Annotated in this window: 39 protein-coding genes and 1 tRNA gene (1 of these 40 running past the window's edge); 13 read left to right on the top strand and 27 right to left on the bottom strand. The window is 54.6% G+C overall.

The window, feature by feature from the left end:
• Window positions 1-9,422, top strand: partial view of a kelch repeat-containing protein gene (locus PLD04_02900; GenBank protein ID HXK67268.1) — the 3' portion only. It extends 6,301 nt beyond the left edge of the window; 9,422 of the gene's 15,723 nt are visible here — the last part of the coding sequence; its start codon lies off the left edge, out of view; it ends in the stop codon at window positions 9,420-9,422.
• Window positions 9,423-9,461: 39 nt separating this feature from the next.
• On the opposite strand, the gene PLD04_02895 is transcribed toward PLD04_02900, so the two are convergent.
• Both PLD04_02895 and PLD04_02890 read right to left on the bottom strand, forming a co-directional pair.
• Window positions 9,462-10,808, bottom strand: coding sequence for a saccharopine dehydrogenase C-terminal domain-containing protein (locus tag PLD04_02895; GenBank protein ID HXK67267.1), 1,347 nt, complete (start codon window positions 10,806-10,808; stop codon window positions 9,462-9,464).
• Window positions 10,805-10,948, bottom strand: a complete 144-nt coding sequence (locus PLD04_02890) for a hypothetical protein (GenBank protein ID HXK67266.1) — start codon at window positions 10,946-10,948, stop codon at window positions 10,805-10,807. Before PLD04_02890 ends, PLD04_02895 begins: the two co-directional genes overlap by 4 nt.
• Window positions 10,949-11,134: 186 nt before the next feature.
• On the opposite strand from PLD04_02890, the gene PLD04_02885 reads away from it, so the two are divergent.
• Entirely contained in the window at window positions 11,135-13,372 is a 2,238-nt protein-coding gene (locus PLD04_02885; GenBank protein ID HXK67265.1) for a HEAT repeat domain-containing protein, read from the top strand.
• 62 nt (window positions 13,373-13,434) lie between these two features.
• Window positions 13,435-14,223: a ZIP family metal transporter gene (locus PLD04_02880; protein ID HXK67264.1), complete on the top strand. Its 789-nt coding sequence runs from the start codon at window positions 13,435-13,437 to the stop codon at window positions 14,221-14,223.
• A gap of 48 nt (window positions 14,224-14,271) precedes the next feature.
• On the opposite strand, the gene PLD04_02875 is transcribed toward PLD04_02880, so the two are convergent.
• The gene (locus PLD04_02875; GenBank protein ID HXK67263.1) at window positions 14,272-22,299 is read right to left on the bottom strand and encodes a hypothetical protein; all 8,028 of its coding nucleotides are present in this window, start codon (window positions 22,297-22,299) and stop codon (window positions 14,272-14,274) included.
• A 296-nt stretch (window positions 22,300-22,595) separates the two neighbouring features.
• On the opposite strand from PLD04_02875, the gene PLD04_02870 reads away from it, so the two are divergent.
• Window positions 22,596-23,411, top strand: coding sequence for a response regulator (locus PLD04_02870; GenBank protein HXK67262.1), 816 nt, complete (start codon window positions 22,596-22,598; stop codon window positions 23,409-23,411).
• Between the two features lie 33 nt (window positions 23,412-23,444).
• On the opposite strand, the gene PLD04_02865 is transcribed toward PLD04_02870, so the two are convergent.
• From PLD04_02865 to PLD04_02785, 17 genes are all read right to left on the bottom strand, one after another.
• On the bottom strand, window positions 23,445-24,323 hold the full coding sequence (locus tag PLD04_02865; GenBank protein HXK67261.1) for a YitT family protein: 879 nt from the start codon (window positions 24,321-24,323) through the stop codon (window positions 23,445-23,447).
• 50 nt (window positions 24,324-24,373) lie between these two features.
• Window positions 24,374-24,676 carry a YciI family protein gene (locus PLD04_02860; GenBank protein ID HXK67260.1) on the bottom strand — a complete coding sequence of 101 codons (303 nt, stop codon included), beginning with the start codon at window positions 24,674-24,676 and terminating at the stop codon, window positions 24,374-24,376.
• 42 nt (window positions 24,677-24,718) lie between these two features.
• On the bottom strand, window positions 24,719-25,612 hold the full coding sequence (locus PLD04_02855; protein HXK67259.1) for a radical SAM protein: 894 nt from the start codon (window positions 25,610-25,612) through the stop codon (window positions 24,719-24,721).
• Window positions 25,603-26,475, bottom strand: coding sequence for an NAD(P)/FAD-dependent oxidoreductase (locus PLD04_02850; protein HXK67258.1), 873 nt, complete (start codon window positions 26,473-26,475; stop codon window positions 25,603-25,605). Before PLD04_02850 ends, PLD04_02855 begins: the two co-directional genes overlap by 10 nt.
• Entirely contained in the window at window positions 26,456-27,091 is a 636-nt protein-coding gene (locus PLD04_02845; protein HXK67257.1) for an isochorismatase family protein, read from the bottom strand. The genes PLD04_02850 and PLD04_02845 overlap by 20 nt, the downstream gene beginning before the upstream one ends.
• Before the next feature lie 58 nt (window positions 27,092-27,149).
• Window positions 27,150-29,183 carry a hypothetical protein gene (locus PLD04_02840; protein HXK67256.1) on the bottom strand — a complete coding sequence of 678 codons (2,034 nt, stop codon included), beginning with the start codon at window positions 29,181-29,183 and terminating at the stop codon, window positions 27,150-27,152.
• Complete coding sequence (locus PLD04_02835; GenBank protein ID HXK67255.1) at window positions 29,173-29,529, bottom strand: hypothetical protein; 357 nt, start codon at window positions 29,527-29,529, stop codon at window positions 29,173-29,175. The genes PLD04_02840 and PLD04_02835 overlap by 11 nt, the downstream gene beginning before the upstream one ends.
• A complete protein-coding gene (locus PLD04_02830; GenBank protein ID HXK67254.1) occupies window positions 29,526-30,467 on the bottom strand; it encodes a hypothetical protein in 942 nt (313 codons plus the stop codon). The genes PLD04_02835 and PLD04_02830 overlap by 4 nt, the downstream gene beginning before the upstream one ends.
• The gene (locus tag PLD04_02825) at window positions 30,464-30,988 is read right to left on the bottom strand and encodes an adenylate/guanylate cyclase domain-containing protein (GenBank protein ID HXK67253.1); all 525 of its coding nucleotides are present in this window, start codon (window positions 30,986-30,988) and stop codon (window positions 30,464-30,466) included. The genes PLD04_02830 and PLD04_02825 overlap by 4 nt, the downstream gene beginning before the upstream one ends.
• A gap of 94 nt (window positions 30,989-31,082) precedes the next feature.
• The gene (locus tag PLD04_02820) at window positions 31,083-31,739 is read right to left on the bottom strand and encodes a class I SAM-dependent methyltransferase (protein HXK67252.1); all 657 of its coding nucleotides are present in this window, start codon (window positions 31,737-31,739) and stop codon (window positions 31,083-31,085) included.
• Window positions 31,740-31,746: 7 nt separating this feature from the next.
• Window positions 31,747-32,706 carry a fatty acid desaturase gene (locus tag PLD04_02815; GenBank protein HXK67251.1) on the bottom strand — a complete coding sequence of 320 codons (960 nt, stop codon included), beginning with the start codon at window positions 32,704-32,706 and terminating at the stop codon, window positions 31,747-31,749.
• A gap of 3 nt (window positions 32,707-32,709) precedes the next feature.
• Window positions 32,710-33,390, bottom strand: coding sequence for a (d)CMP kinase (cmk, locus tag PLD04_02810; GenBank protein HXK67250.1), 681 nt, complete (start codon window positions 33,388-33,390; stop codon window positions 32,710-32,712).
• Window positions 33,387-34,469 carry a histidinol-phosphate transaminase gene (hisC, locus tag PLD04_02805; GenBank protein HXK67249.1) on the bottom strand — a complete coding sequence of 361 codons (1,083 nt, stop codon included), beginning with the start codon at window positions 34,467-34,469 and terminating at the stop codon, window positions 33,387-33,389. Before hisC ends, cmk begins: the two co-directional genes overlap by 4 nt.
• The gene (locus PLD04_02800) at window positions 34,456-35,193 is read right to left on the bottom strand and encodes a pseudouridine synthase (GenBank protein ID HXK67248.1); all 738 of its coding nucleotides are present in this window, start codon (window positions 35,191-35,193) and stop codon (window positions 34,456-34,458) included. Before PLD04_02800 ends, hisC begins: the two co-directional genes overlap by 14 nt.
• Window positions 35,180-35,722, bottom strand: coding sequence for an SMC-Scp complex subunit ScpB (gene scpB / locus PLD04_02795; protein ID HXK67247.1), 543 nt, complete (start codon window positions 35,720-35,722; stop codon window positions 35,180-35,182). The genes PLD04_02800 and scpB overlap by 14 nt, the downstream gene beginning before the upstream one ends.
• Entirely contained in the window at window positions 35,719-36,471 is a 753-nt protein-coding gene (locus PLD04_02790) for a segregation/condensation protein A (protein HXK67246.1), read from the bottom strand. Before PLD04_02790 ends, scpB begins: the two co-directional genes overlap by 4 nt.
• Window positions 36,468-37,094 carry a site-2 protease family protein gene (locus PLD04_02785; protein HXK67245.1) on the bottom strand — a complete coding sequence of 209 codons (627 nt, stop codon included), beginning with the start codon at window positions 37,092-37,094 and terminating at the stop codon, window positions 36,468-36,470. Before PLD04_02785 ends, PLD04_02790 begins: the two co-directional genes overlap by 4 nt.
• A gap of 42 nt (window positions 37,095-37,136) precedes the next feature.
• Here PLD04_02785 and mazG point away from each other — a divergent pair, with 42 nt between their 5' ends.
• The 6 genes from mazG to PLD04_02755 all read left to right on the top strand — a co-directional run bounded on the left by mazG (window position 37,137) and on the right by PLD04_02755 (window position 45,712).
• Window positions 37,137-37,904: a nucleoside triphosphate pyrophosphohydrolase gene (gene mazG, locus PLD04_02780; protein HXK67244.1), complete on the top strand. Its 768-nt coding sequence runs from the start codon at window positions 37,137-37,139 to the stop codon at window positions 37,902-37,904.
• 3 nt (window positions 37,905-37,907) lie between these two features.
• Complete coding sequence (locus PLD04_02775; GenBank protein HXK67243.1) at window positions 37,908-39,152, top strand: SLC13 family permease; 1,245 nt, start codon at window positions 37,908-37,910, stop codon at window positions 39,150-39,152.
• A 215-nt stretch (window positions 39,153-39,367) separates the two neighbouring features.
• The gene (locus PLD04_02770; GenBank protein ID HXK67242.1) at window positions 39,368-40,645 is read left to right on the top strand and encodes a TrpB-like pyridoxal phosphate-dependent enzyme; all 1,278 of its coding nucleotides are present in this window, start codon (window positions 39,368-39,370) and stop codon (window positions 40,643-40,645) included.
• A 113-nt stretch (window positions 40,646-40,758) separates the two neighbouring features.
• A complete protein-coding gene (locus tag PLD04_02765) occupies window positions 40,759-42,846 on the top strand; it encodes a hypothetical protein (protein HXK67241.1) in 2,088 nt (695 codons plus the stop codon).
• Between the two features lies 1 nt (window position 42,847).
• Window positions 42,848-45,052 (top strand): penicillin acylase family protein, encoded by a 2,205-nt coding sequence (locus tag PLD04_02760; protein HXK67240.1) that lies wholly within the window; start codon window positions 42,848-42,850, stop codon window positions 45,050-45,052.
• A gap of 571 nt (window positions 45,053-45,623) precedes the next feature.
• Window positions 45,624-45,712: transfer RNA gene (locus tag PLD04_02755), tRNA-Ser, on the top strand.
• 1,424 nt (window positions 45,713-47,136) lie between these two features.
• On the opposite strand, the gene PLD04_02750 is transcribed toward PLD04_02755, so the two are convergent.
• The 7 genes from PLD04_02750 to PLD04_02720 all read right to left on the bottom strand — a co-directional run bounded on the left by PLD04_02750 (window position 47,137) and on the right by PLD04_02720 (window position 52,947).
• The gene (locus PLD04_02750; protein ID HXK67239.1) at window positions 47,137-47,313 is read right to left on the bottom strand and encodes a hypothetical protein; all 177 of its coding nucleotides are present in this window, start codon (window positions 47,311-47,313) and stop codon (window positions 47,137-47,139) included.
• A gap of 44 nt (window positions 47,314-47,357) precedes the next feature.
• Complete coding sequence (locus tag PLD04_02745; GenBank protein ID HXK67238.1) at window positions 47,358-47,621, bottom strand: hypothetical protein; 264 nt, start codon at window positions 47,619-47,621, stop codon at window positions 47,358-47,360.
• 113 nt (window positions 47,622-47,734) lie between these two features.
• The gene (locus PLD04_02740) at window positions 47,735-49,939 is read right to left on the bottom strand and encodes a DUF87 domain-containing protein (GenBank protein HXK67237.1); all 2,205 of its coding nucleotides are present in this window, start codon (window positions 49,937-49,939) and stop codon (window positions 47,735-47,737) included.
• Window positions 49,915-50,403 carry a hypothetical protein gene (locus PLD04_02735; GenBank protein HXK67236.1) on the bottom strand — a complete coding sequence of 163 codons (489 nt, stop codon included), beginning with the start codon at window positions 50,401-50,403 and terminating at the stop codon, window positions 49,915-49,917. Before PLD04_02735 ends, PLD04_02740 begins: the two co-directional genes overlap by 25 nt.
• A 3-nt stretch (window positions 50,404-50,406) precedes the next feature.
• Window positions 50,407-50,766: a hypothetical protein gene (locus PLD04_02730; GenBank protein ID HXK67235.1), complete on the bottom strand. Its 360-nt coding sequence runs from the start codon at window positions 50,764-50,766 to the stop codon at window positions 50,407-50,409.
• Window positions 50,767-51,020: 254 nt separating this feature from the next.
• Window positions 51,021-52,508 (bottom strand): ThiF family adenylyltransferase, encoded by a 1,488-nt coding sequence (locus PLD04_02725; protein HXK67234.1) that lies wholly within the window; start codon window positions 52,506-52,508, stop codon window positions 51,021-51,023.
• A gap of 13 nt (window positions 52,509-52,521) precedes the next feature.
• Window positions 52,522-52,947, bottom strand: a complete 426-nt coding sequence (locus PLD04_02720) for a hypothetical protein (GenBank protein HXK67233.1) — start codon at window positions 52,945-52,947, stop codon at window positions 52,522-52,524.
• A gap of 78 nt (window positions 52,948-53,025) precedes the next feature.
• On the opposite strand from PLD04_02720, the gene PLD04_02715 reads away from it, so the two are divergent.
• The 3 genes from PLD04_02715 to PLD04_02705 all read left to right on the top strand — a co-directional run bounded on the left by PLD04_02715 (window position 53,026) and on the right by PLD04_02705 (window position 57,620).
• Window positions 53,026-53,211 carry a hypothetical protein gene (locus PLD04_02715; protein HXK67232.1) on the top strand — a complete coding sequence of 62 codons (186 nt, stop codon included), beginning with the start codon at window positions 53,026-53,028 and terminating at the stop codon, window positions 53,209-53,211.
• Between the two features lie 416 nt (window positions 53,212-53,627).
• Window positions 53,628-56,495: a hypothetical protein gene (locus PLD04_02710; protein HXK67231.1), complete on the top strand. Its 2,868-nt coding sequence runs from the start codon at window positions 53,628-53,630 to the stop codon at window positions 56,493-56,495.
• Between the two features lie 210 nt (window positions 56,496-56,705).
• A complete protein-coding gene (locus PLD04_02705; GenBank protein ID HXK67230.1) occupies window positions 56,706-57,620 on the top strand; it encodes a hypothetical protein in 915 nt (304 codons plus the stop codon).
• The last annotated feature ends 51 nt before the right edge of the window (window positions 57,621-57,671 follow it).

Below are 57,671 nucleotides of genomic sequence, written 5' to 3'. Positions count from 1 at the left end.
GGATTACGATACTCAGGGGCTGGTCTTCCTTCCCGGATATCCCTGCCGGAGAGCAGAGGAGTGGAAACGAATGGTTCGCAATCCAGGTGGATGAGACACTGCCCTGTGGGACTGCCGTTCGGTTTGATGTGGACATCACGGCCAATGAGGGTACCTGGCAGTCATCTTTCAACATATCCATCGGACAGATCCCCGGCGCTCTTATTCAGGAAACTTTTGAAGCCTGGTCTCCGTCCGGGTGGGATGTGATCAATAATGGAGGTGCCTGTAGCTGGACCTCCACGGAACTTACAGGGCGGTCCAATACTACGGGAGGAAGCGGGTATGCCGCCACGGCCGATTCCGATCTTTGCGGGAATGGGACAACGATGGATACGGAACTCAGGACGTCCGTCCTTGATTTCTCCCAGGCTCAGACGGCTGAACTTTCCTTTTTCGCATCCTACCGGGATAATCTCCCGGGCGGGGGAGACTATTTCGATGTCGACATTTCTACAGACGGAGGATCCGGATGGATCACTCTCCTCCATTGGGATGAGAACCACAGCCCCGCGGGGCCGGGGGAAGCCGTCAGCCTCAACCTGGATTCCTATCTGGGATCGGAAGGAACCATTCTCCGATTTCACTATGTTTCACCGGACTGGACCTGGTACATCCAGGTGGACGACGTGCATCTGTCGGTCTCTCCGCTCTGTTTCCCCTGTACCTGCCCGAGGCCGGGGATCTTTGATCTTGCCTACCCCAACGACGGGTTGACAGGAGTCGCACCCACGGCCCCCCTTATATGGACGGAATCGAGCCAGGCTGAGAGCTATTCCCTCTACTTTGGGGATACCAATCCGCCTCCCCTCTACCAGTCCGGCCTGACGGAACGATCCCTGGAAGTCAGCGGGTTAAACCCGGGAACGACCTATTTCTGGTACGTTGAGGCAATCAATGACTGCGGTGTCATGCAGAGCCCGTTGAAATCGTTTACGACGACCTGCATGAACCAGGAAGGTAACTGGCCGGGAGTACCCTACGGGGAGACTGTTTCCTGCGAAATCTACGGGAATTATCTTTACGTTCCCAACGGGAACATGCTTCAGGTTGTCGACATATCCAACCCCCTTGTTCCCGTAAAAAATTATGAATTCGACATGAGAACCAGCATGGGGGAAGGAGGGCCTGTGGCCGCCGGAGGTTATCTTTACCTTCCGATGACCGGACGCGGACTCGGGATCTACGATCTGAGCGACCCCTCCCATCCCAGCCAGATCGGGCTCTTTGATACGCCCGGTTCGAGTAACGAGAGACTGGAAATTCAGGGTACCACTGCGTACCTCTGTGATGGATTCGGTGGGTTTCATATTCTGGATGTATCGACACCGTCCCAGCCTGTCGAAATCGGTTCTTTCGCGTTGGAAGGAGCTTATATCCGGGATGTCGCGGTATCGGGATCGTATGCCTACCTGATCGACACCTACTATGGCCTCCGGGTTCTTAATCTTTCGGATCCATACAATCCCGTTGAGGTATCCACGTACGAGACCCCCGGGTATTCGGAAGGTGTTGCCCTGACGGGGACGACCCTTCTTTTAGCCGACGGCGGAAACGCCCTCCTGACCTTTGATGTGTCAGTACCCGATGACCCCACCTACCTTGCTTCCTTCGCCACGGCTGGATATACGGAATCCGTCAGGGTGGAGGGTGTACTGGCCTATGTCGCCGATGGGACAGAGGGTGTTCGGATTATCAACATTGCGGATCCGTCGAATCCCTATTCCGTGGGATATATGGATACGCCGGGTTACGCATTTCATACCGAAATCGATGGATCCGTGGCCTACGTGGCCAACACCTCGAAAGGGGTACGGATTATCGACATCTCCGATCCAACCAATCCCTCGGAACTCTCCTTCTTTGATGAATCGGAAAGCCTGTTGTGGGATATGACACAGGTAGGAGACTATCTCTACGTCAGCGCCTACTACGAGGGAATCTACGTCTTCGATCTTTCCGACCCGTTAGTTCCTGTCCGAACGATGGTGCTCGATCTGCCCCTGGGAACCAGGGCTGTCAATGTCGATGGCGCCTATGCCTATGTTGCCAACAGTAACGGTACGTGGGTCCTGGATGTAACGGACCCTTCCACGCCTGCCGTGGCGGGAAATTCCGTGTGGTGGTCCAGGGAAGCCGTTTCTCAAAACGGCTATGCCTACCTTGCCGTATCTCAGGGTATCGGGGTCGTCGATGTTTCCGATCCCGTGTCTCCCGTAAACCTGAGCTATCTTCCTCTGGGTGCCACATCCAATGCCATCCATGTTGTCGGGCCTATAGCCTATATCGCTTCGGCGGACGGAAGGATGAGGGTCGTCGACGTATCGGACCCCTATAACCCTTATGAAATCGCCTCGATCGGATTTCCGGAGGCAGTCCTGGATGTCCTGGTTCGAGGTTCCTTTGCCTACGTGGCCGCATCCTATTCCGGGCTTCATGTGGTGGATGTCTCCGACCCGTACAACCCGACGGAAGTTTCTTCCTACACATACCCGTTCAGCGGCGGGTACGCTACATCGCTGAGCATGGAAGGGTCTATCCTCTATCTTTCCGACCGGATCACGGGCATCCGGATGGTTGATGTGTCGAATCCCTACGCACCTGCCGAGATCGGGGCTTACGACACCCCCATCAATGCCATGGCATCGGAGAGAGTCGGCGTGTATCTCTATGTTTCGGATTATTACGGGATGGATATACTCAATCCCTCGGGCTGCTGTTCCGGCCCACCCGCCGAGCCCGCACTCCAGTTTCCCGCCGGCGGTGAAACCCATGTTTCATGTGATCTTACGCTCGACTGGTCGGATGCTCCCGGAGCCGAAGGGTACAATGTCTACGTCGACACGGTCGATCCCCCCGGGGTCCAGGTCGGCTCCGATGTGACGACCTCCGAGTATGCGTATACCCTTGCCTCCGACACGACTTACTACTGGAGGGTGGAAGCGTTCAACAGCTGCGGCAGCACGGTCTCGCCTTCCGGAAGCTTTACGACGGGAGCCCCCGATGCGGTCACCCTTCTTTTCCCCCCGGATGGTTCGATCGATCAGCCCTTTGACTTCACCCTTGACTGGGATGACGTGCCCGGTGCCACTTCCTACGACGTGGCCATCGATATCGTCAATCCTCCCGCACAGGTGCCCGTCAGCGGGCTGGGGATGTCCCAAACCGATCTGCAGGGTCTCCCCCCGGGAACAACGTTCTACTGGAAAGTCATCGCGTACAACGGATGCGATCAGACGGAGAGCTCCATATGGTCCTTTACGACATGCGGCCAACAGCCTTCCGTTCCGAACACCCTCTTCCCGGCTGACGGTGCGGCGGGTCAACAAACCAATCTCGTCCTGGACTGGGAAGACTGTACCGATACCACTACCTACACGCTGTATTTTGGGACCGAATCTCCGCCGCCCCTCCTGGCAGAAGGCCTCACCGGGTCTTCCTATCCAGTGTCGGGACTCAGCGGGTCGACGACCTACTTCTGGTATGTGGAAGCTGTGGCGTCCTGCAGTGTCACCACCGGACCGGAATCGTCCTTTGAGACGACCTGCATGAACTTCACCTCTCAGTGGCCCGACAACCTCTACGGGACTGTCCGTTCCCTCACCGTGAACGGTACCTATGCCTACATGGGAAATGGATTCTTCCTCCAGGTCATCGATATCAGCGATTCCTCCAACCCTGTCAAGGTGAATGAGATTCTCCTCCCCAATCCGACCGACGAAGGCATCCTGGAAGTACGCGGATCCGTCCTCTATGTCTGTGACGACAGTTCGGGACTCCTTACCTTCAATCTAACCGATCCAGCCGCTCCCGTACTGCTGGGTTCCTTTCCAATTCCATCCGGAGGTTCGGCAAGGGGCGGAATGTCCTTTGTGGGGGATCGACTCTACCTTGCTGTGGAGTTTTCAGGTCTCTTTGTCCTCGATGTCACTGATCCCGCCCACCCGTTCCAGCTCGGTTTTTACGCGCTGGAAAATGCCCGTGACGTGGAAGTGTCCGGAGACTACGTTTACGTCGTCGATGCCTATTATGGATTGCGAGTCCTTAATGTGTCCGATCCGGCTTCCATCTATGAAGAGGCGATGCGGTGGACGTATAGCGGGTACGCGGAAGGGCTGGAACTGGACGGGACCCATATCTATTTCGCAGACGGCAACACAGGGTTAATCGTTTATGAGCTGGTCACACCGACCGATCCGCAGGAACGGACGATCGTACCGGTCTCTTTCTATGCCGAATGGGTAGAGGTTTCGGGAACCCACGCCTGTGTCTCCGATTCCCTCGGGGGCATTCAAATCGTAAACATCACCACGCCCGATTCGGCCTACATCGAGGGAAGCTACGATACGCCGGGCAATGCCTTCTATGCCCTCCCCGTGGGTACGATAACCTACGTGGCGGACAACGGCGCGGGAATGAGGATCCTGGATACGACCCAGGTCGATGCCATTACGGAGCTTGGATCATACGACGAATCCTACGGCGACCTGCTGGGAATCGATTTTTATTCCGGATATGCCGTCGTGACCTCGTATCTCGAGGGCCTCAAGGTCTATGACATCAGCAATCCCGCCGTTCCCGTCCTCCATGGAGAGGCGGCTCTGAACGGATCGACCTACGATGTAACAGTCCGGGACGGCTATGCTTATGTGGCGGATTTAAGCCGGGGTCTCGTGATCGTCGATCTCGCAGATCCTGCGAACCCCGTGGAAATCGGCCACTCCGACCCCTATACCGGAAGAGAGGTTACACTGGACGGTTCGTACGCATACCTGGCAGCGAATAATCAGGGAATTCGAATCTTTGACGTTTCCGACCCAGCCTCACCGGTGGAAGTGGGGGCCCGCTCCCCCATTGCAAGCGTCCGGAGCGTGGATATCCAGTGGCCCTACCTGTACGCGGCCGCGCGCCAGGGAGGATTCCGAATCTTCGATGTTTTCGATCCGGCCAATCCTGTCCAGGCCAGCCGGACCGATCTTCCAGCCATCAGCTTCAGCGTCCGTGTCTCCGGAACGCTGGCCTATGTGGGAGCTGCGGATGGCCTCTACATCCTGGATGTTTCCGACACGTCCTCACCCTCTGTGGTCGGTTACTTCCCGACCTCAGATATTGTCATAAGGATCTTCCTTTCCGCAAGCCAGGTTTTTGCCTCCACGTTAGGCTCCGGGCTCCTGGTGATCGACGTCTCCATCCCGGCTTCCCCGTTCCTTGCCGGAGCGTACGATACTCCCGATTCTGCCATGGATACGGAACTTTCCGGGTTTCTGGGTGTCGTCGCCGACACTTTCGATCTGACACTGGTCGACTTCAGCGGGTGCTGCAGCGGTCCTCCAGGACCCTTTTCCCTCAGCTCTCCCGGAGAGGGGGAGGATCCGGTGTCCTGCAATCCTGATCTCGACTGGGAGGATGCGGAAGGAGCTCTGACCTACAGCCTCTATCTCGACACGGTGAATCCACCGGAAGCCCAGACCGGGACCGATCTGAGACGATCGAATGCCCATCTGGAAGCCCTTCTCCCCCCGAACACCACCTTTTTCTGGACCGTGGAGGCTCACAATGCCTGTGGAACGACTGCGACGGAGGTCCGATCTTTTTCGACCGGTAACCCCGCCGCATTCAGCCTGCTTCAGCCTTCCAACGGTGAGACCAATGTGCCGATTCCTGTCTCGCTGGACTGGAACCCGTCTCCGGGAGCTCAAAGGTACGATCTCTATCTGGGCACAGGTATCAATCCGCCCCTCTACCTTGGAAATCTCCCCTACGATGAAATCTGGGTTTCCGGGTTGTCTCCCTCCACGACCTATACGTGGTACGTGGTGGCGCTCAACGGTTGTGGATCCATCCAGAGCCAGAAGTATCAATTCACGACGGGGGCGGCGGGGGCAGACTTCCGCAGTTTTACTATCAATGATCAATGCATGTCCGGGGGAGCGGGGAATGGAGACGGAGTGGCCGATCCCGGTGAAACCATCCAGATGTGGGTCAACATTCAGAACGTCGGGACCACGTCCCTGACCGGGATCAGCGGAGTCCTGACGTGTACGACGCCGGGGGTGACCATTCAGTCCGGTACGATCGGTTTTCCCGATCTTATCGCCGGTGAAGAGGCCCAGTCCCTGGATGGGTTCATCTTTGACATCGATCCGGGGCTGGCATGCATGACAAACCTTGACTTTTCTCTTGAAATTCAGGCTTCGGAGGGAACATGGAGCGAGCCCTTCCAGGTGCAGACTGGAGCAGGGGAAACGGTTCTCATAGATGAAACCTTTGAGACCTGGCCCCCGGACGGGTGGAGCGTCATCATGAACCAGGGGTGTGACTGGACGGTGACCTCGGTGACGGGAAGACCCAACTATGCCGGGGGGGAAGGGGATGCAGCCGTTGGTGACAGCGACTGGTGCGGAGGCGCCATCGATGCGGAGCTCTGGACCCCGTGGCTGGATCTTCCGGAGGCCTCCTCGATCCATCTCGAGTTTACGGGAGCCTATCACGATGCCGTGAGCGGGGAAGATCTCTTCTCCGTGGAAATCTCCACGGATGGCGGAGGATCGTGGGCGCCTCTCCTGACCTGGGACGAGGATCACAGTCCGTACGGGCCAGGGGAGCCGGTGAGCCTCGATCTGACTGCGTACTCCGGATTTTCAGGTGTCATCGTTCGATTCCACTATGTCTCCCCGGGCTGGTACTGGTACTCGCTGGTTGACAGCGTCCGGGTTCGCGCCTTCGACGCCTGCCGCCCCTGCTGTGCTCCCTGGCCCTTCTCAATTCAGTCTCCCGGGGACGGGGCCACGGATCAGCCGACCGACATCATTTTGGACTGGCAGGACTCCAACCGACAGACGTCCTATGATCTCTACCTGGGAACCACATCACCGCCGCCTCTCTACCGTTCAGGGATCCAGGACAGCCATACCTTCATCGAGGGTCTGGAACACTCAACGACCTATTTCTGGAATGTTGTGGGGGTCAACGGGTGCGGCGGAAGCAGCACCGGAGAGCATACCTTCACGACAGGCTGTGTCGAGAAAACGGGATCCTGGTCCTTTGGAGTCTCCTATGCCGTGGACGGAGAAGGAAATCTGGCAGTGGTCGCTTCAGGGGCCATACTCTGGGTTGTTGACCTTTCCGACCCGGACACGCCGCTGATCGTAGGACAGGTATCCCTCCCCGATACGATCCGTGACGTCATCCTCTCCGGAACCATGGCCTATGTCGCCGATGACAGGGGAGGTCTGCAGATCGTCAACCTGTCGAACCCGGCCTCTCCCTTTGTGGAAGGGTTCTATTCCGACTCCGTGGATGCCAGGGGCCTGGAACTCGTTGGTAACGTTGTGTACGTCGCCGGCTGCTGGAGCGGATTCTGGGTGATGGATGTCTCAAACCCGGCGGTGCCGGTTCTTCTCGGACAGATCTTTACGTCCACCTGCACGGCGGGAGTCGCAGTGGACGGCACCTATGCCTATCTTGCGTCCAATGATGCCGGCCTGGGTGTCATTGATGTGTCGGATCCCTATAATCCCTCGATGGTTACTCAGCTACCTCTGCCCGGATGGGCGAATAACGTAAGGGTCTCAGGCGGATATGCCTGGATGGCCAATGCGGACGCAGGGCTCCGTGTCATAGATATCTCCGATCCCGCCAATCCATTTGAAGAGACCTATCTGGATACGCCTGGAAACACAATGGATCTCGTGGTTTCCGGGAACGAACTCTTCCTGGCCGACGATGGCAGCGGCCTTGTGGTGGTCAACATTACCGATCCTTTAAACCCTCTGGAAGTTACGACGGCAGGAGGATCTGTCAGCGCGGTTTCCATGGATGGAAGCAGGATTTTCGTTGGAGAAGGATATTCGGGAGGGTTCACCTCCTACGATGTGTCGACGCCTTCCGCACCGGTTCAGGGAGGAAGGCTGGAATTCCCCAGCATCACCTATGATGTCACGATCTCGGGATCCCTGGCGTACATCGCGAATGACGCGGACGGATTGCGGATCGTCGACCTTTCCGATCCCGTGCACCCCATGGAGATCGGCCGTCTGGACCTGGTCCAGAACAGCTGGGGTCTTGACGTAAGAAACAACCGTGCCTGTGTCGTAAGTGGAACAAGGCTTGACATTGTCGATGTATCGACGCCCTCGGTACCAATCTGGCTGGGAGGACTGGGTCTTCCCGATTTTGTCTCTGATGTCGTCATGGATGAAACCTATGCCTACGTGGCCGATTCCTATGCCGGTCTCCGAATCATCGATATCTCGGATCCGGCCACACCCGTGGAAGTGGGATTCTATGACACGGCCGGGGAAACGCTTTCCGTAACGGTGTGGCAGGGCTATGCCTATATCGCCGATGGTCCGGACGGTCTCAGGGTTCTCGATATCTCAAATCCCGCAAATCCTGCAGAAGCAGGATGGCTCGATACCCCGGGCCATGCGATGGACATCGTACGATCGGGAGATCAGCTCTACCTCGCCGATTCCAACGGTGGAGTGAGGATTATCGATATCACCGACCCAGCCAATCCCCTGGAGCTAGGGTTTCTGGATTCCTTAGGCGGGCTGGGAGTTGCTGTTTCCGGGACCCGCTTGTACACCGGGTCATGGGATGGCCTGCACGTCCTCGATGTTGCGAACTCTTCCGCCCCAGTGGAGACTGCCTTCTACCCCGTGAACGGCTGGAATCGCCATGTTTCGGTCTCCGGGAATTACGCCGCAGTAGCCCAGGGCGAATCGGGATTCAGAATCTTTGACATCTACGGCTGCTGCGTTCAGGAGCCTGAATCCTTCACGCTCGTATCCCCGGCGGATGGGGCTTCGGATCTTTCGACCGAAGTATTCCTGACATGGAATCCATCCCCCGGTTCCATGGATTACGAGGTCTACCTGGATACGGTAAATCCACCTGCCTCTCTGGCCGGGACGGTGCCGGGGGTGGAGCTTGCCATCGGTCTTCTCCCGGGAACCACCTACTTCTGGAAGGTACATGCGATCAATGGGTGCGGAACGGCGGAAAGTCCCGTATGGTCCTTTACGACATCGGCGGAGGGACCGATGGAGGTTCCCAAAGACAGTCTGCTCCTGCAAAAATCGGGAGGAGATATTCATGTGACATGGGGTGAAACCTGTGGTTCCGCCGACGACTACACCGTCTACGCCGGGGATCTTGCCGTCCTTGCGGGAGGAACCTACTCCCACGAATCGGTTCTCTGTTCGGACACCGGTGGGGATCGGGACGAAATCCTTCCATCGCTGGAAGGGAACATTTATGTCCTGGTCGTTCCCCGGCTGGCGTCTGGAGATGAAGGGGATTACGGTTTCGGCCGTCCCCAGGGTGCGGACACTTCCCTGTGTGGAATCGGGGACTCTATTCCCGGGGAGTGCCCGTAGGGAAAGAGAGAGTTGTCTGTCGGTTAAAGGATCGTTTCCTCAGGTGTCCAGGGGGCTCCGGAAGGTTTTGACGCGGGTCTCCTCCATGCGGATTCCGTAGGTTTCGAGCTCCTTGAGAACCGGTTCGTAGATTTCCCTCAGGACGGGAACTTGCACGCCTTCCGCCATGACGCCCTCGTCCAGGATGAGCCGTGTGGCGATGGCGGCGGGCAGAGATACGGTCCGTGACATCGCGGTATCACCCCAGGGCTCTCCCGTTTTGACAAGGGAGGAACGGATTTCCTCGCGGCTTCCATCGGGATAGGCCACGTGGAAGACGTGCTGTAAGGCCACGAGGTCCCGTTCTCCCGGGCGGTACATCATCAGGGCCTGCATCCGGTTCAGGAAGATGTCGAGGGGAGAGGACTTCCGTGATTCAATGGGACGGTCCGAAAAGAGCCCAACCCACTCAAGCCGGGCCATCTCCTCCGAATCGGGGGAGATGTCCAGGAAACGGGCAAGCCGGGCGGAGAGATGGCCTCCATTGCCCTGCAGTTTTCGGGTCGCAACGTCACGGTACGTCGTCCCCTCCGGCCACTCCACTTCTTCGGCGTCAAAGAGTCCCAGGTCCCGGATGGCCCGCATCGTTGCGCACCAGCCGGGATAGCGCAGGGTTCCGCGAAACATTCCGTTTACGCCCTCAAGATGGTACAGCGATACGTACTTGAGGGAGTCACGGTTCGGATAGATCTCGAATACCCCCAGCTCTGGAAATTCCAGGGGCCAGCAGTAGTCGAAGACGATGCCGCCACCATCGATTTCAACCGCTTCATTGCTCCGGAGGTAGCGAGCGGGCTGAAGACCCGCTTTGAGGACGCCCCGAGGGTTCCAGGAAAACTTGTATCCCCAGGGGTTCGTGTTGGCGTCCTGGGCGGGAAATCCTCCGCAGCAGCTCAGGAAACTGGTGACCTTTCCGCCTCCGAACTTGATTTCTTTCACCTTGGCAACGGCCGACATGTGGTCGATTCCCGGGTCCAGCCCGATTTCGTTCAGGATGAGAACGCCGCCCCTGCGGGCTTCCTCGTCGAGGGCCCACATTTCCGGAGAAGCGTACGAAGTGTTGATCATGGGTTTTCGAAGGGAAATCGCGAGTTTTGCGATGGGTACGTTCAGCTCCGCGGGAAGGAGGCTGACGACAACATCGGACTCTGCTAACAGGGGAGTCGTCTTCTGGATGTCGCTCACATCGTGGTGAATAATGGACCCACGGGGATGTTCCCCCATGAGGATCTGGGCCCGGGGAACATCCAGGGTTGCCACCAGAACACGGTGTTCGTAATGGGCAAGCAGGTAACGGAGAAGGGGGCGGGCCACAAGGCCGGCGCCGAGGACGAGTACGTTTTTCATCGAACGCCTCTCTTTCCAGATAGAGCATGGAGCTGACACTGGGGCACAGAAGCGACAGCTCTCATGGCAGGATGGGTGATGGAATTGCATCCAGGATTCAGACGGCTCCCTGTGGAGCGGGATGATTTCGATATCTTCATGAAACAGGACTCCCGGATTTCGCTATTGTCGCGAAACCGCACTGGATCCATGGAGACGGTTCACAGTGCGGCAGAGATTGTACACCCTTTCACAATTAGAATCCACCGGAGCATCACCGAAACCTCCTGGCAAAGATGATGTGAGGGTCCGGATTCCATCGGCTCCTGGTATACAATAGAGTTCACATGGCCTGGGCCCGTCTGGTGCGACGGTTGCGAAATCGGCGTTTTCACTACCTGATCGTGCAGGTATTCCTTACACCTGTTGTGGTCTGGGTTCTTGGCATCATCTTTCCCGTCTTTATCGCACTGTCGGGAGTCGCCATTGCCGGTCTGCTCCTGCATCCGCCGGAAAAGATTCCCTGGCTTTTTCGTCCGGTCATCCTGATCGGATCCATTCTCAAGCTGACCGCCATCTTTTCTCCCGCTGTGGGATGGGCTCTCCTGATTCACTCACGATTTCCGGCTGTTCCGCAAACTCTCTTTCTGGAGAATGTGCCGCCCCATGTCTTTGCATGGATCTTCTGCGGGTGTGCCGTCTGCGGAATTTTCTGGGCTGTCCAGGCTTATGTTCTGGAAGGAACATGGAGGCTCCTGCAGGCAAGGCAGATCAAAAACATACCGACATCCAGAGTTCGATCCGCCGCCATCGGTCTCTGTGAGTTCATCGGTAAGGCTCGATCCCTGCGGGATGGAGAGGGAAGTCAGGACAGGCCCATTCTGACCCTGCAGATCGATATCGCGGAGCAGGGAGGGGTACAGCAGGAGCTTTCCCGCTTTTACCTTGAGGATGAGACCGGAAGAATCCTTGTGGATCCGGGGGATGCGGAGATTCGGCCGGGCTGGCAGGCCTTGATGGGCCGGAGGATTCGGGAAATCGTCCTGACCCGTCACGTGGAACCGGCAACAATGACCCGTCCGGAAGTTCGAACGCTTCTCCCGGGGGATCCGATCTACGTCCTGGGTTCGGTCCAGAGTAACCCGGATTCACCCGAAGATTCGATGGAAAGTGAAGCTCTCGTCGTAAAACCTCTCACCGAACCGGACACAAGAAGCCCCTTTTCCGCCTTGCGAGATGCACTCCTCGGAGAAAAGAGGGAGAGGAGGGATTTTCCCCACGTTTTCTTTCTTTCCGACACGCCGGAGCGAAAGGCCTATCAGGCCGTTCTTCGTGGAGCCGGCCGCATCCTCTTTCTTGCCAGCCTCTATCTTTCTTTTAACCTGGGTGTGATCCTCCACGAGTACCCGCGGTTCGAAAAGAAAGGGTGGACCACGCAGGAGCTCTACACCTACCTTCCCATGGATGAAAGCTTCCCAATGATTCTTCAGCGGTTCCGCGAATCGACGGATTCCGGCGAGCGTGTCTATATCCTGGACCGCCTGGATATGGCATACGGGAAAGAACGGGAAGGAGTGATCGATCTCCTGGTGGAGACGATGGCTCATGATCCCGATCCAGAGGTCAACCACCGGGCGGCCTATGCCATCCTCCGAAATTCAGGACTCCAGGACTATCCTGTCCAGGACCGCCATGCGCCTTTCCTGTTGGAAGCCCTGGAACATAAAGATCCATTCATCCGGCGTACTGCAGCCGGAGCCCTGGCGTCGGTTCACGTGGAACCCGGGGATGCCCTTCCAGGACTTCTGCCTCTTTTGAAGGATCCGGATAAGGATATTCAGAGCTTCACGATTCGGGCCCTGCGGAGCCTGGGAACGGGCGGCACGCCCGCTGCCGAGACCCTGATGACCATGATCCGGACCGCAGACCATCGGGATCTGGCCTGGGAAGCGCTCCGCGCACTTCCGGATCTCCAGCCCGATCCGGAGATTCTCTATCCCTTTTTTCATGAACTTCTGATTTCCGATGTACCGGTACATCGATCGATGGGGGCCTGGGGGATGTCCGTGCTGGGCCAGAGAGCCGAACCGGCAATCCCCGATCTGATCCGGGCTCTGGATCAGGGGGCGGACCCGGCCAGTGTGGCCGAAGCCGTTGAGAGTATAGGACCGAAGGCCAGAAAGGCCGGTCGGGCCCTCCTTCCCTATCTCCGGCCGGATGAGAGCCGTCAGAGTGAAGCCATTCTGCAGGCGCTCCGTGCGGTAGATCTTCCCCTTTCCGAGGTCTCTGGAAATCTTCTTTCCCTCATGGACTCAAAAGATCACTGGCTCCGTCTGGATATCATGGAACTTGTCGGAAAGCTAAGGGACAGTAAGTCCCGAAATGCAATACCCTTCCTTCTCCGGGGACTGAAGGATGAGAGCTTCCATGTCAGGGAAGAAGCCCTGGATCAGATCGGGGCCGCCGATGCATTCTGGAACGACCGTGAGATCATAGGAGAATTGGAGCGGTTGGAGCAAAGGGAACCCAGTCCCGATCTTCAACGCTCAATCAGACGGATCCTCTCCCTTTCGGGCAGGAAATAAAGTTGTCGAACACGGGGGGGAATGATAAGATGTCGGGAATGCTACCTGGATGAGGTTCAACTTTGCACTTTCTTGAAGAGTTCATTATTCCCCTTCTTCCCTCCAACCCTGTGCTCCAGGGGTTGATCGGTGGAATCATCATTTCTCTGCTGAATACCCTGGGTGCGCTCCTGATCCTCGTCTGGAGAAAACCCTCCGAACGGGCCCTGAACGCCGGTTTAGGGCTGGCTGCGGGGGTCATGCTTACGGCTTCCTTTACCAGCCTGATTCTGCCCGGGATCGAGTACGGCGGCCTGTGGCCGGTCGTCATCGGCGTCATTCTTGGTGCCCTTTCCCTGGATCTTTCCGATCACTTTATTCCCCACAAGCACTTTGTTTCCGGAAAGGAAGGGGGCGATGCCAAGAACCTGAAGGTTGTGTGGCTTTTCATCATCGCCATCACACTCCATAACATGCCGGAGGGCCTCGCCGTCGGCGTGGGGTTCGGGGCGGGAAACCTGCACGATGCGATCACCCTGATGCTGGCGATCGGGATTCAGAACATCCCTGAGGGCCTTGCCGTCGCGGTCTCGTCCCGCCGGGCCGGTCTGGGAACGACCTTCTATGCCGTCGTGGTCGGGATCCGTTCCGGGCTGGTGGAAATTCCCGCCGCCCTCTTTGGAGCCTGGGCCGTTCAGCTGGGCAATTTTATTCTTCCCTACGCCATGGGCTTCGCCGCCGGGGCCATGCTCTACGTCATCAGCGACGAAATCATTCCTGAAACCCACCGGGAAGGGTATGAGCGGGTGGCCACCCTGGGAACCCTCGCCGGGATCCTGATCATGCTGATCCTGGACGTGTCCCTGGGATAGGGTGTTCCGCTTTCCCATTCACAGGCGGATCACGATAATTTCTTGTCCTTACCGGCTGCAGTAACTGTCCGCACTGCGTTCCAGGGGGGTCGAGTCGAACCCCAGGCTCCCTTCCGTTCCGGCTCCTGCATCGGCGGTGATCAGAAAGAAGAGTGTCTCAGTACTGCCCGTCAGGCCTTCCTCAAGATCGTATCCATCATAGCGCAGCATACCGTTCTGGTCAGGCTTCCATCCCCTGAAGAGACAGTCCGTTCGGCCGACGGTTGGGTCTGAAACCTGGAAGGAAGAGGTCGACGGAAGGGTGGAGATGTAAATCTGGTAATAACCGACTCCCACGGCCTCAAAAAGAAGATCGACCAGGGATCCGTTTTTCGTGACCTTGAGGTAATGAAGCGCGTCATCGGATACTTCCGGGACTCCGGTTCCGCAGAGGGAGCCGCCGACATCACATCCACCCGGGGTGATTTCGTTCACGGTCATGTTCGCCCAGTCCAGGGAAGCGAAATCTGCCGGATCGGAACATCCCGGCATCTCCTCCAGAACCATGGTATAGGTGCCCGGACCGTGGGATCGATAAAAGGAGGTTACGACAGCCTGGCCCGGATCGGCCGTGTTGAAGGCCTTCACCGTGGTTTCACTCTCTCCGTCGGGGGCTCTCAGCCTTACGGCAACGCAGGCCGTGATATTTGTTGAGCCGGACAACATCCAGAACACTTCCGCTTTATTCAGATCGTCGATTCCGATGGTGAACGATGTGTCCAGGGCGGAGGATGCGATATCATTCTGAGCCGGGAAAGGGGTGCTCATCATGGCCTGCTCCATGCTTCCCGGATCCGGGCTTCCCACGAAGCTGGAAACAAAGTCAACCTCGTCCGGGTAGGTGTAGCTCCCGCTGTCGGAGGAAAGGTTAATCATGTCCAGCTTCAGATTGTCCCCGCAGGAATGGGATTTGTACCAGTAGGTCGGATCGGGGATAAACTCGAACAGGTATGAGGCCGTTTCACCGGGTGCCAGGGTCCCGTAGGTTCCCGGATTGTTGCAGACCGTCAGGCCTTCCCCGCTCAGGGAGGCGAGAATATCGGTGGCCGGGGAGCCGCCGTTGTTTCGGAGCGTCACAACGATCTGCCACTTTTCCCCGGCTTCCATCATGCCGTCTCCATCGTCCTCAATCCAGGTGTACCCGGAGTAAAAATCATAGTCGATATCGGGAGGTATGCAGGCTGAGATGGTCACCATGTGGGAGGGGGAAGTCATCTCGCATCCGATCCCATCCGTGTACATGACGAAATAATCCCCCGATTCCGTCACCAGGAGGGTCTGTGCATTGGCCCCGGTAATGGCAAAGGTATCTTTGTACCACTGGTAATTCGTCATACCTGCCTCGGTGGAAAGCTGAACCGTCTCTGCGGGGCATGTATTTTCCGATGGACCGCTGACGGTGGGTTCGGCAGGGGTGAGGGCTGTCGCAGAAATACATTCTGTCCCGGTACTTCCGCCGCAGGAATTTTCCGCAGAGATGCTGTAGTAGACGGTTTCTCCCGCCCCCACAATCGTATCTTCGTAGGGACTGGCCACATCCGGGATCATCTGGGTCAGCTCCATGCAGGACGTGCCCCGGTAGAGGGTATAGGAGCTGGCACGGGGAGCAGGATCCCATGTGACGGTGATTCCGGCACAAGCTCCCTCCGCAGCCGGGTTGGTGGGTGTGGGGGGAGGCTGGTATGTTTCTCCGCTGACGCAGAGGGACGGCCCGGAGGTTCCGCAATCATTGGATGCGTGGATCAGGTAATAATAGGTATGTCCATCGGTCACTCCGAAGTCTGTGTAGGTGTTCGAGGACGAGGCATCAATCTGAACCAGGTCGGTTATGCAGTCACTGTTTTCCGTCCGATAGACCGGGTAGGATGTGGCGCCCGGGACAGCGTCCCAGGTAAGCTCGATTCCCATGCAGACTCCGGCGGCCATCAATCCGGCCGGTGTTGCAGGAACGCCGGTCCGCACGGTACTGCACGAGCCCTGCTCCGACGTACCGCAGAGATTTTTGGCGATCAGGTAGTAGCTGTACTCCGTGTCGGGGGAAAGACCCGAATCGTTGTAAGAAGTTCCCATGACTTCATAGAGAAAGATTCCCGGACCGCACGACCCATCCGTTCGATAGACCTGGTAGGTGACGGCACCGGGGATGGAATCCCAGCTCACCGTCAGGCTGGTGCAGTCCACGACGGGATAGTAGGGCGCCCCGGGAGCCGGCGGACCCACGTCAGCGGTGTCACTGTCGCAGGCGGAGAATCCCGATTCCCCGCAGGCATTGGAGGCTTTGACTTTGTAATAGTAGGTCAGCCCGTACGTTACCGTGCTGTCGTTGAAGTCAATGGAATCACTGGAACCGATCCATGTCAGGCCGGTGGAGCAGTTTGAATTCTCGGTCCGGTAGATTTCGTACGTGTCGGCCCCGGGTACGGTGGTCCACTGGACCATGATCCCTCCGCAGGTTCCATATGCCTGGACGTCCGCCGGAATCCCGGGAATTTCCAGAAGTTGGGCGGAGACACAGTTTGAATAGCCGGTCGAAGGGCCACACGCGTTCATGGCTTCAACTTTGTAATAATAGGTGACTCCCGGATTAGCCGTGGAATCGTTGAAGGTCGCCTCCGTCGGGCTTCCCACGACGCCAGCCCCCGAACTGCAATCGGGATTGACCGATCGGAATACCCGGTAGGATACAGCACCGGGTGTCGGATCCCAGCTCAGTGAAATCGCACTGCACCCGGGGGTAGCCAGGAGATTGGTCGGTGCCGGGAGGTGGGTAAGGGTGGTAACAGAGGCGCAGGGTCCCTGGGCGGATTGCCCGCAGCTGTTTTTAGCCACGATGGCGTAGGAATACTGGGTCCCGGCCGTAAGCATGGTGTCATCAAAGTAGGCGTTGGTCAGGTTGGTCCTGTAGATGCTCAGGGAGCCGCAGGGTCCGATGGCCCGGTAGACATCATAATGGGTCGCTCCGTTCACCGGATTCCACGATACCGTGAGCGTCACGCACCCGATATTGGAAAAGGACGGGAGACCGGGGGATGTCGGAATAGATGTCAGGGAACCGGTGACGCACTCGTTTCCCTGGCGGGCGGAGCAGTCGTTGGATACCCACAGGTTGTAATAGTAGGTTGTACCCTGCACAGCCGTGTCGTCATCGAAGGTCGTATCCGACGTGGAACCAAGCACCGTGGAGGCGCTGCAATCCGGGGACTCGCTCCTCTCGATATCGTACGAATCTGCGTCTTCTGCCGGGTCCCAGTTCAGCCGGACGAAACTGCAGGTCGAAAGTGTGGAAAGTCCCGTGACGTTGCCTACCATGGGGACTTCCTGCCCTGCGATACAGGCGGAAAAGGCTGAATCTCCGCAGTCGTTTCTCGCCTTGACACGGAAATAGTACGTGACCCCACTGTCAGTGTTAACCGCATCGGCATTGGTGCCGGAAGTTGTCCGCACCACGGAAGCACCGGTGATGCAGTCCGGAGAAGTGGTCTGATAGAGGTCGTATTCCTCGGCGTCCGGTACGCTATTCCAGGAGATGGATATGCCGCCGCACCGGGGTGTCAGGACGAGGCCGGTCGGCGCATCAGGGTGGTCGGGCATGGTGATGGATGCACACAGCCCATTGGAAGAGTACCCGCAGGAATTCTTTGCGACCACGTAGTAGCTGTAGAGGGTTCCTTCCGTCAGTGTCGTGTCAAAATAGTTCAGGCTCGTGAGGTTTTCCGCGATGAGGCCCCCGGAGGCAGAACAGTCTCCCTGGCGTCGACGGAGGTCGTAGGTGTCAGCGCCGGGAACGGCCTCCCAGGAGATTCTGGCCGCAATACAGTAGATGTCGGAGAAGGAAGGCTCCCCCGGCTGATCGGGTGCCTGGTTGGTGGTGGTCACGGAGGAACAATCCCCGGAAGGGGAGACTCCACAGGAATTTACCGCCACAATATAGTAGCCGTATGTCTGGTCACAGGCCAGACCGGAATCGGTATAAACGGTGTCCGTGATTCCCGACGCCGCCAGGCCTCCACCGGTCCCGCAGCCGCCCCCCCGTCGGTAGACGCGGTAGGAATCCGCGGTCGATACCGCATCCCAGTGAATGGTTACCGAGGTGTTCCCGATATCTGTGAACCAGACGCTCCCCGGTTTGGGAGGTACGCCCGCTGTCGCGGCTGTTGCGCAGGGGCCGGGATTCACCGTGGCACAGCTGTTCTTTGCGACGACATAATAGCCATAGGTGGTCTCGCAGGCCAGGTTCGAATCATTGTAGGATGGGGTAGAAAGGTCGGAGGCAATGAGGCTTCCTGTTCCACAGGATCCGGTTTTCCGGTAGAGATCATAGGATGTTGCCCGGTCCGCTGGAGCCCATGACACGGTCAGCGTATCATCGGTAATATTCGAAAAGAAAGGAATACCTGCACTTTCCGGACGTGCCGTCACCGTTTCGCAGGGACCGGCCTGAATCCCGCAGTCATTTTTCGCGATGATGTAAAAGCCGTAGGTCTGCCAGCCCGCCAGGCCAGTCTGGTCGTGAAAGGTGTCGGTGAGATCCACACCGATGCGGACACCGGCACCGCATCCTCCGGTGTTCTGGTAGAGATCGTACGTGGTGGCCCCGCCCACCGGGTCCCAGTTGATCCGCACGCTGTCACAGGTGAGGTTTGTAAACCATGGAGCGGTCGAAGGGATGTCCGGCAGGCCTGTGATGGTGACCGTTCCACAGGCCCCCTGCCGGGAATAGGGACAGCTGTTTTTTGAGACGACGGTATAGCCGTAGGTTTGTCCCAGAGAGAGTCCTGAATCTTCGTAGGTCAGCGTGTCAGAGGGGAGATCCGAAGCAAGAAGGGTTCCCGGGCTGCCGCACCCTCCCGTGTTTCGATAGAGATCGTAGGTTTCGGCACCCTGGCAGGACTTCCAGTGCACCGTTACTGTTCCGCAGCCGACATCGGTAAAGGTTGGAACTTCTGGAGTCTCAAGGGTGGCGTTGAAGGTACATTTCGCTGTCTGAGACTCGCCGCATCCATTCTGCGGCAGGACAACGTAATAATAGACATTCCCGGACGATACGGCCGTGTCGCGGTAGGTTGTTCCCGTTACGGTATCCAGTTCGGTAAGATCGGTCGTACAGTTTTCATTCTGGGTCCGGTAGACGGTGTACGAAGTGGCATTCAGGGAAGGGTTCCAGAGAAGATCAATATAACTGCAGGAGCGTTCTGATTGCAATCCGGAAATATCCGCCGCCTCGCTGGTTGTACCGGCGGCGGAATTGGAGTCCGGAGATTCTGAGTACCCGTTGCTGTCGCACGCTCCGCGGACTTTATATGTGTATTCCCTTCCCGGAAGAGGACTCGAGTCGATGAACGTGGTTGCGGTAATCGGTCCTGCGATCAGTGTGAAGGGGCCCGATCCCCCCTCCTCCGAGCGGTAGATGTTGTAGCTGTTGGTCGTCCCCGATCCAGGACTCCATGACAGAGTCATCGTGTCGCACTCCGGCACCAGGGTCTGGAGAGTTGGAGCCCCCGGCGGAGTACAGCAGTCGACGCGGCACGATCCGGTTTCCGCCTTTGAGGAATTGCAGGGGCCGTTCGTGGACTCGTAGGATACAACGGAATAGAGGTAGTCCTGGCCGCAGAGGAAGTTCGTATCCTGCCACGTGGTTACGGATCCCAGGTCTCCGGATACGAATGTCCAGCTGTGTTCATCCGGTTTCTGTCGATAGACCCTGTAGCCGTCTCCATTTCCCCCGGACCAGGAAACCTGGATGACCCCGCCTGCATTCGTGCATGACGCCGTGGCGGGGGGAGAAGGGATTTGACATGCGGAACAGGGGAGGGCCGATTGACTTTGAACCGTGCTCAGTTCTCCCCGGCATGTCGGGTTTGAGCCTGCGGCCTGAACTCTGTAGTAATAGGGGTATCCGGGTGCGACATCCGTATCCGTATAGGTGGTGACTCCCGAGGTTACCGTCGTCAAAACGGCAAACTCGCGATCTGCTCCCAGCTCATTTCGAAGGATGCGATATTCGGCGGCCCCCGAAACGGACGTCCAGGATAGCGTGATCGAACAGGCACCGGATGTGAGAGGGCTCAGGTTTGGCGCTGAAAGGGAGGGGCATACGGTATGGCTGGTATTCTCGTCAGGGCATCCCGGGGAGGGAGAACAGGCGATTCCATGGTTGTTAAAGGCTTCGTAGATGGCGGCGCCGTTCGGGGTTCCATCACAGAGGTTTCCGTTGTCATCGTCCACGACGCGAAACGTACGGTACCAGTTTCCCGAAGCACAGCCGTCGGAATCCCAGTCTGCACAGAGCGTGGCCCGCGTGCATTGATACATGTAGATCGAGATGGGCCGGGAGAGGTGGAAAAGCTCTGTGAAGGTATCCCAGGCGGTTGCGGGTGACATGCCTGACGTGGAGGTCAGGGTCCGCGCGGCCAGGTCGTACATCGTCTCCGTCATGCGCCAGCTCGTACAGTGTCCCTCTTTTCCACATGGGTCCCGGTAGTCGTGATCCCCGCAATCGTTACAGATATCCTCCACCGTGTAGTCCCGCTCATCCGTGTAGTCCCACCAGTGTAGGTAGGACACCGAACGGGTGTCCGCGACAACCTCCGCCGTACCCATATCCCAGCCGATGGCAATCCCGTCGTTATCATCCAGGCCGTGGCCGGTTTCATGGGAAATGGTTGTGGCACGGTAGGCGCCGCTGCTGCCGTTGGCGGCCTCCGTATAGTACCGGATCAGGGTCCCGTTCCAGTTTGAGGCGCCTGCCTCGTCGATATTCACTCGGACCTCGACGGGACTGCTGAGCCAGGTGTTGGAGGGAAGACGCTGAAGGGAATTCCACTTCACCTGCGTGGTGTGGTAGAAGGCATTCAGTGCGGCCTCTGTGGCATTTCCATTTGCGGTCGCACAATCGGGGCTCGTGGTTCCACCCCAGTCCAGATTTCCTGAAGCACTCGATAATTCGGCGTCAAAACAGTCATCGTTGATCCAGGCAAGGGTGGATCCGGCGGGATGAGTCGATTGGTTCAATGTGCTGGATGCGGTTCCTCCGGTGTAAGGATAGAGGCCTGAATAGGATGTGGATGTACCGTGGGAATCCACATGAGAAAAGCTGAAAGGTCTATCGGTAAGCGGACTGCTCTTGTCCCATGGATAGATCTGACCGTGGACCGGCTGATAGGAGTCGTAAAGCGATGCGTCCTGGAGGAGGACCAGTTCTCCCGTGTGTGCGTCCACCCTGGATTTCCAGCGGTCCCGGTCTTCTTCAAGGTTGAAATTCATCTCCCACACCAGCCTGTGGCCGATCCGAAATCCATCCGGACGGTCCGGTCCATGGTAGACGGGAATGATCTTCAGTTCTGCTGTGGCCGCCGAACGGATGGTTTTCAAATGTCTGCCCAGATGCGCCATAACAGCGCGCTGTGCGTCATCCCGGGAAAGGGTGGGGTACACCGCGATTGTCGGAGGCGCGTATTCCCCGACAATCCCCATATCCACCAGGTTTCCATGGTTGATGCGTGCCTGAAGGATGGCACCCTCCACGGGAATTCCCTCATGAGTGATCTGATAGTTCATGAAGCAGAGATAATGCCGGGATCCGTAAAACCCGGATCCCTCCATCAGGACCAGGTCCCGGTCTTCCAGTTCGAAAAGATCGTGATGCTGCTGAAAAAACGTCCTCAGGATCCGGTCGACATCCTGGATGGACGGCTGGCTGGAAACCGTCTCGATAGATGGTTCTTCCCGCAGTGTGTTTCCATGTCCCGGAATCAAGGGAATGCCCCGGCCCCCGATGTATGCGGGCTTGCCCGTATTGACACTGATGGAAAAGCTCCATCCGTGACCATGCTGTTCGACAAAGTGCCGGTAGGCTGCAGCATTGGAAATGAAATATTGAGCCGTCTCAAGAGGAACACTTTTTGTGGGGATATAGCAAGAATCACATGAAATCCCCCATGGAGCGATCCCTCCGCGATGATCTCCGGGAACTACCCCAAGGAGAACGGAAGTACAGAGGAAAAGGCTGGCCAGTGCAATACTTCCCCGAATACCCATCACTGCCTCCGATGAAAAAACGAAATTTCTGGACCCGGATGAAATATGCAGGCCCCTGAGGGCACTACCTCCTTAGATGTAACCGCATCCTAGCATAGAATTGGAGGAAAATGTGATATCAGTTTTCAATGATCCGGAGTGAATCGTATTGGTTTAATTGGCAATACTGTAATCCGTGCACTCAGTAATAAACGCTGTTCGGTCCTGGTTTCTGTGGGAAAAAATATATAATTATATGTCTATATATTGTGTGGTACATGATTCCATGGTACCCTTCCCGATGCACAGGACAGGTTATGAGAATTTTGATTGCTGACGATACAAGGCTGTTTCGTGAACAGCTCTCCCGGGATATGGAAGATCTGGGGTATGAGGTCCACCTTGCAGCTACAGGTGCGGAGGCCATCAAGGTTTTTGCCGAGGTTCATCCTGAGATTGTCGTTCTGGACTGTCTTATTCCGATCCTTTCAGGATTCCTGGCCTGTCAGCAGATCCGTTTGCTTCCAAAGAACTACTATCCCGTCATCATCCTGATCAGCGGGGTATACAAGACGTCCAAATATGTTGCCGAAGCCAAGAAACACGGTGCCGATCTATTTTTAAACAAACCGCTCACCGGGGAGCAGATTCATGCCGCGGCACAAAAGATTCTGGAGGACGTCCGTTCGGATGGAGCCCCCGGTCCCGCCGATCCTCATGAAGATACTGAACAGGATCTGAAAGCTCCCACAGTGGTTTCCATGAAGGAGTTTAAGACCTTCCTTGCCTGGATCATCAAAACGCAGAAGCGGAAAAGAACAAAGAATTTCATCCTCGCCCTCCGATCCGCCGATTCTCAGATGGAGACGTTCCAGGATGACGTCATCACCTTTTTCCGTGCCTCGGACATTATCGGACGGGACAAGAAGGGCAAGAAGCTGCTGCTCCTGGTTCTCGATGCAAATGAGCGGGGTATGGCTTCCCTTATTAAACGGCTCTACTTTACCCTGCCGGATGAGCTCTCGGAGTGTCTTGAGTACGCCTGTCGGGACATTGCATCCGAGCTGGCCGGAGATCTGCCCTCCTTCCCGTCCGAGCAGGAATGGACGCCTCTTTCCAGAGCCCGATCATAATTCTTCAGAACGGCAGATCGTATTCTGAACCCGCTACTCGTCTCCCAGTTTTCGAAAGGGCATTCCATAGACCTGCTGTGCGTCAAAGACCGCGATAAAGGAAGTTGGATCGATGTCCCGGATATAGTCATTCAGGAAGGCCAGGCCTCTCCGGTTGACCACGGTGAAGATGATCCGCTTGTCATCGTCGTTGTACATGCCCTTCCCCAGCAGATACGATCCCCCGGCTTTCATGGAATAGACCAGTTTGTCCTTGATTTCTTCATAGTTGTCGGAAATGATAATGACACCCTTGAAATAAGATGTCCCTTCGAGGATGGTATCAATGACACGGCCTGAGACATAGGTGGCAATGATGGAGTACACACCCAGCTCAAGGCTGTCGAAGACAAACGTTCCAACGCCGATAACCACAATGTTGGCTCCGATCAGGAACTGACCGATGGAAATTTTATAGCGCTTGTTAAGAATCTGGGCCAGGATATCTGCACCACCGGTGGTGGCCTTCGCTCGAAAGATCGAGGCAAGTCCCGTGCCGGCAAGGATGGCTCCCAGAATGGATGCAATGAGGATGTTGTCGGTGATGGTAATCCCGTTTGTAAGGTAGAGGAAGAGATCGGTAAAGAGCGAAGTGAGGAAGATCCCCACAAGTGTTTTGGCGCCAAATTTTTTGCCCAGCTCCCGTATTCCCCAGAGAAAGAGCGGCAGGTTGAGTAAAAAGATCATGACGCCGACCGGTGTGGAAAGGGTGTGATGGAGGATGACGGAGATCCCGACAATACCGCCGGGGATAATTTTGTGAGGCACGTAAAAGAATGCGTATCCGGCTGAAGCAATGAGAGCTCCCCGCAGAATGTAGAGGTAACTGACAAGCCAGGCCCTCGTGAGGGGTTTTTCACTAAATAGCGTCATTGTATGCTCCCTTCAGATAATCTGGGTGCAGCTGGCAAATTTCCGACCGTTCAGCTCCGGGCGAGACAGAAGGGTGCCGGCTGTGCAGGAGAAACTTCTATTTGCTCCCATACCTTTCCCAGGATATAGGGCTCACGGGCGAGCCAGTCATCCAGTTCCTTCCGGGATGGAAAGTCACAGACGATCATCGATCCGATCATCGTGCCCGCGTCATTCAGAATACCGGCCGCAAAGAGAAACGTTCCTTTTTCATACATCGATTCTGCCAGCTCAAGGTGACCGGCCCGTGCGGCCATTCTGCGGGAAAGGGCCTCCCCGTCCGTTCCATCATACCCTGTTACGATAAAGTACATGACCGCCTCCTTATGCGTACCCTGCCTGTTGATGCCTGAGGTTCAGGGTCGGTGCGCGGAAAGAAATTGACCACAATTGGAACCTATGGCATTCTCCCGAAGATCCCCAATGCTTTCGATGACGGTGAATCCTGAATCGCGAAGGGCTTGAACGGTTTGTCGAACTTTTGCAGGCGGGTCCGGATAAGCGGAACGATGCCGATTCTGCCTTCCCCGTGTCGTTGGATTGATCGGTGTAATCTTCACGAGGAACTTCGCGGGAGAAAAGGTGGAGCGGACTACATCCGGTTCAAAGGGAACGTCCCGGCAGAGGGCAAAATTCAGTGTGATCTTTCGATCTCCCTTTTGAAACCAGGTCTCTCCAAAATCACGGATCATTTTCAAGTCCCAGATTTTCGCATGGATAAGGTTCTTTCGGAAGGAATCGTCCGTGGAGTGAAGGGAGAACTGAAGCTGAAAGGCTCCGTTTGGATAACGACGGTTTTTAATCGCAGTCAGCCTGTGAAAAAATTCTTCCTTACCTTTCGGAGCCACGGTGGAGAGACAGGGAATGAGTCCGGGTGCGGAAATTGTGTCGGGAAGAGTCTCCAGAACATCCAGCACGGCAGGATTTAAGGAGGGCTCACCCACGCGGGCAAACTGGACCTTGAACTTCCGGATGGGCACACGGCGATCCGGATACCGGGATTCGATGAGGTGCAGGATCTGCTGAAGGATTTCTTCTCTGGACAGGATTCCCCTGTAAGCACCCCCCGCATCGCAAAAGGAACAGGAATAGGGGCATCCGTCGAGAGAAGAGACGATGATCACCCACTTATCCTCCGGTGAAACCCCGGGATCCCAGGATTCGACAAACTCGAGGTCTTTCCCCGAATCGGTACGGCCGACAAAGACACGGGCTACCCCGTCCTGGCCCGAACAGGCTCTTATTTCCATTGAGATTTTACCTCCATGGCCACGTGGAGGCCGTCCCCCGCGGCGATGGCCGTTTGCCTCCGGTACCCGTTGACGGCATCCCCGGCAAAATAGATTCGACCGTCAATCGTTCCACCACGGTTGGGAATCTCGATTCCGGAATCCAGAAAATCGAGACGGGGAACTCTGCCCAGGGCCAGAAGAAGAGCATCGGCGTGCAGGTTTCCTTCGGACCCTGTGAGCCTGATCCCCTGATCGTGGCGCTGGATCGCTTCCAGCTGGAAGCATGGCCGGAATGTGACGCCCCTTTGCCTGGCACGATCGACCAGGAGATCCAGGCCCCTGGGATGCGAGCCTCGGAACAGGACGTGGACTTCTGCCTGTGCAGAGAGGCCCTCCGCCCAGTCCAGCCCCACATCTCCCGCCCCGTATATGGCAATCCTGCGAAATCCCCGGGACCGGATGGTGCGAAAGCTCGTAAATATTTTCTCTTCGCTTCCTGCCTCGGTCGCGATACCTTCCAGCCTGCGGGGGCGGCTTCCCGTCGCCACGACAGCCGCAGGATAGTCGAGACTTCGTCCGCCTGCTTCGAGGCAGACCCCGTCCTTTGTGCGGCGCAGTCCCTCCACCTGTTCCGGGACGGGAAGGATGTTCCAGGGCGTGAGAGCTCTTCCGATCCGGTCCGCCAGTTCCTGTCCCGAAATCCCCTCGGGAAAACCGGGATAATTTTCCACCCGCCACGCTTCACGGAGAGTTCCCCCGGGGGGAGCTGGATCATAAAGATCCACCGGGATCCCGGCACGCACAAGCTGGACTGCGCAGGCGATGCCGGCCGGTCCCGCGCCGACGACGGCGACCCGGGCTTCAGAGAGCCTGGATGACATGGCTGACTCGCAGAAGCGTGGCAAAACCGTGCCGCAGGTTTGTCAGGCTGGATAGATGAAACGAGCGATCGGCGGTAGCTGTGCCGTCCACGAGGAAGAAAACGGGGAATGCGCGCATGAATGCGGATCGGGCCGTGGTTTCACAACAGAGGTGGGTCATTACTCCCCCGATAACGACTTGCCGAACGTCAAGAATTCGTAGGTGAGTTTCCAGATCGGTTTCCCGGAACGCATCGTAGTGTTCCTTTTTGATGATCTTCGAATCCTGAAGAAAGGGAGTCAGTCTTTCATCGAGGCTGCTCCATGGAGAATCTTCCTCAATTCGTCCCTGCCACCACGAGAGGAGGAGATTCCCTGAATCCGGTCGGTCGACATGGCGCGTGAAGATCACGGGCCGTTTTTTCTCCATGAAGGTCTTGAGTAACGGAAGGAGCCGATCCATGGCGGCCCCGCTGGCCGGAAGATAGGCCGGAGCCTCGGAGTCGGTGAAGTAACGTTGAAGATCGATAAGGATCAGGGCGGATTGATCGGGAGAGAATGGTATCTTCTCACTCTGGTGGAAGGAACACCACGAATCAATTTCATTTTCCGTAAGATGAAAGGGTTGCTCCGCCATGCGGCTAGACTACATGGAGCCCCGGAAGGTGTCAAGGTAATCGTTTATTTGGAATGCATCAGTCCCGGACCAGCTCCATGGCTTCGAATTCCGGTTGAATGTAGTCACGAAGGAACGTCAGCATAGACCGATTCTGATGGAGGAAAGCCTGCAGAAAGAAGGGTTCGTTCCCGTCACGGGAAGTGATTTCCCGGCACCGTATACCGTTGCGGCTGAAGACCCAGAGGCTGCTCTTCCATCCCTCGTCCATCTTCGAGATGGAGGGGGAGTATTCGATGCATAGAACCCAGTACTTCCCGGTTGGATCGAGTTCCGATTGGCGAAGGATGGGATGGAAGTCTGAGGTCTTCCACGAAAACGATCCCCGTTTCGTTCGGTCCAGGTACTCGGTAAAGGTGAAGGTCGTCACACCGTTGGAGAGGTCGGTTTCCCAGTCGGCTGCAAAGTAAACCGGCTTTCCCTGCTCCCATCCTGCCCGTGCGAAGTACCGTTCCTTTGGATTCATGAGGGTGGTCTGTTCTCCTGATCTGACGTCGATGGCCATCACCGTTCCGGCCAGGTTGTCCGAATCGAGCCGCTGTCCACCCCCTTCCTCGTAAAGGATGGCAGGACGGGTAACCAGGATCCGACCCGCGTCCCACCAGCCCTTCACCGGAAGGTTGTCAAACTGGTTGCAGGTGTAATAGGAATGATCTTCCAGATCGATCACGACAAAACCGTTTCCGGTACCGGTGACACGACCCGGGTCAAAGGTGTAGTGACCGTGAACCAGGAGGAATTCACCTTCCGGATCGAGCTGGGCCCAGTCGATACGATCGAAGGTGACCTTGTCTTCCCCCGTGGCGGAATCCATACCGGGAGAACCCCACAGCCTTCTGAGGTGGGAAAGGTTGAAGGAATCCTCTTCCACCGAACCCAGCTCCCGGTAGACTTCCACCGTATGCTCTCTGCCGAGGTAAAGTCTGCCGGGGTCCACGGTAATGGACTGAACGTCCCCGGGGATGGGGAGGGCGGCCACCTGTGCGCGAACCGGCAGTTTTCGATAGAAAGACATTCCGATCTTGAACCCGATGAACGCAATAAGCGCGACGCCGGTCACGATGGCGAGAAGCCGCAGGGGGTTTTGTGCTTTCGGTTTCTTTCTCACGGGTGGTGATTGAATGACCGTGGACGCGCGGGCAGCGGCGGGACGGTTTGGCGTCGGTCGGCTCACGACATGGCCGGTGACGGGAGAAGACGTAGCTGTAGGGCGCTGGGTTTGTGAGGAGGCAGACGGAGGGATTGGAGAGTGAGAAACAGGTTTCTGCGAAGGCATTGGAGCAGGGACGGGTTGATCAGATGTCCCGGGTGCCTCCGCAGGCATGGGGGTTCCGGTCCCCTCAGCGAGCAAGGCAGAGAATGGCTTTAGAACTTCGTATGGAATACCCATGGAGCTCTTCATGCTGTCCAGACCTGGCGAGGGGTAGATGAATACATCGCCTCCCCTGGGGAGGGTCTCCGCCATCCCGGCCCACTTCAGGAGGCGCAGAGCCTCCTCCATGGCCGCCGGGGGAATCGATCCGGGCAGGATGGTTCGAATCTCCTTTGCACGGACCGGCACATCCAGGGCCGCGGCCAAATTAACGGCGATGTTGATGATCTGAGGGTTTACCATGGCCTGCCGGGGAAAGAGGCGTGAAAGGTTTCGGACGATCCGGTAGGGATAGATGAAGAAAATGGCTGTAATCACCTTCACAATGAAGGCCTGGAGAAGCATGACCTGGTGGAGCCGGAAGTCCGCCTCCAGAAGGTCGGCTGTGGCTTCCATCTGGTAGTGCTTTCCCAGGCCGGCCATGATCAGAAAGGCGCCGGCCACGACCCCCAGGTAGGGAAGAGAAGGAAGGTCAAGATCGAGGCTCCAGAGGATGAGGGAAATTCCGGCGGAAAAGACAAGATAAAAGAGGATCGAAGGGATCAGATAGAGCAGGGCCCTGGAACGACTACTCCGCATATTCGAGTCCGCTTTCTGAAGAAGTTCCTTTGCAAGGGATCCGAAATCCTTTTCCGAAGGGAGAGCAAACCCGAAAGTCAGGGGAGTGAACTCAGTAGACACCGTCGATTCCTATCGTGTAGACCCGGTCCGGCTGGCCGGTGTGGGATACCCTGGCGATAAAAAAGTAATCGCTTCTCTCATAGCTGATGATGTTGATGTTGGAGGCAATTTCACCCAGGTCGGGTTCCAGGGATTCCATGGCGCTCCGGAGATCTGACTGGGTGAGTTCCTGAGGCCAGTCATCCATCATGAGTAATGCGGCGTAGGCGATAAGGACCTCTTCTTTGGGGGTGCGAGGGCTTTCCTCCTGGAAAAAGAGGGACGTGGTACCGGAAGCGATCAGCAAAAATAGCAGGATGGCGACGATTGTGGCAGAGAGTTGGTAGAGACGCGGATCCCGGTTCACTGGTTAAATCTCATCCTTCCCTTCAGCAGGGAGAGAGTGTATTGTCCGTTAAGAATGACTATGGCGTTCGTGGGATTGTGACGCATGACCAGGGCACGGGCCTCCGGAACGACCTTGATCAGGGTGAAGACATCCTCTTTGATGTTGAGGGGGTAATCCATGACCATCTCAAAGTCACGAAAAGAAGATATGTTCCGAAATCGCTCCATGCTCTCCTGGTCGTAGATCTCTGTATCCATGAGGTTGACGATGATCTTCAGATTCTGAACCGCCGTACCGGTTGCCGAGGCCTCCCTCTGGCGAGCCATGATCGGATTCCCCCCCTCAAACCATCCATGAATGGCAAGAAGAATGATGGCAATCGGAATGGCGAGCTTGAGTGCATCCATGAGCCAGGTGTTTTTCTCGGCAAGGGCCTGCCAGCGGCCGGAGAGGCTGGACACGATCGTATCCACCAATCCCGCTTTTTCTTCCACTTCGGCCAGGGGTACCGCGATGGGGGAGATGAGAAATCCCTTCTGAAGGCCATCCTCGATGAGGTTCCCCACCCATTCGGCCATCCTCTGGGCATTGTCAGCTACGACGGCCGTGGCGGGAACGGCCGCGTCCACGACCTTCGAGGCATGAATCTTTGCCGTTCCCCGTATGGGGTGCACAGCAATAAAACCCTGATCCAGAGCTACATCGAAGAAGAATGGGGTTTCTTTTTTCAACAGCGCCATCTGTGCCGCCGGAACTCCGCTCTCCGCGAGTTCCCTTCCGGCGATGTTGAGGTCATCCAGGGAAGCTGCCAGAAGATTTTTTTGGGGAAGCTGATAATTCAGGCGTTTAAGGAGATCCAGAATGGTTCGGGTCTGCTCTTCAGTCAGTCTTCCAGCGGAGGCGGCCTTGTAGGCCTGGACGGCCTGAAAGAGCCCGCTTCCTCCCCCTGCACTCATTTCGGATCCTTTGCCCCGCCTCCCCGGGTTGGAAGAAGGTAATAGTCGTACAGGCTGCCTCCGACTTCCAGCTGGAGAGGTCCTTCCAGATCGTTTTTCATTTCATCCGACAAAAGATTAAAGGCATCGCAGGAAATAAGGGTTTCGCCCGGTCCGGCCGTGTCCTCTCCAAGCTTTGACGCGATGTTGATTTCAAGGCCGTAATAATCGCGTTCGCCGGGAAACTGAACCATGGATCCGTGGCCAATCCCCACGCAGATCATAAGATCATCGGGAAGGCTCGCGTGGCATTCTCTCGTGGCTTCAAGAGCGGTATCCGGATGATCGAAGAGGGCATAGATATTGTCGGCAGCCAGTTTGAATACGTCTCCCCCGTGGCGGACGAGGATCGCGCTGACAGTCTCACGCATGATACGTATCTTTTCCATGACGGGAATGGGGCCGGTAAGGCGAGTGGACCTCGTAAAACCCGACATGTCCGATATCCAGATGGTCCGGGTGATTTCCCGGTGTTCGGTCATGGTCCCTCCGCTTCTTGGTGCACTGTCCTTTTGTCCTCATCAGTTTACCATACGCACGAAAAGACTATCCATTCACCCACTCTGCAACGATGGATCAGAGCGGTTTCAAGCCTTTGGCAGACAACCAGCCCTTTTCCAGCTTACATTCGATCTGGATGAAATCAAAACCCGATCCGGAGAGAGAGTCCCGAAATTCTTCCGGGGAAAGGTATCTCATGTTGTAGGTGCGAACCCACCGCAGGTTTCTCTCGTCAAACTCGGATCCCCGGTAGGCCGTGCAGATCAGGGAGATCCAGCCTCCGGGCCGGATCACCCGAAAGATTTCCTGTAATCCTTTTTCCCAATCGGGCCAGAAATAGTGAGTTTCGACGGCGGTTACACCGTGAAAGGTATCCTTTGGAAAAGGGATTGAGGATACGGAACCCTGAAGAATATCGACACGCCCGGCACGGATCTGTTCCCGGTTCAATTTCCGTGCCTCGGAAACGCAGGCCCGGGAGAGATCGAGGCCGATTACGGTTCCCTCGGGTGCTCTTGACGATAATCTGGCAACGGTGGCTCCGCCGCCGCAGCCGACATCCAGCAGGATATCATCCGCTGAGATGGAGAGGTGGGAGAGGCCCCACTCCGTGACCGAAGCGTGGCTGGTATTCATGCTTCGCGCCAGCTTCCGACCGGCCGGTCCCCAGGGGCGGTCAAAGCGCCAGATCCAGCGGGAGGCGAATTCCCTGAGCCGGGAGAAGGCTTTCACTCCCGGGTCAGCCGGCCCAGTCCCAGGTCGTATGGGGCATGTTGTTCTTCACGATATATCCCCATAACAGCTGGCCGTAGCCATAGGATTTCAAATCGTGCTTCCGGTAAAACGGAACCAGGAGTTTCTGAAGCCGGGGAAGGTTGTAGAAGGGAACTCCGGGAAAGTAATGGTGTTCGAGATGGTGGTTGGAATTGATGTAAACAAAGTTCCAGAACCAGTGGCTCCGGACCCAGGTGGTCCAGCCTGCGGGGTCATCTTCTTTAATGGCATAGTGCTGTCCGAGCCGGTTCAGGGCGAAGGCAATGGGGAAGACGATGAAGACCGGGAGGACATAGGCACGGAGCCAGGCTCCGGGAGAGAGCAGAAAGAAGAGGGATGCCTGAATGGCAAGGTGTCCTGAAATAGCAACCAGACGTTCGTTTCGGATTTGCTTTCGAAGCTCGGGAGGGTAACCGGCCGTTTCCTTCGCGGCGGCCCGAAAGTAGATGGGGAAAAGTGCGGGCGTGAAATAGAGCAGTTTGATCAGACGGGAATTGCGTTTCGGGGAGAGGTGGTGACGCTTGGGATCCAGGGTGTCGGAGCCCAGCTGTGCATGGTGATCCAGGTGCCAGCGCGTGAACTGGGTTCGGGAGATTCCGCTCCAGAAAGCATAGAGGTGACCGAGGAATCCCCAGAGCCGGGGATGGGGCCGGCTGAAAATCAGCCCGTGCAGCTGTTCGTGGAGAAGGATCGTGAAGTTGAAGATCGTGAATCCGGACAATAGGGCCGCGGGAATGACAATCAGGGGATTTGTAAAAAGAATGAGGCACAGAGAGGCTGCGCCCAGGAAAAGAAACTGGCGGAAGACCGTAAGAAAATGGCGGAGAGGTTTGCGCCGGGTCAGGTCGCGTAGTGCGTCCGCACCGATATAGACCTTCAATTCCCGGTGAAGATCACGGGCGGCTTCCATATACGTCGATTTCATATCCTATAAGGTAACGGAGGTCCGGTCTCGTTTCATTCCAACCAGCCGGGCGATGATACCGGCCGTGCCTTCTGCATTGATATGAGATGTGTCGATTGGAATGTGGTCGGGGAGTAACTGGAGGGGGTCAAGGGAACGGGTCCGATCCCTCTCGTCCCGCGCGAGAAGATCGGCAGCCACCCCGGACAGGGAACCTCCAATCTGCTTATACCGTCTCCAGATTCTGATTTCAGATCGCGCATGGAGATAAAATTTGAAGGGAGTCTCAGGGAAGACCCTCGACCCGATATCCCGGCCCTCCATCACACCTCCCGCCTCTCTTCCCCAGACCTGCTGGAGATGAACGAGGTGGCTCCGTACCGCGGAATATCGGGATACAAGGGAAGCCCGCCTTCCTGCAGCTTCATCCGCGAGAAAGGGTGAGGCGTCTTCTCCATTGACATAAAGCTGTCCCTTCTCTGCCGTGATGGTCAGGGTGGGAACCGTTTTGGAAACGGCAGGTTCATTTTCAAGGTCGATGTCTCTTTTATGGCATGCCCATCCGACGGCACGATAGAGCTTTCCCGTATCGAGATAGGGAAGATTTAGGGACGCAGCAACGAGGCGGGCGACGGTCGATTTTCCCACCCCCGAAGGGCCGTCGATGGCGACGATAAGATTCAGGTGTGAGGCCGGGGACTTCACCCCATGACCGTCTTGAAGGCCTTAAGGAACCGGGTGTTTTCCTCCTCGGTACCGATGGAGACGCGAAGATGGTTGGGGAGTCCGTAGTTTGCGACGGGACGCACAATGACGCCCTCTTTCAGGAGCCTTGAGAAGATGTCTTTTGCATCTTTCCCGACGTCGACAAGGATGAAATTCCCGACAGAGGGAACAAACGATACGCCCATGGCATTGAACTCCCGCTCCAGACGCTCCCGTTCTCTTTTCGTGAGATTCCGGACCCGTTCGGCAAACTCCTGGTCCTCCAGGGCGGCCATGCCGGCAACCTGGGCCAGCGTCGTGGTGTTGAAGGGCGAGCGGATGCGGTTCAGGATTTCAAAGATCTCCGGACGCCCAAACCCGTAGCCGATCCTGAGACCCGCCAGGCCGTAGATCTTCGAAAAGGTGCGAAGGGTTATTACGTTGTGACCGGATTTTAAGAATTCCAGGCTGTCCGGGTAATCGTCCTTATCCATATACTCGAAATAGGCTTCGTCCATTACCACGATCGTGTCTTTCGGGATCGAAGCCAGGAAGGCCTTCATGTCATCCGTGGTCACGTAGGTACCGGTCGGATTATTGGGATTGGCGATAAAAACAAGAGGGGTATCCGGGGTCACGGCCCGGGCCATGGCCTTCAGATCATGCCGGAAATCGATCATGGGAGTCTGCGTCACCCTCGCGTTTACCTGCTGGGCGGCCAGCTTGTACATGATGAACGCCCCGTCTGACATAACGATATGGGATCCATCCTGGAGAAAGGCCCGGCAGAGGAGCTCGATGATTTCCACCGAACCCGATCCCAGAATAATTCCATCCATGGGCCAGTCGAAGCGCTCGGAAAGGCATTTACGGAGATAATACCCGCCGCCATCCGGATACCGGTTCAGTTCCCCCATCATGGATGCCATGGCTTCAAGCGCTTTGGGAGACGGTCCCAGGGGATTTTCGTTGGAGGCCAGCTTGATAATGCCCCGAATGCCTACCTCTCTTTCCACTTCCTCGATCGGTCTCCCCGGTATGTACGGGTGGATGGCCTGGATATAATCAGGAATTTTCATTTGCCCCTCCTTTCATGGCGTGCTCGGTAATGGCTTTCCGCTCTCTTTCCGTCAGGACTCTCAGATCGCCGGGCTTCATGGAGCCCAGCCGGATCGGTCCAATGGCGACACGCTTCAATTTCTGAACGGGATGTCCAACGGCCTTCAGCATTCGTCGGATCTGCCGACTTCTGCCTTCCATCAGGGTGATCTCCCACCACGAATGCCCCGCACGGGTGAGCTTCCCTGTCGGAGAGAGCCGGGTCATCCTCATGATTCTACCATCCAGAGTCATTCCGCGGGTCAAACGTTCCCTGACGTGGGGCTCCAGGGTGCCCCGGATCTTCACGGAATAGACTTTGGGTATCTTGTTCTTCGGGTGCTGAACGAGCTGGGCCCAGTCCCCGTCATTGGTAAGAAAGAGGAGACCTTCGGACAGCCAGTCCAGTCGGCCGACGGGAAAGACGCCGCCGGGAAGACGGGCTGTGACTTCACCGACACAGGGCCGCCCCTTTTCGTCGGTCATGGTCGTGATCATCTGTTTGGGTTTGTAAAAGACGTAATAGACGGGCGGTTTGGGTCGAACCGTTTTTCCGCTCACCTTGACCCAGTCTTCCTCTTCGACTGGATGGGCCGGATTGGTGATTTTGGTGCCGTTAATCGTCACCAGCCCGGAAAAGATCAGTTCCTCGGCCTCACGTCGAGAGGCAACACCACAGCTGGCCAGATACTTATTCAGTCTCATCTTCCCTCAGCTCATCGATGGGGGGGAGGTCATCGAGGGAGTCCAGCCCGAAGTGAATCAGGAAGGACTGGGTTGTCTTGTAGAGAAAAGGACGGCCGACCACATGTTTTCTTCCCGCAGTTCGCAGTAAATTCTTCTGGATCAGCGTTTCCACGACGCCTGCGGAATTGACGCCGCGAACGGCGGAAATCTCCGGTACGGTAATGGGCTGCCGGTAGGCCACGATGGCAAGAACTTCGAGAGCTGCCTGAGATAATCGAGTTGAGGAGGTCCGCTGAAGGGTGTCCAGAACGTAGGGCTCAAGTCGTGCTGCCGTGGCGAGACGAAACCCTCCGGAAACCCTCTGAAGAACGATGCCCCGATGCTCCCCCGCGTAGAGCGATTCCACTGCGGCGATGACCTTCTGCAGGGTTTCCCCATCGGTAATGTTCAGAATACGACCGAGGTCCTCCTCCTTGAGTGGGCCCGGTGAAACGAAGAGAATCGCTTCGGCGGCGGCTACATGGTCCGGAAACGAGGGATCGGTCATGCGTAGGCCTCCTCCAGGATGTCCAGGTTTACGGCGCGCCGCTTTTTGCGGAGATAGAATTCCCCCGCCGATTCGCCCTGCACGATGCCCATGACACCGAGTCGTGCAAGCTCAAGAATGGCGATGAACGAGGTGATGACTTCCATTCGTGAGCTCCAGGCGGCAAGCAGGCGTTTCAGGGTGATCGGTTTCCCGTTTCCGGGCAGGAGGTCGATCACTCGAACCATGATGGTTCGAAGGGATGGACGGGGAGATGGAATGAAATTCTCCGGTCGTTCCATCTCCAGCCGGGCCAGGACCTGGACAAAGGCATGGGAAAGATCGTAGAGGGATACATCCTCAAGGGAAAGGACTTTTTCTCCCGTCTCCCGGGCCGTCATGCCTCCGTAGAGCGCATGGCGCATGGACAGCTCATCCGCGGCCCGCTTGACAGCCTCGTAGGCCAGGATTTGACGGACCAGGGGTTCCCGGGGGTCTTCGCTTTCCTCCATCGTCGGCCTCGGAAGAAGCATGCGGGCCTTGATGGAAAGAAGGACGGAGAGCATGTAGAGGTACTCTCCGGCCACGGTCAGGTTGGTTTCCTCCAGGGTTGTTAAAAAAGCCTGGTACTGTTCGACAAGCCGAACGATGGGAATGTCATGGATGTTCATTTCCTGACTGCGGATCAGGTGCAGAAGGAGGTCGAGCGGGCCATGAAAGGCCGGAAGGTCGACGGCGTAATCGGCGGCGGGTTCGATGGCCAGAGTCACAGGCCCAGGGCTCCGTTGAGCAGGCCAAGGATGAGGCCGATGATCTTACCCACCACGCCGGTGAAAAGAATCAGGATAAGAAAGAGAAAGCCGTACTGCCGGAGCGGCTGCATCAGGTGACGGTGGCGTTCTGGAAGGATGGCCGTCAGTACCGATCCTCCATCCAGAGGATAGATCGGGATCAGGTTGAAGACGGCCAGGATCAGGTTGATCGCCATGAGAAGGTAGAGAAAGTACGAGCCGGTCCCGAATTCCCCGTAGTTGAGCATCAGGTTGACCTTCAATACTACAAAGACAAGGAAGGCGATGATCAGGTTACTGAGAGGGCCGGCAAAGGCGACCCAGCCATAGTCGCGAATCGGGTTTTTCAGATTATGGGGATTCACGGGTACGGGTTTGGCCCACCCGAAGAGAACCGGTGAGCCGGCCATTATGAGAATAAAGGGAAAAATAATCGTGCCGAACAGATCGATATGACGAATGGGATTTAAGGAAATCCGGCCCAGGAACTTGGCCGTATCGTCTCCAAAATGGTGTGCGGCCCAGGCGTGAGCACTCTCGTGCACCGTCAGGGAAAAGAGAAGGACGATCGCCATAAAGATAATGTTCATCAGGTGAGGCATCTCACCATGCTACCCCAATTGACCCTCTGTTACAATACGCCCATGCGCCATAGCTGGAATGACCTTCTCGAGATCATGAAACGCCTCCGGGCTCCCGGCGGATGTCCCTGGGATCGCGCCCAGACCCTGGAAACCCTGAAGACCTTCGTGATCGAAGAAGCCTACGAGGTCGTGGAGGCGGGGGAGGGGGGAGATCCGGAGCAGCTCAAGGAAGAGCTCGGCGATCTTCTTCTCCAGATCGTCTTCCAGTCCCGGATCGCCGAGGAAGAGGGATGGTTCACGATTGACGATGTCATTGACGGAATCTCGGAGAAGATGGTCACCCGGCACCCTCATGTGTTCGGGGACGAATCGGTGAATACGCCCGAGGAGGTCCTTGAAAAGTGGGAGCGGCGAAAGAACCGGCAGAAGGAAGGGGGACTCTGGGAAAATATCCCGTCCTCCCTGCCCGCCCTTCTCAAGGCCTATCGGCTGGGGGACCGGGCCTCTCAGCTCGGGTTCGACTGGAACGATCCGGAAGAGGTGATCGCCAAGGTGGAAGAGGAGTTCGAGGAACTGCGCCGGGCACGAAGCGAAAAAAACGAGAAGGCCGTCCGGGAGGAAACCGGGGACATCCTCTTCGCCCTGGCCCAGCTGGCACGCCACCTGGACGTCGAGCCGGAAGACGCCCTCCAGAGGACCAACGCGAAATTTATCCACCGCATGCGGTGGATGCACGACTCGGCGAGAAAAAAAGGACAGAACCTCGACGAGCTCAGCCTTGAAGAGCTGGAGGCCCTGTGGCAGGCCTCCAAGGCGGAACGCGCCTGATGTATGGGTGACCTTGCCGCCTGGCAGTCCGCGGTGGCCTGGGTTGTCTTTCCCTCGGTCTACCTGATTCTGGCCCTGGGCCTCGTACCGTGGATCCGGCTCGACCGAACAGGAGCTGTCTTTGTGGGGGCTGTGATCGTCGTGGCCACGGGAATCCTGACGCCGGCCCTGTCCCTGCAGGCCCAGGACGTGGAGACGCTTACTCTTCTCTTCTCCATGATGATCGTCATCTCCTTTCTCATCAATTCCGGAATTCTTGGACGAATTCAGCCAGGGGTCGAATCCATGGTCCGCTCACCCGCGGGACTGCTGTGGGTCGTGATCTTCGGTTCCGGGCTGATGTCGGCTCTCTTTATCAACGATATCGTTTGCCTGGCCCTCACCCCCATCGTGCTGGATGTCACGCGAAAGCGAGGGCTTCACCCTCTTCCCTTCCTGCTGGCCACGGCCATGGCGAGCAACATCGGCAGTGTGATGACGCCCGTCGGGAATCCCCAGAACATCTTTCTTGCCTCCACAATGCATATCCCCTATGCGCGATTTGTCCTTAGCCTCTTCCCCGTTTCCCTGGCCGGATTGTTGATTCTCGGCTTTTCCCTTCTCTTTTTCTACAGAAAGAAAGGATTCGGCGGGATGGAGATGCCGGGGGAGGAGAAAGAAATCGTACTTCCACCGATCCGGACCTACGTTCTGGTCAGGACCGCAGTGGTCCTTGTGCTGATTTTCGCGGCATTCTGGGCCGGCGTGTCCATGGCTGTAGCTTCCGCGTCCGGTGCCGCATTTCTCCTGCTGACAAGGCGGGTTTCTCGAAAGCGGATCTTTGCCCTCATCGACTGGGACCTCCTGGTCCTCTTCGTGGGACTCTTTGTTCTCCTCGCCGCGGCGGACCGGGCCGGAATAACCCAGACCATCGTGGAGTTCTTCTTTCACTCCGGCACCGGTCATGGGCTTCAACTATCTTTGATCACCGCACTCTTATCGAACCTCGTATCCAACGTCCCGGCTGTATTGTTCCTCTCCCGTTTTCTTCCCCACCTCTCCGATCCTCAACAGGCGGCCTTAACCATGGCGATGGTCTCCACCCTGGCGGGAAACCTGACGCTTATCGGGTCAATCGCCAACCTGATCGTGGCGGAGCGGGCCAGAGACAGGATTCATGTCGGCTTCTGGGACTATGCCCGTGTCGGCATCCCCGTGACACTGCTTACCCTGATCGTCGGACTGGCATACGCGGCCGTGGTTTTGTAAACGTGAATTCGCCTTCTTGACTTTCTCCGGATCCCGTACTATTCTCCCTCCATGCTGAACGCTTCACCCGCTGTCTGTGCCCTTTGCTGCACCCGGGCCACCTCCTCCTGGTGGTGGGCGGTCCCCCGCCCATAACTTTCTTTTTTTCCCTCTTTATTTCTATTTTTTCGATCAGGCCCTGAGGCCTGACCCAACCTGCCGCCAGGAGGCTAATGATGAAACGATTTGACACACGGGACGCATCCTTTCTCCCGAGCCACTTTTACAATCTCAAGGCCGATCTTCCCAACCGCCCCCTTCCCCCGCTCCACCCGGGAACGAAGGAACCGATATCCCCGGAGGACATGGCTCCTCTCTTTCCCCGGGCCTTTATCGAGCATGAAATGACGGAGGAACGGGAAGTTCCCATCCCCGGTCCCGTACTGGAAGCCATGTCGGCCTTCCGTCCGACACCGCTCATCTACGCGAGGGAGCTGCGACGGGCCCTGAACACGAAGAGCCACATCTTTTACAAGTACGAAGGCGCCGGGCCCACGGGAAGCCACAAGAGCAATACGGCGCTGATGCAGGCCTACCTCGCCGCGCAGGAGGGAGTCCGGTGCCTGACGACGGAAACCGGGGCGGGGCAGTGGGGGTGCGCACTGGCCCACGCCGGCGCCATCTTCGGCGTGGATGTGAAGGTCTTCATGGTCCGGGTAAGCTACCGCCAGAAGCCGGGGCGCAGGATTCTCTGCGAGATGTTCGGGGCTTCCATCGTGGAAAGCCCGAGCCCGCTGACCCGGGCGGGGCGCGTCTTTCACGAAGTTGATCCAGACCATCCGGGGAGCCTTGGGATCGCCATCTCCGAGGCGATCGAGGCCGCGGTCACCGGAGAGGGTACGAAGTACTCCCTGGGATCGGTCCTGGATGCCGTCCTCATGCACCAGACCGTCATCGGGCTTGAGGCAAAGGACCAGCTCCGGGAAGCGGGTGTGGACGCCGACGTGGTCATCGGCTGTGTGGGAGGGGGATCCAACTTCGGAGGGATCAGCTTCCCCTTTGTCGGCGAACGCCTCCGTTCCGGAAAAGAGGTGAGGGTGATTGCCGTCGAACCGGAGGCCTGTCCCACGCTCACGAAGGGGACATTGCAGTACGACCATGGCGATACAGCGGGGATGACACCCCTGATGCACATGCATTCCCTCGGGAAGGACTTTATCCCGCCGCCCATCCATGCCGGGGGACTGCGGTACCACGGGGCGGCTCCCCTGGTCAGCCACCTTCTGAATACCGGGTTGATCGAAGCCAGGGCCTACCCGCAGGACCGGGTCTTTGAGGCGGCCCGGCTCTTTTTCAGAACGGAAGGGATCCTGCCGGCACCGGAATCGGCCCACGCGATCGCGGCAGCGATCGACACGGCAAGGGAGTATAGGGAGGAGGAGAAGGTAATCGTGTTCAATCTCTCGGGTCACGGCTTTCTGGATATCAGCGCCTACAATGGCGGATCTCACTGATCGGACCGAATAGAAATCGATAGACCCTCCTTGAGGTGCAGGGCGGGCCGGGGTACGAAGGAAGCCCCGGCCCGCTTTCAAGGACGGGCCGCCTCTGCTATTCTGAGAAGGCCATGGGAAAGAAGTTTCAACCGGCTTCCGCGCTCTTCGCGCTCGGCTTCGCGGCCACGGCCTTCCAGACCCTTCTTCTGAGGGAGGGCCTGGTCACGGCCTCGGGAAACGAACTGGCCGTCAGCCTTCTCCTGACAGCCTGGCTTGCCGGCGTGGCCCTGGGGGCCTTTCTGGCCCGATCGGTACGGTTCCTCTCCCGGTGGTACCCGACCCTCTTCGCCGCCGGGCTGATCCTCTGGGCCTTCTGGATCGTTCCGGCCCGCCTGGCCCGGGAGATCTGGACAGTCCCATCCGGTGGTCTGCCCGACCTCTGGGCCTGCGGGATCCACGCCCTGGTGATCACGGCGTTTCCCGGATTGCTGGTCGGCCTGCTCTTTCCCCTGGCCATGAGCTGGTCGGGGTGGGACGTGCGGCGCGCCTTCATCGTGGAATCGATCGGATCGATGGGAGGCGGGGTTGTCATTACTTTTCTCCTGATTCCCTTTACTTCACCTGTGGGACAGATCGGGTGGATCCTGGCCCTCAGCGGGTTTCTGGTTTTCCGTCCCCCGGGGATGGTACTCTCCGTGCTGTCCCTTCTTTTCTGTCTTTCACCCTTTTCCACGAGGATCGATGGAGAGCTGGAAACGCTTCGCTGGCGTTCGATGGACATTCCCCTTGCACTCAGGGCTATGCGGCAGACCCCCTACCAGCACCTGGCCCTGACCGGGATGGAAGACGAGATTTTCCTCTACCTGAATGGACAGGTTGCGGGAACCTGTCCCGATCCCTATGGAGCCGATCTCCGGATCCGTCCCCTCCTTGCCCAATCCCCTCACCCGGGAAAGATTCTCCTCCTGGGGGGAATGCCCGGAGTGGACGCTCAGGCCCTCGTAGCCCCGGCTGTGAAGGAAATCGACCATGTGAACACCGATCCCGAACTTGCTCCCTTTCTCCAGGAATACTGCCCTGTTCCCCTGGATCCGTTGATCCGTACCGTCGCCCGGGACCCCATTGCCTTTGTCCGGGAAGCCTCCGGCCCCTACGATCTCATCCTTTCCCTCATGCCCGACCCCTCGTCCGTCTTTCTGAACCGGGCCTTCACGCGCGAGTGTTTTCAGCAGTATCGGAGGATTCTGGCCCCGGACGGCGTGGCCGCCGTGAGGATCTCCTCCGGGGTGAACTACATCGGGGAGGAGTCGGCGGAAGCCCTGCACGCCGTCGTTCTCGCCGCGAAAGAAGTCTTTCCGGACGTGCACCTTCTCCCCGGGGAAGAGACCTTTATCCTCATGGGAGGGGAGGGCTCCACGCTCACGCTGAATCCGCACGTCCTGATGGAGCGTTCCCGGACCGGGAAGCTGGGACGGCAGACCTTCAGTCCCGAGATCTTTCCGCTTCTCTACCCAAGGGACCGGGTCATTGAGCTGGAGAAGAGGATGGAGTCCTGCCGGTCCGCGATGAACACCGAGAACCGCCCGACGGCGGTCCTGTGGACGCTCGGACAGTCCCAGAAGCTCGCGGGAAAACCTTCGCCCTGGCAGGCCCTGGCCCGGCTGCCCGCCGCGCTACTCGCGGTCGGGCTCCTTCTGCTTTTCGGAATCGTCATGGTCCTTCTGAGAAACCATCCGCCCCTCTACTCCGTGACGACCAGTGGTGCCGGGGGCATGGGAGGGGCGCTTCTGCTTCTCTACGCCTTCCAGTCACGGGCCGGGTTTCTCTACGGATGGATCGGCCTCCTGACCGCCATCTTCATGGCCGGGCTCTGTCTCGGCGGTCTCCTCTCCCGGAGGATGACCCTCCTCCGTGGGGACATCCTGATGGCCCTATCCCTGCTCCTGCTGCTCCTCCCGATCCAGTCGCCCCTTCTCTTTCTGGGGGCCATGGTTCTGCTCGGGATCGGAACGGGCATTCCCTTTCCCCTGGCGGGGCGGCATTACGGAGACGACCTTCGCGCCGCGTCACTCGCGGAGGGCTTCGATCACGGAGGCGCCATGGCGGGAGCCCTTCTCGCCGGCATCCTTCTCTACCCGGTCGCGGGATATACCCTGTCGATCCTCTTCTTCGTCGCGATAAAACTTTCCTCTCTCGTGCTGTCTGTGCGATCATCCTGACATGAAACCCCTGCACCGGAGTCCGGTCCGAAGATGGAAAGCCGGGTGCTTCCTGGCACTCCTGCTGGTCTCCGTGGCTGTGATCGGCAGTCTTCTCTGGATCCGAAGCCGCATTCCTGATCTGCCGCGGGAGCCGGTACCCTTTGACAAAAACGGAATCCCGACCCTCACCGCGCAAACGGAGGCTGATCTTGCCGGGAAGCTCGGCGAGGTCCACGCCGTCCACCGCCGTCTCCAGATGGAAATGGTGCGAAGGTTTGCCGAGGGGCGGATCTCGGAGCTTCTGGGCGATGACTTCGTGGAGCTGGACCGCGTGATGCGCCTGATGGATATCCCGGGGCAGTCCCGGGAGGCTTTGAAGACGATGAGCGGCGACGACCTTGCCTACCTGGAGGCCTACGCCGAAGGAGTCAACCGCACCACCCAATCCCGGAAACCGCCCCTCCTGGCTTCCCTGGGAGGCATTGCGCTCGAACCCTGGGAACCGGCCTGTTCCCTCTACCCCCTGGGCCTCATGGCCTGGGACCTGGCCCGAAACTTTCACCAGGAGATCTTTCTCCTCAAGGCATCCTCCCGCGTTCCCCCGGAGCGGCTGGCCCTCCTCTTTCCCGCCTACCCCGGCGCACCCCCTCTTCCCCTGGAGGAGCTTCAAAGCCTGAAGGAGCTGGGCCCCTTTCCGCCCGTTTTGGAAGGGTTTTCCACCCTTCGTGACTACCTCTCCCTCACGGCCTCCAATGCCTGGGCCCTGGCCCCTTCGCGGACCCGAAGCGGGAGCGTGATCCTGGCCAGCGATCCGCACCTGGCCAAGTCCTTTCCCCCCCTGTGGTACGCGGTACGGTTCCGGATGGGGGACCTTGAGGGGGCCGGCCTCACCCTCCCCGGGGTCCCCGTCATCGGGATCGGACACACGGCGAAGACGGCCTGGGGATTCACCAACGTGATGGCGGATACCGTCGACCTTACCGTGGCTCTTCCCGAAGGGAACGGCTGGACCCACCAGGGCAAGAATCTTCCGGTCACGAAGGAGATCCTGGAAATCGGGGTCCGCGGGGGCGCCCGGAAGGAAGCCGTGATCCATCGAACGCCCATCGGGCCCGTCATCACCGAAGCGGAGCCGGGAAAACCGATCGTGATCCTCCGTTCGGCCCCGGTCCAGGGATCGACTCTGACGGCCTTCCGCCGGCTCCTCAGGGCGAAGACGGTACCGGGAGTCCTGGAGTCGGGCCGGGACATGGGGTCCGTGGCCTTCAACCTGGTGACCGCCGATAAGGAGGGAACCATCGGATGGCACGCCGTGGGAAACATTCCGGTCCGGGATGGGTACTCGGGCATCGTCCCCACGGCCGGGAAGGATCCCGGCGGATTCCTGGACTACGACGACCTTCCCCATGCGATCGATCCGCCGGAGGGATTCCTGGTCTCCGCCAACGAGCGTACCGACGACCGGCTCTCCCATGCATGGTGCGCCCCCTATCGAAAGGACTACCTTGACGCCGAGCTGAGCCGTACTCGGAACTGGGGAATCGAGGAGATCCAGGCCCTCCAGATGAGCGTGAAAAGCCGGCAGGCCGAGATTCTCCTGCCTGAGCTGTTTCCCCGTCTTCCCCGGGAACTGCGCGATCCTCTGGAGGCGTGGGATCGGAAGATGGTCCCGGAATCGGCGGAGGCGGCGCTCTGGATCCACCTCTACGAAGATCTGACCCGGGCCCTGGTCGAGGATGAGCTGGGGGAGCTTTACTCCCACTACCTGGAAATCCTGCCCTTCACCTATCCCGCCGTCGACGAGGCGATCACCCATCCCGAATCCCCGTTATGGGACGATGTGCGGACTGAGACGACCGAATCCTTCGAAGACGTAGTTTCCAGGATGTCGAGTACCGGGAGCAAACCCTGGGGGGAGGAACACACGTACTGGCTGGCCTATCCTGCGGCGATCCGGCTGAACTTCTTCCCCTTTTCCCTGGGGCGGTTTCCCTATCCGGGGGACTTAAACACGGTCAACCTCGGCGGGTACAACCCGGCCCGGGGGCACGGCACCCTCTTCATTGCCTCGATGCGCTTCACCGTGGAGTTTAAATCCGGGACCGTGAAATCGTGGGTCTCGCTCCCGGGAGGCCAGAGCGAGCACATTATGGATCCCCTCGCCTCGAATCTTTTTGATACGTTCCTGCACGGAGAACCGCTGGCCTTCGATACGCTTCCCTGACGTCACAATCGATCTCCTGTCTTTGTTCCCACGGGAGAATCTGGTACACTGATGCCCCTGTCTGACAGGGAACATATTGTTCTTGAATAATGCAATTACGGAGAGGTGCCGGAGTGGACGAACGGTGAACGTGGGACATGTACTTGTTACGTGTCCCTGAAGTGAACCGAATCGTGTCCCGAGGGGTTGGGAAGCCGTGGGTAGCATCTTCCCCCTCGCGTCCTCCTCGATGCGCTCTCCCGGGTATGGATTGAATGTATACTCGAGTCGAATCCCACCGTGGTATTCTCACCCACGCGGGCTGAGATTCGTTGTTCTTTTATAAGTTGTTTTTCGGAGAGGTGCCGGAGTGGACGAACGGTGAACGTGGGACATGTACTTGTTACGTGTCCCTGAAGTGAACCGAATCGTGTCCCGAGGGGTTGGGAAGCCGTGGGTAGCATCTTCCCCCTCGCGTCCTCCTCGATGCGCTCTCCCGGGTATGGATTGAATGTATACTCGAGTCGAATCCCACCGTGGTATTCTCACCCACGCGGGCTGAGATTCGTTGTTCTTTTATAAGTTGTTTTTCGGAGAGGTGCCGGAGTGGACGAACGGGGCAGTCTCGAAAATTGCTGCACCCTCTGGGTGCCGTGGGTTCGAATCCCACCCTCTCCGCCAGTCTCCAGTTTTATTCCCTTTTACAAGTGCATCGAACGGTTTTTTGTATACAGGGTCGAGGTTTTCTTGATAGTAGGAGCAGTTCGAAAGTACTGAATTCAGCAATTTCTTCTTTTCTGGCCAGTCTGCGTTAACATACTGAAAATATGCGGTTTTAGAAAGTTCTAAAGTATTCCTTGCAATTTCAAAATTCTGATTCGATCCTAATGATTGCGTTTGGCTTAATTTTAAGCTGGCCAATTCTGCTTGCCATTTCTTGCTCACTTCATCCCAATATTCAGCAGTAATATTCCCATCTTGTTTGTCTAGATACGCCCTATCAATTCTTTGCTTTATGATTTCAATTCTTTTCTCAGTTGCATTATGCAGGGAATGGTGTCTCTTCCTGAATTGCTTCATCTCATCTTTTATAAGCGAAGACATCCAATCTGCGACCTCATCAGGAATATTAATTGCATGAATAACATCACCAAGTAATTTATCCAGTTTTGCTTGTCTTATGTAATCATTTCCGCAGCGTCCTTTGAAATAGGAGCAATGGTAGTAGACGTACTTTCCTTTTTTCACTTCAGCGCTGATCGCGCACCCGCACTTTTTGCATGTCAAAAGACCTGCAAATGGAAAGTCTCGTTTTGTTTCGGAGCCATGGTTTTTCTTCTTGAGAATCCTCTGTACTTCATCGTACAGATCTTTGCTAATGATTGGTTCATGTGTTCCCTTAAATGTTTTTCCTCCCCAATCAAAAAGACCATAGTAAAACGTAGTGGAGAGAATCCTATGGACACTGGATTTTGTAAAAGGACGTTTTGTTTGTGGATGAGTTAAACCCTGATCTTTTGCTAGTGTTGTTAAGGATTTGATGGAATGATTACCAGTAGAGAACCACTCGAACAATTGACGGATGTACAAATCATAAGGTGGATTCAGTTCGATTCGTTTGTTTTTGTTGAGGTACCCAGGAGGTGCGAAGGTGGGCAGGATTCCAGTTTCAGCTTTTTTCAACTGGCCCTTTTTTACCTCTTCGGAAAGGTTGTCGATGTAATTCTTCGCCATTAACACTTTGATCCCGTGAATAAACTTCTGGTGAGATTTTGAATTTTGAGAGATGACTTCATGTTCTTTTACTAAATGCATCTCCAAATCCAAGTCGTCGATGGTGACATAATCTTTAAAATTTCTGTAGAGACGGTCGGTTTTTTCGACCAGGATGATCTTGACCGTTTTTGTCTTTTTTAGAAATTTAATCATCCTGTTGAAATTTGTCCGTCCGGCTTGCTTTGCGGTCTCTTCATCTTTAAAGATGTCCACGATTGAAAGTTTATTCTCTTTGGCGTATTGGGTAAGAAGATCCACTTGAGCGGGAATAGAGTAGCCATGCTTCGCCTGTTCCTTTGATGAGACTCTTGCGTAAATAACGGCCTTTCTCATTTCTTCCCTCCTTTCTCAACGATTCCTATTTCTTTCTTATCCAACTCCTTTTCAAGAATTCTTAAAACGCACTCCTGGATGGATACATCATCATAAGCTGCCTTAAGCCTTAGCTTCCTATGCAGTTCAGCAGACATTTTTATGTGGATTTGTTTTGTCTCTTCCTGGACCATTCTTCTACCTCCGTAAATACCGTGGGTATAAGAATACCATTCTTTCACTCGTCAGTCAACTTGTCAGGTGAATCCCCACCCACCACCCAGCCAGCCGCAACGCCCTGATGTAATACCTCATCCCGGTCAGTTTTTTCTTGGGATTGTTCGTGTTCTTTTATTAGGATATTTGTCATTTCTATTAAAGTTAAGAGGTACGTCTTTGCGTTTCTGATGATCTCAACGCAGTCCTCCCTTGATAAGGGATGACCGTATATTGGCTCCCAGACTTTGCGCGTCTTTTCAATCAGCGCTTCGTTGATCTCCATGGTTTAGAAGGCTGCAAAAGCGCTTGTAATTGAGACCGCGCCAGATCGTTTCCATATAGAAAATAAATAGATGGATCACATTGAAAATAGCTATATGGAAAATAATTGAGAAGTTATTCATTGTTTTTCCCGTAAGCCGCTCTAAGACCTTCCAGGAACTTCAAGACATCCACAGCACAGATTCCTGGTGTTGTTTCATTCTTTAGGAGAGTTTTTAGGCGATCTACTTCCTTCGGCAGTACACCGAATACTGTCCATGAAATACCGACTGCGTGGTTTTTCTTGATATTTGAAAGTGCTGTTTTACGAATATCGCTGCACTCAACTTCCAAGGCGATCAATTCACCTTCCTGAAAGGGAGAATTGGTGAGGCCCCGGGAAGCTTTCTCTTCTATATGGAAAAAATTTGAGTGCTTAGCCCCTTTGTCTTCTATATAGAAAAAAATAGAGTCCTTAAGAGCTGAGACAAATTCTTTATGCTCCTTTTCCAGGTAAATAAAGAAGACATCCACGCTTTTTTCATTGATTGAGAATTCGATTTCTGCCTTTGGAATCAGACTGCTGATCGTTTCCGACAAATAACGATGTTGAGGACCGTCCCCCCCGCGACTCGATTTCTCTTGCTTCAAATTGAAACACTCCAGCGCTTTTTGTGTCGGAAGAAGGACTTTGGCCAGACCTCCTCTCCCCGGCTTGATGAGGATCTTTTTCTCTACCAGAAAGCCCAGGGCGATGAGCTTTTTCTTACAACGATTTCCCTGATCTGGATGCAGGTCAGCGGTCTGATAGGCGTCCATGGAAGTCTGTATTCGTTTCGCGGAAGCTTTGAGCAATTGTTTTTCATTTGTATTTAACTGGTTTCTTGCAGGTTTTTCGTGTTTGGGTTCCTGTTCTTCAACTATAGGTTTTTCTTGCTCAGGTTCTACCAGGATCGCTGGAGGGAGCGCCAAGGGAGCGTACTTGTTAATTCTCTCAACGGCAGCACTCCACTCAGAAGTAGGCAGGTCTTTCGGAATTAACAGTGGAGGGAAAGTGGCCAGAATGGGATCACGCCAGGTCTCTGAAAATTTGACTATCGCCTGACCTTTGGTCATCTTTACATTCAAAAATTCCAATTGTTCTTTAGAGAGATTAAATGTCTGGGAGATAGCGGCAACATCTTTGTGGTTGGTTTGGGTTAAGCAGATGAAGCAGTTGGTGTTGCTCCTAACCAGATCATGCAATTTGGAAAAGCAGGTGGTTGTGATGAAAAAGCCAATGGAAAATTCCCTGAACTGGCTCTGAAACGAGCTCAGCAGGGGCACTCTGTCAATATTTGCTTGGTCCATGGACCAGGTCTCATGCCCCTCATCCGTGTAAACGACATGGGTCAGGCCGTCTCTGATGTTTCTATGCCGGTTCCTCAAGAACAGACTCTGGACAAGATAGGTAAAGATAAATTTGTGCGTTTCGCTGCTGATGTTTTTCACGGGGATGCAGATGGAGTGATTCCAGAGCTCATCCATGGAAATACCGCCAGGCGATCGCGAGGGACCGGGAAAATCAGCGGAAAACCGTTTCAGCCTCAGTACTGTGCCACGAATCGCGTCCCGCCTAGCGTAGGTATCACTCTTTGTGTATAAAGAATCAACGATCTCTATTAGATCGTGAATCGTGGGGTGGGTTTTTTGGCTGTATGCTTTATTCAGGGCTTCGTGGAGCACCTGGGTAACAAGTTCAGCGCCATAAAAGGTTTTTCGAAAGCAGTTGATGAAAAGAAAGATGTGGTCATTCAAGCTTAAGTAGGATGGTTTTTGCATCAGGTTGAAAAGAGATTCAGGCGTGATAATCAGACAGTCCGGATCGTGATAAGCCAAGAATCTGTAATCATCTTTGGGATCAAACACCATCATGTGGAGCGCGTCAATCGGAATGAGCTGCTGGAGGAGGTTTTGCGAAAAAGAAGTCTTCCCGGAATTAGTCGCGCCTGAAATCACGATATGTCCCGTGAAAAGATCCAGATTCCTTTTGATGGGATGTTTGGTGGAATGAAGATAGGCTACCGATACGCAGCCGTGGTTGAAATGACCGTTCGGAACAGAGATGAAAGGGAATTGATGATGATAGGCTTGAAAGTTGCTGACTTTTCCTTTGAACAATTCCCAGGTCTGAAGATCAAGGTGGGAAGGCGATTCAAAATCAATGGATTGCAGCAACACAGCCAGGCCAGGATCATGCTCGGCAAGTCTGAACCGTTCAAGGAAGTCAAGAAACTCTTCCCTCTCTTTGGGAGATATCGCGGGTGCACACGGATTCACCTCTCGATAGTGGTTACCCATTCGATGAACCTCCTCAATTTGGATAGGATTCTTTTCCCTCTTGTTTTTTGAAAGCACGTCCCGCAAAGATGTAACGTCTCGTCTGGATCCTGAATGGATTTCGCGCAGTCCAGGCAGACAACAGACTGACACTCAGAGCAGAATCGCACCGAGGATGCGGTGAGGGTGCGTCTTGAGCAGCGGGCGCAGTCATACAAAACCTCACTATCCGGCTGATGAATGAGACGTCCATCCCCGCTTCTGAGTAATCTCTTTGTTTTCACCAAACGGCGCTGCCCGGTCATTGGATCAATCACGATGTACTGATATTGGACGCCCAATATCTGTTCTATCCCGCTCTGGTCAACCACTACTACCCTCTCCTCTTCAACAGTTTCCACTAGAGAGCGTTGGTCTTGACGATCCTCTTCAAGATCCAGGTATGGATTTACACTCTCATCATCCCTGGGATCATTGGAGGTCATTGCTCAATCCTCCTCAGATCCCAGTTTGTCGGCATGTCTTCTGTTCTCCTTCATAAGGGAGTGGATGACGTTGCCGATCACGATCCCTGCAGCTGTGGGAAAAACAACCTGCAGGATGTTGAATCTGGGTGTGCTGAAGGTCATCAATAAAATCATGCACACACTCAGAAGCATCAGGACTTTCTGTCCGTTCATGACGCAGGCAAGAACAATGGATAAGGTGAAGAATTGAAAATGATCCACGGCCCCCAGCAATTTGGATAGCAGGGGAAAATGGTTGTATCTGTTCACAATGTCCAATAAGTTCAGCGCCGCCATGATGATGATTGAATGCGTAAAGACTTTAGCGATTCTCGTATACATGGTTCCTCCTCATAGGGATATGGTTTATCTGGAAGATGGGCTCTATTCCTGCGAATTTCCTGGAGCTCCACATCCAGGCCTGGGGATGTTAGGATCTGGTTCCCGTAACTGATCAGTTTCCGGATCATAGTCCTCCCGAAGCCAGGGAGGAATGCCCCCAGGGCCAATCGGCTTGATTCCTCTTCTTAGCAATTCTGCTAAATCGTCGTCAAAGTTCTCATCGGTCAACAGATTCTCGTCATAAGTATCGTCAGTCATTGTTTCAGCTCCTTTTCGGCATTGGGCCCAACGGGAAATGGATGGCTCAACGTCTCCCTGTTGAAAAGCTTTTCAAGAGTTAATAACTTCGGGTTTTCATAAGCAAGAGTGCTGTCATGGCAGATCGGACACCCTTCTTCAGATTCCACATTGATCGCCGTCATCATGTAAGGTGGCCGAAGCTCAAACGTGACGCCAGGATGGACAATGCCGTTTTGGAGTAGTTGACTAGTCATCACGGAAGTGAGAGAAGCGCACATCTGGTTGAGATAGAAAACCGATGGTGAGGGACCTTGGAGTTCTTCTGAAAAATAGCCTTCATTGGCAAGCTCTCTTCTAACTTCAACAGACAGTTCATCCTTTTTCCACGGAAGAGCTGCTTCCACTCGAGAGAGGTCAAGCCCCATGTTGCACATCAGGCAAGGGGTGACGCCTGGAATTTGAACGCGTACCTGTCCGCCAATGGAGGAAAGTTCCCCCTGATGAGAAATGACACCAGCGCCTGCATCCATCAGGGGAATCGAATAGAGGCTGCTGAAGTAACTAGCGTAGTAACGGCAAAGGTCATTGTCGGAATTGATGAATAGTAGATCAACTCCTTTTAAATATTCCTGAGCCTCCGCGTCCCATACTCTGTTTTTCAGGGCTGTGCATTTTCGACCCGGCTGGATCTCGCGAAGATACTTTTTCGCAACTTGTACTTTTGGCATTCCCAGGTGGACATCCGATGTGTAGGGAATCCTGGAAAGATTGGAAACTTCTATGGAGTCATGGTCCACAAGTACAAGATTTCCGCCATCCCCAACGCCCATCATGACAATGGATTCAAGACAGGACGCGCCGTTGCCCCCAAGTCCAACAAGGCCAATGTTCCAGTTTCTGTACTTGTCCAAATCAATCCCAGGGATTATAGACATCCTGCTGAATTTCTTTTCGTCGTTGAGCTCTTTGGATTTCTTTAGAGGATTGCGATACAGGCGTTCAAGATGTTTCCCGATAATGATGATCTGGTCAATATTATGTGTAATGTGCCCCCCCCTTTCAATCAGCCGACCGTCAAACGAGTTGAAATGAGAGTTAAATACCAGCCAGGCAGATTTCATGTCTCCAAAATGAGGATCATAAACAGTCGTCCTGTCGGAACTCATGGAGGAGTGATCAATTGACGAAAATCGGGTAGTACCTTTCGCAAATGGGTGCGTGTGGACATAGACTACAACGTATTCGTTCCTATGAAGGCCTGATCTTTTGAATTTGGTTAAGAATCGGGAGAGGGCTTTGGGGGTTGGCGCGCAAAGAAAACTGGACTGCTCAAGTTCATCTGGTTCGAAAAGGACAAGTTCTCTTGCCACCAATCTTGTGCTTAAGCGTGAGTCAATTTTCTGAGCAAGCAGAAAGGCGCCGACTTCATTGGGCGCTTCTTTCTGGCCAAGCTCTTTGAGAATCTCAAAATGATCTTTTTGAATGACAAATGAATAGGACATATTTCACCTCTCTTTAGGTTGGAATTCTGTCGGCGATGGTTATCTCAAGAAGCCCCATAAGCTCCAATAGTCCATCCCCTCTTCGGTGGTCCCAGTCGAGCGCTTCGAAACAGAGCCAGTGCCACCCTTTTTGGCCGAACGTGCAGCCGCACTCATGCAAATGGTTGAGTTTCTGCCCGTTCACATAGAGAGGACCAGTGTGAATGGCGTACTCAGGGTGAGAAGACCCAAAGCCGACCCGCTGATGGGAAGTGTAAGGGGGAAACGGAATCAGGATTTGCGTATCCAATCTTCGCTGGGCGTTTTTATACCTCCAATCGCCGCATCTTGGCAGATCGAGATTCTCCACAATCAAGATGAGATCTTGCTGAAAAAATTTGATAGCGAAACCTCTTGAAACCAGCTTGTTAATTTCGTTACCAAGGTTAAAAGCAGACATAGTTCCTCCAGATAATGAAACAGGGGCGGATTTCCGCCCCTGCGTATGGATTGATCAATGGGAAGTGGACCCCGCCTGATGGGATGGAGTAATGACGACAACATCGTCATCATTAACCCTATCCTTATTGCGAAGCTGGGTAACGCTTCCGTCCTGATTTTGCCTGAACATCATGCCTTTATTGAACCTAGCCGGGAGCTGACTGTTTATCTCTCCGGCAGTGCTGGAATCGGCATCAATGATCAGGGGCTGACCTGTGGATGAAATTACATTGGCCATGGTTCCTCCTCTTCAAAGTGGTTAGTTCTAAGTGATGGAATGGTTGCTTTTGAGTGGAAGAGGGAGGAGCCCGGATCAGGAAAATTTGTTCTACAAAGGAATTGAGCTTACTTCGCTGCTGGAGTTTCTCGAATCTGAGTTGATAGTGCATGGCATCTCCTTTTAAAGCAGTACTCACCATGCAATACTTTGATGATTTGAGGCCCGATCAGTTGTCCCAAAAGAAGAACTGGGACCTCACTTTTACGAGCTGATTTTAAAGATCTGTAACCTGGAAAGAGCTTTCCTGGAAAGGGAAACGAAATGTACCTTGATTCTTTTATCGAAATGCTCTATTTTGATTCCATGACATGGGGTATTAATTTCATCAACATGAATCAGAGACTTGTTAAAAAAGCAATATGAACTATACTCCGGAGCAATTTAGAAAATACATCATTATCCACTGGATGGTGGCCTGCAATCAGGATATCAGGAATAGATTTTTCCCCGGAACCAATCAGCGCATGGGATACAGAAAACACTGGCTCCCCGAAATGTTGGCAATGATCACGGAGAATATTACTATCCTAAAAAATGCTAGATTTTCAGAGAAAGATAAAAAAGTTGAGGATCGGATAATTGGAGGCATATTTGAAAAGGCTAATGGTATCTGGTATTCAAGTAAAAATTTGAAATATTGGACAAAATCTAACCTGTCAAAACCACAAAAAAAACCAAAAAAAGAATGGGATGAAAATAGATTCAATAATTACCCCATCAAATGGCTTCATGAAACAGTTAGAAATAATTTCAATAAGCTCTATAATAAAGTTAATGGGATGAAGGGCAATATCGATCCGTCTGATAAGAACCTGACATCCATTGAGCTTTTGAAATATTGGGAGCAGAATGGAAGTATAGACCTGAGAGCTTTCAAGGGAAAGCAAGACGATATAAGCGGAAAGATGATCAAAGGGGCAACAATAAAGCTGGATGGAGAGATGCCATGGATGGGGTATGTCCAGATTTCTGAAAAGGTTGTTGAAGAAAACTTCCTCGTGATCATGCTGGAGAGGAGTTTCGCCGAAAAATATACACTGAAGGACGAGGTTAGGGGTGAAGCAATCACTAATATGGTAATGGACCAGGAATCTGGAATTGAAGTGAACAAGTTTCCAGTGACATGTCTTCCATGGATAGAGGAAACGGACTGCGTTAAAAAACTTCAGAATTGGGAGAATAAATCGTTAGATGTTTTATTTCCGCTATTAGAGGAATTCAATGAAACTAAAGAGCTGAAAGGAATTACCTCAAAAAAGGAAGTGGGAATTCGTTTCTATGATGGGTCACTAAAGGGGAGGAAAGGAAGGTTCTGTTTTGTGGTTGTTCCAAAGAGTAATTCTCAAGAGGAATTTCTAGAAGCCCTCCAATTTGAGATTAAACTTCACAGGGCGATGATTGTTCGACATAAGCCGGATTGGATTGTTCTATGTTCAAGTGATACTTTCGACGAAGCTCAAGCGATAAAAGTTCTAAAAAAGGTGCTGAAAGATCTGGAACTGAAGGGAGTACTGTTCCTGGATAACGATTCACTAATAGCTTTATTAAGCAGAAATCCCTGGGTGTGGAGCCAATATTTATCAAGGAAAAGTGACATCCGGATTTTTAAAGGGAACAACCAGCCGATTCTAGAAGATCTCTTTTTAACGGATTTATCAGCTGAGGAGTTTGAAAAAGTAAAAGTGAAACGCTATATTTCAGGGAGACAAGGTTTTGGGACTCTTTTTGTACCACCTAATATTGAGATCATTGGAAATAGTGGCATGGGATGCAGGAGTGCTATTTACCAGTTCATAAAAGATCATTTCAAGGAAGCTACAATAATCTACATTCAGAGACTTACCGATCAGGACAATGAGCTGATGAAATTGTTTTTAAAGGACATTCCCGATGAATACGTAATAATTCTAAAAGATATCGACAAAGACTTGGGAACGTCTTATAACCAATCTTCAATTGGCAAGTTGGAAGCACTGACAAATTACCTGGATTCAAAAAGGAGAACAAACTCTGATAAAGAATCAAAAAGGATCAATAAATTAAGGATAAACAAGATTGTCACCTATTCTCATGAAAAAAGAGCAAAAGTGGAAGATGAATATGGAAGATACTTTTCAGATAATAAATTCGAGATATTGGATTTGCATGATGAGCTTCAATTGTTTCACCCTCAACTAGTCAGTAACCTGTTTGATTCAATCAGAATTAAGCTAGACAGTGAAGAGCGGGATTTGTACGTGCAGTGGGCTTTGGAGCAAAAGATAACGGTTAAGAATCTTGTCGATTTTTGTATTAATAGGGAGAGAATTCCTAAAACCCAAGAAGCTCAGGAAATGTTGAATGAATTCTGGAATTTTAGGTTTATGGATCTATTAAATGAGGATAGGATTCATGAATCAGCCATATTAAAACTTCTATCGATTTTTCATCAAGTAAAAATATTTGAGATATCCTCCGACATATTACATGGCATATTTGGCAGCCTATTCCCTGATGCAGACAGCGATACATTCAAAGCCGCTCTAAATGATTTAGAAGAGATGAAGTGGTTGGATAGAACTTCTGATGGAATAATTTATGTTGGTAAAGAAAAAGTTAATCCTTACAATGTTGGAGTGCCAGGTGAATTGGACCTAGCTCACACACTTCAACCAATTGGCTCTTCAAAAAGTAAAATACACAGGCGAACGCCAATCAATGCAGTAGAAATAAGTAAGTATTTATTTGCAATCTGCACAGCAGTTTGGAATGGAATTGATCAACTGGGGATGGAGGCATGTAAGCGAATTTATGACTATGTATTGAGGTTCTTTGCTAAACAGAAAAATTATAGTGACGCTGAGGAATTGATTGATCAACTTGCAAAGTTGTGCGGTTCAAAGGAGGATATATTAGAAATTAGCTTGGGTTACATTAATCATTTAATAAAGCCAGATGCGGTAGATAGAGCACTGCGCCTAGCATGCAAATATCCTGATCTTGAATATCTATTCGGCTGGGTCCTCCCTCAATCAAAAGGGAAAATCATTGAAGTGTGGAAAAGAATATCGAAGCATGTAATTGACCAAAGGAAAAAAGAAAATTGGATGGCCGTGTATATGGAATTTTGCACATTAAATTATGGTGAAAAAGCAGCGAAAATCGAGTTAAGGGATCTCTTGCGTGAGTTTCCAAAGGACGATGTACTGGCAAAGACCAGGGAAAAAATATTAAAGAAAGATGAATAAACACAAGCACTGCCTTTGATTGTTACTTATCGTAACACCACCAATTCTTTTAAGAAAAATATCATGATGTTGACCTATTCTTGTAACTATAATATTGTGAGTTTTCACAAGTCTCCCAATAAGCCTAAACAGTGTATTGGTATATTTTTTGCATAAGCATTTTTACGCTTTGAAAATTTAGTTTCAGGAGTTAAGGCTAGGGGGACACTTATGCATTTGTATTCTGATTTGAGAGAGTTGGGAGTTCAGAAAAGATTCCAGGTGAGTTCGCATTCTATGTTTGGGATTAGCAAATTCATTCCGCTACTGCTTTTTATAGCGATCCTGCTTCCCCTCAACACTATGGCGAAAGACTACCCTGTAAGCAAAAATGTCACTGCAAATACTGCTTTTGGGTGTCAGGGACTGATTGTTGAGATCCACGGGAGAGTGAATCAGCAAAGTACAAAGAGAAACTTGCATCCAGCAAACCTGAAATCCAACGGAAACTGCCATATTAAAGATAATTCCTATGTCGCTGGCGATGTTTATGCGGGACCTGAGAATAGTGTGATCGTGGATCCCAGTGCTGTCGTAACCGGAGTTACGGGCTCACAGGAATCCCCCTGCAATTGCAATCCAGTGACACTCTCTTCCGTTATAAGTGACCTTACAGCCTCAAATGATAATGATTTAATCCCTCTAACTGAAAAAGGCAAGGATCCTTTAGATGATGAAGGGAACCTGACGGTGCGGGGAAATGATACGCTTGTCCTGCCCGAAGGAGACTATTTATTCACTTCTGTGAAGATCAATGGAGGAAGTACGCTGGCAGTAGACGGCAGAGCATTTCTCATGGTGGATGGGCCTATTGAAATTGACGGAACTTCTCAACTGAATCCTGAGGGAAATCCCTATTATCTAATTCTCTACTCTACGGCAGATGAATTGGTGATGGGTGGCGATACAGCAGCATCAGCAGTCATCTATCTTCCTGATGGCACCTTCAAACTTTTTGGAGATGCTGAACTGGATACAGGAGGAATTTTCGCCAAAGAAGTAACAATTACCGGCAACAGCATAGTAAACGACCTTACGGATACTGAAAGTCCCGTAGTTACATTTCTTGATCCGACAGACGAATAAGGTGGACCCCATTCACGAGACAGTAGGGTAAGATGGTATTCACTGTTTCAG

The organism is Thermoanaerobaculia bacterium, from assembly GCA_035593605.1.
Classification (GTDB): domain Bacteria; phylum Acidobacteriota; class Thermoanaerobaculia; order UBA2201; family DAOSWS01; genus DAOSWS01.
The sequence above is the reverse complement of the archived record's forward strand: the minus strand, read 5'-3'. Positions and strand labels throughout refer to the sequence as shown.

Bases quoted from the DNA above. Each gene is read 5' to 3' on its own strand.
- PLD04_02895 (HXK67267.1), bottom strand. From the start codon at position 10,808: ATGAAAAACGTACTCGTCCTCGGCGCCGGCCTTGTGGCCCGCCCCCTT.
- PLD04_02890 (HXK67266.1), bottom strand. From the start codon at position 10,948: ATGAAGATATCGAAATCATCCCGCTCCACAGGGAGCCGTCTGAATCCT.
- PLD04_02885 (HXK67265.1), top strand. From the start codon at position 11,135: ATGGCCTGGGCCCGTCTGGTGCGACGGTTGCGAAATCGGCGTTTTCAC.
- PLD04_02875 (HXK67263.1), bottom strand. From the start codon at position 22,299: ATGGGTATTCGGGGAAGTATTGCACTGGCCAGCCTTTTCCTCTGTACT.
- PLD04_02870 (HXK67262.1), top strand. From the start codon at position 22,596: ATGAGAATTTTGATTGCTGACGATACAAGGCTGTTTCGTGAACAGCTC.
- PLD04_02865 (HXK67261.1), bottom strand. From the start codon at position 24,323: ATGACGCTATTTAGTGAAAAACCCCTCACGAGGGCCTGGCTTGTCAGT.
- PLD04_02860 (HXK67260.1), bottom strand. From the start codon at position 24,676: ATGTACTTTATCGTAACAGGGTATGATGGAACGGACGGGGAGGCCCTT.
- PLD04_02855 (HXK67259.1), bottom strand. From the start codon at position 25,612: ATGGAAATAAGAGCCTGTTCGGGCCAGGACGGGGTAGCCCGTGTCTTT.
- PLD04_02850 (HXK67258.1), bottom strand. From the start codon at position 26,475: ATGTCATCCAGGCTCTCTGAAGCCCGGGTCGCCGTCGTCGGCGCGGGA.
- PLD04_02845 (HXK67257.1), bottom strand. From the start codon at position 27,091: ATGGCGGAGCAACCCTTTCATCTTACGGAAAATGAAATTGATTCGTGG.
- PLD04_02830 (HXK67254.1), bottom strand. From the start codon at position 30,467: ATGAGTGCAGGGGGAGGAAGCGGGCTCTTTCAGGCCGTCCAGGCCTAC.
- PLD04_02825 (HXK67253.1), bottom strand. From the start codon at position 30,988: ATGACCGAACACCGGGAAATCACCCGGACCATCTGGATATCGGACATG.
- PLD04_02815 (HXK67251.1), bottom strand. From the start codon at position 32,706: ATGAAATCGACGTATATGGAAGCCGCCCGTGATCTTCACCGGGAATTG.
- hisC (HXK67249.1), bottom strand. From the start codon at position 34,469: ATGAAAATTCCTGATTATATCCAGGCCATCCACCCGTACATACCGGGG.
- PLD04_02800 (HXK67248.1), bottom strand. From the start codon at position 35,193: ATGAGACTGAATAAGTATCTGGCCAGCTGTGGTGTTGCCTCTCGACGT.
- scpB (HXK67247.1), bottom strand. From the start codon at position 35,722: ATGACCGATCCCTCGTTTCCGGACCATGTAGCCGCCGCCGAAGCGATT.
- PLD04_02785 (HXK67245.1), bottom strand. From the start codon at position 37,094: ATGCCTCACCTGATGAACATTATCTTTATGGCGATCGTCCTTCTCTTT.
- mazG (HXK67244.1), top strand. From the start codon at position 37,137: ATGCGCCATAGCTGGAATGACCTTCTCGAGATCATGAAACGCCTCCGG.
- PLD04_02775 (HXK67243.1), top strand. From the start codon at position 37,908: ATGGGTGACCTTGCCGCCTGGCAGTCCGCGGTGGCCTGGGTTGTCTTT.
- PLD04_02770 (HXK67242.1), top strand. From the start codon at position 39,368: ATGAAACGATTTGACACACGGGACGCATCCTTTCTCCCGAGCCACTTT.
- PLD04_02765 (HXK67241.1), top strand. From the start codon at position 40,759: ATGGGAAAGAAGTTTCAACCGGCTTCCGCGCTCTTCGCGCTCGGCTTC.
- PLD04_02760 (HXK67240.1), top strand. From the start codon at position 42,848: ATGAAACCCCTGCACCGGAGTCCGGTCCGAAGATGGAAAGCCGGGTGC.
- PLD04_02750 (HXK67239.1), bottom strand. From the start codon at position 47,313: ATGGTCCAGGAAGAGACAAAACAAATCCACATAAAAATGTCTGCTGAA.
- PLD04_02745 (HXK67238.1), bottom strand. From the start codon at position 47,621: ATGGAGATCAACGAAGCGCTGATTGAAAAGACGCGCAAAGTCTGGGAG.
- PLD04_02740 (HXK67237.1), bottom strand. From the start codon at position 49,939: ATGGGTAACCACTATCGAGAGGTGAATCCGTGTGCACCCGCGATATCT.
- PLD04_02735 (HXK67236.1), bottom strand. From the start codon at position 50,403: ATGACCTCCAATGATCCCAGGGATGATGAGAGTGTAAATCCATACCTG.
- PLD04_02730 (HXK67235.1), bottom strand. From the start codon at position 50,766: ATGTATACGAGAATCGCTAAAGTCTTTACGCATTCAATCATCATCATG.
- PLD04_02725 (HXK67234.1), bottom strand. From the start codon at position 52,508: ATGTCCTATTCATTTGTCATTCAAAAAGATCATTTTGAGATTCTCAAA.
- PLD04_02720 (HXK67233.1), bottom strand. From the start codon at position 52,947: ATGTCTGCTTTTAACCTTGGTAACGAAATTAACAAGCTGGTTTCAAGA.
- PLD04_02715 (HXK67232.1), top strand. From the start codon at position 53,026: ATGGGATGGAGTAATGACGACAACATCGTCATCATTAACCCTATCCTT.
- PLD04_02710 (HXK67231.1), top strand. From the start codon at position 53,628: ATGAACTATACTCCGGAGCAATTTAGAAAATACATCATTATCCACTGG.
- PLD04_02705 (HXK67230.1), top strand. From the start codon at position 56,706: ATGCATTTGTATTCTGATTTGAGAGAGTTGGGAGTTCAGAAAAGATTC.